Source organism: Micromonospora sp. M61, assembly GCF_018070245.1.
GTDB classification, from domain to species: domain Bacteria; phylum Actinomycetota; class Actinomycetes; order Mycobacteriales; family Micromonosporaceae; genus Micromonospora; species Micromonospora zamorensis.
Genome location: NZ_JAGPYA010000039.1, coordinates 1 through 54,550, shown reverse-complemented (window position 1 = coordinate 54,550; position 54,550 = coordinate 1). Strand labels below are relative to the sequence as shown.

Sequence of the window (54,550 nt, the reverse complement as noted above, 5' to 3'; positions counted from 1 at the left end):
CAGCTCGGCCAACGCCTGCTGTGCGGTGATCTCACCGCGGCGCAGCCTGTCGATGATGTCGGCCCGCGACGGCGCCGGGTCGGTCTCGACGAAGTCGAGCATCTGCGTGATCCGGTTGAGTCGTGACTTGATCGTCGGGTAGCTCACCCCGAAGATGCGTTCCATCTCCTTGATCGAACCGTGGCAGCGCACGAACGCCGTGACGAAGACCTGATCCTCGATGTTGAGCTGAGCCAGTTGGGGTGGCTCGAACTCGCCCTCGATCGCGACGCCGTTGCTCGCCAGGCGCACCCGCTCGACGACGAACGGCTGCCCTCGCGTCAGGCTGGTGAGTTCCTGCCAGTCCATCGCCTGCTCTGTCATACACAATTTGTAGCGCTGAAATTCTTAACTTACAAGAGTTTGATCTTAACTTTCTTAAGGTGGCGCCGCTCGGGGCGGTGGAGATGAGTAACGGGATGCAACGGGCGGGGAGCGGGCCGTGGGTGGGACGCTGCTGGACCAGGCCGCGCTGGCCGCCGCCGGCTGCGGCGACGCCCGCCGCGCCGACGAGCTGACCGACCGGGCCGCGGGGCATCGCCACCAACCTTCGGGGGTACGACGACACGCACCGCACCAGCTTCGGGTCGATCGCCGTGGACCTGGCGCGGGTGTTGTGCGCGGCACAGCGGGGTGACGCCGACGAGGCGCTGCAACGGCACCTGACGGTGGTGCGGCGGGAGGCGTTCCGGCGGTTGCCGGCCGAGTACCGGGGCGCGTACCTGGTCGATGTCGCCCGGGCGTACCTCCAGATGGGTGACCTGCGCGGCGCCGCACGCGCCCTGGTGGACGCGGACAGCGTCGCGCCGGCTGAGGTCCGGTGCCGGCCGTTGGCGCGTACGGTGATCGCCGAGATCGCCCGCGCGAACCCGGCGCCGGCCGGCGTGGCGCGACTGGCGACGCTGGTTGGCCTCACCCGTTGACTGGCCGCGGCTTGGTGGGGGAGGGGCCGGCCAGGCCTGTGGGGGCATACTCGGTATGCTCTGCGGCCATGCGACCTGGCGATCGGGCGGTGGCACTCGCCGCCGTGGTGGGCGGATTCCTGCTCGGCTTTCTCGACTTCTGCTGGATCAAGTGGCTGCATCCCTTCGCGGAACTCGGCAACTCCACAGCGACCTGGGCGGTCGCTGCCTTCTTCTTCGGGTACTGGGCGCGGTCCGGGTGGCTGCGTTCGGCACTCGGTGCCGCCGTCCTGCTCGTCGTCGCGGTGCCCAGCTACTACCTGGCGGCGGCGCTCCTGCAGGGCGACGACCTCGCGGTGCTCTGGGCGCCGTCGTCGCTGGTCTGGATGGTTTTCGGCGTGCTCGCCGGAGTGGTCTTCGGCACCGGCGGGACGTGGGCGCGTGGTGAGGGGTGGCGGCAGGTCGTCGGGGTCGCGCTGCCGGCCGCCGTGTTCTTCGAGGAGGCGGCCCGGTTCGCCGGCAAGGCGACCGACCCCGACCACGGGGCCGCCGTGTGGTGGAACGCTGTCATCGACGTTGCGCTGGGTCTGCTGATCGTGGTGCTGACCGGCGGGTCGCATCGGCGGCGGGCCCTCGCCGTCGCGGTGGCCGTGCCACTGGCCGGCGCGATCCTGGTGAGCTTCGCGGTGGCCGGCGGGACCGTCTCGTCCGCCGGTGCCTCAGTACGGCAGGTCGATGCCCTGACTGCGGGCGAACTCGCGGTGGGCGGCGACGACCGTGTCGATGAAGTAGGCGGCCATCTCGTCGGCGCGCAGCACCCCGGTCGTCGCGACAGTGAAGTTCTCGTCGCAGTAGTGCTCGGCTGACCTGACACCCGGCTGCGCCACGAGAGCGTCCCGGAGGAAGTCCACGGGCTCGTCCCCGGGGCCGACGATGAACTTCACGCCGTCGCCAAAGCTCAACTCCCAGTGCAGCCCGTCATCGGTGCCGACCCAGAGCTGCCGGCAGAGCGCGCCGCGGCTCTGGGTGAACGCCTCCCGCATCGCGCTGTCGTCCGAGCAGATCGCCGGAAGGACGCTCGGGGTGCGGCCGATCGCCGCGGCGACCGGGGGGAAGTCGGCGAGTCGGTCGACTCGGTAGAAGAAGTAGCCCGGGGTGTTGGTGGGGTCCTCGGACTCGACGCCCGGCACCGCGTACGCGGGTGGTTCAGAGGTCATGCGTTCATGGTCCATCCTGGATCGCGGCGTCCGCCAGCAGGCGCAACCGCCGCAGGTTCGGCGCCGGCTGGCCTGGCGCGGCTGGCGACCCTCGTCGGGCGCACCCGCTCACGCTCGCCGGCCTCTAACGGGGGTGACGCAGCCACGGCCGTGCACGACTTCCGTGTTTCGCGCTGCGGTTCCTTGGTGACGACCTGGGACGGAAGTCCGACGCTGCGTGTCTGCCCGGTCACTGAGGGTCCAATCTAGAACCCGGCTCGCCGTACGGGCAGTCCGTACACAAAGGACATCGGAGGTTCGGATGCTGAACATCGCCGAGGAACGGGACACCTATCCACCGGGCGGTCAGATCCCCAACCTGGAAACCGACGAGAATGCGTGCGCCGACATCCTGACCAGGATCGCGCCGCTCCTGCCCCTTGAGCTGCGACAGGAGGTGGTCAGCGCGATGGTGAACTGGTCGGCGAGCGCGCTGCGGCCCTCCCAGAACTTCGGAACGTGGGCCGAAGCCATCACCGCCGCGACGAGCTACGCCCGGCGCGAGATCGCGCGTGCCACCGACACCAGTCAACGGCATCGTGACCAGGCCGTCGGCAACGACGATCTGGCGAAGCTCGGCGCAGCGGTGGCGAGCACGGGACGGACCGACGACCGGCAGATCAAGTTGCGCGACGAGAGCCGCAGGTGGGCCAACTGCGGCATGGCCGCGTTCCAAATTCGGGAGCAGTTGCACAGCAAGGGCGGCGATCCCCAGCGCGTGTCGAACCGGACCTACGGGGCGGGGGAGGGCGACGCGCTCAGGCAGGCGCTGCTCGTCCGGCCGGCCAGCGCGGCAACCGTCCTGCTGCTCGACTGCCAGTTCCCGCAGGTGCACAACTTCGTCATCGAGGTGCACCACGGCGGGGCGCGCTACCTCGCCCAGGGCTACCAGGGCACCTACTTCGCCCACTGGTGGCTCGCGGTGAACGACAGCTACTCCGGAGAGCCCACCGGCCAAATTCTCGCCCTGCGCGAGCGGTACGGGATGGGCCGCGCGATCAGTGCGCAAGACTACGAGCGCATGCTCGACGGTCTGGTCGCGGCCATCTCGTCGGGCTGGCAGGAGACCGCGAACCAGTGGAAGACGTTGCCGTTCAACCCGGACCGGCAGGAGATCGACGGGATCCGCCACCGGTCCGGATCGCCGACGATCCTCGTGGAGGGGTTCGAGCTGCGCAGACCGGCGGTGGCTCGTGCGGCGCTCGGCGGTAACGGCGCAGCGTCGCTCAGCGAGCTGGCGACCCGAGGACTGACGGCCGGCTGACGGGACGTTCCGGTCGGCGCAACGCCGGCCTGGTCGGGGTGCCGCCTCCCGCCGGGCACGATCCACTCGCCTTATGGAAGTCGCGGTGTTCCGGGTCCTCGGACACCCCGACTTCATGGAACCCGAGTTGATGTCGCCACCGACCCGAGCCGTCCGTTGGCCTCCAGGCGGGGCCACATGCTTCCGAAAGGCTTCTTGCGAAAGCATGTCGATGGAGCGTATAAACGAAAGGAGTCTTTCGTTTAGGAGTGCTCATGGAGCTGAACGAGCCGGAACGCCGGCTGCGCGTCCGGGACGCGACCAAGCTGCGTGCACTTGCGCACCCGTTGCGCCTGCGGCTGCTGCGCTATCTGCTGGCCGCCGGCCCGAGGACCGCTGCGCAGTGCGCCGAGGCCCTGAACGACACCGGATCGAACTGCAGCTACCACCTGCATCAACTGGCCCGCCACGGCCTCATCGAGCGGGACCACTCCGACGGGACCAACCGCCGTGACCGGCCGTGGCGTGCCGCCGCCACCGGGCTCGAATTCCTCCCGGATCCCGATGATGCCGAGGGGCGGCAGCTCAACGAGGCGCTGACCGCCCTGGAATTCGACGAGGTGTTCCGATCGCTGCAGCGCTACCAGCATCAGCAGCACAAGCTGACCGACGAGTGGCAGGAGAGCGCCACCTTCCACAGCTACACGCTCTCGCTCAACCCGGAGGAACTACGGCACCTCGCGCTGACCCTGGACGCCGTCATCCGGCCGTACCTGCGTCCGTTGCGCAACGCGCCTCCGAGCGACGCCCGGGCCGTCACCCTCAACCTCCAGGCATACCCAACGCCTGAGTTCATCTAGATGGTGGCGCTGCTGCGACACCGCGGATTCGTCCTGATCTGGGCTGCCGGGCTCTTCTCCAGTGTGGCGAGCTGGCTTCTGCTCACCGGCCTGCCGATCTACGTGTTCGGGGTGACCGGCTCGGCGTTCACCACCTCCGCGGTCTTCTTCGTCGAGCTGCTGTGCGGCGTCACCCTGGGATCGTTCGCCGGTGCTCTCGCCGACCGATTCGATCGCTTCCGGCTCATGAGCTGTGTCGCCGTGCTGCAGACGGCGGTGGTGATTCCCCTGCTCGGTCAACCTGACCACCACCTGTGGGTCATCTCCCTGGTCGCCGGCGCCCAGGCGGTGCTCACCCAGACGTTCGACTCCGCCCGCAACGCCGCGTTGCCACGACTCGTCGAACCCGCGCACCTGGTGCGCGCCAACAGCGTGGTGGCGCTCAACGTCAGTGTGGGACGGCTCATCGGAGGTTCGCTGGGCGGCTTCGCGATCACCCGCGACGGCACCCGCTACCTGGCTGTCGGCAGCGCCGTGGCCTTCGTGATCACGGCAGCTCTGATCGCCGCCGGCCGTCGGGCCGCGCACCACCACGCCGCAGGACAGGCGATTCCGGACCGTACGTCGTCGTTCCTCACCGAGTGGCGATCCGGCCTCAAGGCGATGCGACGCAACCCCGTCGTGCGGGTGACGCTTCTGAGCGTGGCAATCGGCGGCATCGCGCAGGGCCTGTTCGTGGTGCTCTTCGTCGTCTTCGTCAGTCGTGCGCTGGATGCCGACGGCACCCTCACCGGTGTGCTGCGCGGCGTCCAGGCGATCGGTGGGGTGGCGGGCGGGCTCATCGTCGGCATGCTGGGCGCGCGGCTCAGTCCCCGGCTGCTGATGAGCCTCGGCGCGACCACGTTCGCCCTGATCAGCCTGGTCATCTGGAACGGGCCGGCGGTCACCCGTCAACCCGAGTGGTACATCCTGCTGTTCATCCTGGTCGGCGCGCCTGGGATCGCGTACGCCAGCGGAGCCTTCGCGCAGATCCAACAGAGCGTGCCCGACACCGAGCTGGGCCGGGCCTTCGGCGCCTACTTCGCGATCTACAACGCGTCGCAGGGGCTGGGCATGGCCGCCGCCGGCCTGCTCGGAGACGCGCTCAGCGTCGTGCTCGTGCTCAACGTGCAGGCCGTGCTGTATCTGGCGTCCGGTGCCGTCGCCTACGTGGGCCTGCGCTCCGTTCGGCGGCAGCGCCCCGCCGAACGGCAACGCGCCACTGTCGACGTCGGGTAGACCCCGGTCACCGGCCGCAAGCGGGCTTACCCGCAGCATCCACAGTGGGACTCCGGCTGCGGTCTGGTGTCGGCCGCTGGCGCGCCCGGATCACTCGAAGAACTTGATGCTGAACCCGGTGTCGGCCGTCGGGCCGGGCACGTTGGCGCGGCGGTAGGTGGTGTTGCCCCACCAGCAGAAGGTGCCCGTGTACCAGTGCCGGTTCGCCCAGGAGTACGCGGTGCCCTTGGGCACGCCGTGGTACATCAGCGGGAACCTCGGCCCGGCCGGCGGGCTCGTGGCGATGTCGCCGTTGAGCAGGACGAAGCTGTGGTGGCCGGGCCCGTTGACGTACAGGGTGGGATCCCAGCCGGCCATCATGGTGGCCCGGTTCGAGCCGAACAGGCAGCCGTTCGACTTGTACCAGTCCCACACGTACGTGGGGTCGCCTCCGGCGCGCAGTCGCAGGTCGGCGAGGCAGTACTGGTCACTCCAGCTGCCGTTGGCGGAGTAGACGATGTGCAGCTGCCCGTTGGGGTCCCTGATCGCCTCGGGGGACTCGTTGATGAACGGGTTACCGACGACGCGCTCCCAGCTCTCGCGTGGCTGGGAGATGACGTACCGGCTGCCGGTCGGGGTGAGCGGGTCACTCATCCGGCTGAGGTAGATGTTCTGCTCGATGTTGGTGTCGCCGGCCCAACCCGACCAGACGAACCACCGCTGACCGTTGAAGGTGAACAGACTGCCGTCGATGGCCCACTTGCCGCCGGGCAGCGCGAGCTGCCGCTCGGCCGTGTAGCCGCTGGCCGGCGATGCCGAGTGGATCGCGTACATGCGGTGGGCGGTGCCGCGCCCGGCCGAGAAATAGATGTAGTAGCGGCCACCATCAGTGACGATCTCCGGGGCCCAGACCTCACCGAGGTTGCGGCTGTCCGTCCACACCTGCCGCGCGGGCGCGGCGGCCAGCGCGTCGGGGGAGGCCGCCTGCCGGACGGCGATCCCGCCGTTGAGCGACTGGACGGAGATGTAGGTGGCACCGACGCGGATCACGCTCGGGTCGGCGGCCCGCAGACTGGTCTGCCCGGCCGCCGCCGGCCCGGCACCGACCAGGGACAGGCCGGTGGCGAGCACGACAGTCAGCAGGATGGAGAGGAGTCGCGGAAGGGTTCGGTTACCGACGTTCACGATCGGGATTCCTCTCCTCGAACCGACGTAATCGATTGTCATAGATTAGTTCACGACTTGACGGGCCACAGCGTTGGTTGCCAGAACCTGAACCGACCGCGGGCACATCGAGGCTGCGGGCCTTCTGATCGGCTCAGCGGCTCGATGCCGTGGTCGGGTGCGGCCGCACCGCCGATTCGAGCAGCGACAACGTCCGCTGCTGCGCATCGAGGGCGACGCGGATGCCGACCGGCATCGGCAGATTCGGGCCGGCGTGTCCGAACTCGACGTTGCCCAGGACCGGGATGTCACGGTTGCCGAGGACGTCGTGGACTATCTCCGGCAGGGTTGGGGACTGGTCGGGCGCCCCGAGTCCGTCGATTGCATGCGGGACTCCCACGACCATGCCGGCGATCCGATCGAGGATGCCGCAGTGCCGCAACACCTGCAGATCGCTCCACACCCACGACGCGTAGCCGCCCATCTCCTCCCAGAAGAGCACCGCGCCGTCGAACCAATCGAGAGGCAGCGCGTACCGCGTCGCCTGCGCCCGCATGATGCGATTGAGCACCCCACCGATCAGCGGGCCCTCGGCGCGACCGGCACGCCAGCACTCCCACGACGGCGTGACCGGCAGCGCGCCGATCGCCTCCGTTCCGCTCAGCAGCGTCACGTAGAGCTTTTCCAGCTCGGCTTGGCGCGCTGCGGGCGCACGCTGCCATGCCCCGCCGAGCCCGGGTGTGGCCATGTCGGCGTGGAACCCGACCAGACCCGTGCGTGCGTAGAGCACCAGATGCAGCAGTGAGATGTCGCTGTAGCCGAGGATCGGCTTGGGATCGGCAACGATCGCGTCAACGTCGATCAGGTCGAGGTAGCCGAGCGCCGTCTGACCGCCGTCATGCGCCACGATGGCGCGCACCTCAGGGTCACGCAGCAAAGCGTTGAACTCTGCGGCGATCTCCGTCGGCGTGCCCGCGCTCCACCAATGGTGACGCCCCGCTTCGAGCAGCGGTGCTCGGCGTACGCGGAATCCCATCCGTTCGAGCACGGCCACCGCCTGATCGAGATCGGGCTCGTAGACGGCTTGCAGCGGCCCAGACAGCGATGCGATGACGATGAGATCTCCGGGCCTCAGAGCACGAGGCCGAAGGAGTTGCGGGAGCGCAGGACCAGGCACCGCCGCAGTGTTCCAACACGGTACGAACCATGCAACGTTGTTCGATCCTTGGCCGCGGGCGCAGGTGCGCTAGCGTGTGGCCCCATGGGATCCGTGGACGTGGCCTTGGCCGTCGTATGCGCCGCCGCCAACCTGGCCATGGCCGCCGTTCTGCTCGTCAAGAGCCGTGGCGGCACGACTGTGCCCCGGATCTTCGGCCGCCCGCAGCACCTTCCACGCCTGCGGGCCGCGATGTACGCCTGCATCGGGCTGGGGTTGGCCGTGGGCTGGCTCGTCAAGGACGTCTTCCCGCCGCACTCCACGGGCGACACGGTGGTGTACAACGTGGTGAGGGTCCTGCTGGTCGCTGGTGTCATCACCGCACTGCTGGGTGCCTTCCGGTACCCGCGGTCCCTCAGTGACAAGGCGGCTCGCTAGGCGTTGGCTCGCTGTGGGCGTCAGCCACTCATCGCTGCGACGAATCGCGTAGAGCGTCGCTCGTCCATTCGGCGAAAGTCGTGAGGGAATACCGAGGGCTCGCGGCGCTGGTGCGGCCGCCCGCCGGTAGCGCTGCCACAGCCCCGCGTACTCCGGGCGGGCCGGCTGCCCGACCACGTTCATCTGTTCGTGGGAGAGGCCGGCCCACGCCGGCATCCCTGCGGCGACCGCCTCCTCCTCGGTCATGTCCGGGTCGATCATGGAGTTGTGGTGCCCGTTTGCAGACGGGTCGCGGCTCTTGTCACCCACCACAAGTCCATGATCGACGGGCGCGGGCGGCTCAGCTGGTGCGGTCGGGTACGGCACAGCCGTCCGGGGTGCACACGTCACCGGTGCCGGCAAGGGTCGGCAGTGGTTGTGGCGTGGGATGGCTCTCGGCCCACGCCTTGGCGATGACCGCGAGCAGGTCGTCGATGCCGATCGCTCCGGGAACGGCGAAGCGGCCGTCGAACACGAGGAAGGGCGCGCCTCGCGCCCCGAGGCGTTCTGCCTCGCGCTGGTCGGTCGCCACCCGGGCCTGGTAGCGGCGGCTGCGCAGGGCCTCAGCGGCGTCGGCGCGGTCCAGGCCCACCTCGGCGGCGAAGTCGAGGACCTCCTCGGCGGTCCACAGCTTGCGGGCCTGCCCGAAGTGCGCGCGGAACATCGCCGTCCAGATCTCGGTGCCGCGGCCCTGGTTGGTCGCGTACGCGAGCAGCTCGTGGGCCAGGTCAGTCGGCCCGAGCGTGCGGTCCACCGCGTGGTAGGGAGTCAGGCCCTCCGCCTCGGCGGCCCGTTCGATGGGCCGCAGGACCCGGTCGACGGTCGTCGCGGGGGCCCCGGTCATCGTGATCAACTCTCGTTGACTGACGCCCTCGCGGGGCAGGTCGGGGTGAAGCTGGAAGGACCGGTGGACCACCTGCACCTGATCGCCGTACGGGAACCGGTCCAGGGCCTGGTGGAGCCGGTGGTCCATCAGCCCGCAGTACGGGCAGACGATGTCCGACCAGAACTCGATCTTCATGGCACTCCTCCTCTATTCTCACTTCTTGTTCGTAACGCCATCATGCATGAGAATTGGAAGGCCACAAAAGGTACATTCATGTTCGTGGCAAGGGGCTGACGGAGAGGTGGCAGGGGATGAGCGCAGGGGATCTTCGGCGCAGGCGCACCAACGTCCGGGCTAACGTCCGGGCGGCTCCGGGGCCCTGTGCGCACTGGAACGACGAGGATGCCGACTTCATTCGCGAGGTCCTGGACCTCGTCGGCGACAAATGGAGTGTGCTGATCATCGGCACGCTCGCCGACGGGCCGGTCCGCTACTCGGATCTGGGTGACGCGATCCCCGGCATCTCGCAGCGCATGCTGACGCTGACCTTGAAGCACCTCCAGCGCACCGGCCTCGTCACCCGGACCTCGTACCCCGAGGTTCCGCCCCGCGTCGAGTACGCCCTCACCGAGCTGGGCAGGTCACTGCTCTCCACCGTCCTGGCCCTGGCCGCCTGGTCGGCCGACCATCATGCCGAGATCCGCCGCCACCAGACGACGTACGACAACGGCAACACGGACTGACGCTGGTCGATCATGGAGTTGTGGCGCCCGTCCGGGGATGAATTGTGGCTTTTGCGGACCACCACAACTCCATGATCGACCGGGCTCGGGGCCTCATTGAGCCGCCCGACGCCGGGTGAGCGCGTCGCGTACGGCGAAGACGACCAGTGCGAGCGGCACGAAGACCCACAGTTGAAGAACGGTGTAGCGGCGAAGGTCCCGGTCGATGTCGACGCCGGTCAGTTCGGCGTCGAGGGCGCCGGGCCTCGTCAGTGCGATCGCGTGGATGGACAGCGGTGCGTAGTTGAGCCCCGCGCCGGTCAACCACAGGCCGATCGCTCGACTGCCGAGGCCGCTCGATGACGCCAGCAGCCAGGTGCCCAACGTCACCATGGCAACGACGCCGACCAGGAACTCGGTCAGGATGATGCGTTGTCGGCGGGCGGTGCCTCGGGTGCCGTGCATGTCGACGGCCGCCAGGCGACGAACGTTCATCGAACGATGATGCCACCGGCGGGCAGATCACCGGGCCTCGCTCGCGCGCCCGCCTGTACGTCAGGGCACGGGTTGGTGGCAGGACGCGGTTCGGCCGGTCTTGAGTTCGCGGTAGCCGAAAGCTCGTCCTAGGCGCAGAGCTGCGCGTGGAGCGTGTCGTAGACCCACTGTTCCCAGCGATCTTGGGTCCAGGCTCGTTCGCGGACGAACAGCAGGTACAACTGCGGGCTCAGTAGGCCGAAGAGCAGGTCGGCAGCGTGCTCGACGGACAGGTCGGCCTTGGCGCCGGGCTTGGCCACGAGGCTGCGCGCCGCGACGGTCTGGACTTCGAGTCGCGGATCGGCGTCCTGCGGCCACATGCTGGCCAGACTCGGATCCTGCGCGCCGGCGGCGCTTAGTACGTCCATGATCGGCGCGACCCGCTGGAGCACCTCGCAGGTGCCTCGCACGTGTGCCCGCAAATGCGCCTCGGCAGTGTCGGTCGCGAGGGCGTCGAGGAACCAGGTCCGCTGCATCGTGGAGATCGGCTCGTCGTCGCCGGCGATGGTGACGTCAACCAGCTCCTTGAGCAGCGAGGGCTTGTTGCCGAAGGCGAAGTAGATGGTCTGTACGGCGACGTCGCCGCGCTCGGCGATGCCTTGCAGCGTCGTGGCTCCGTAGCCCTGAGCGACGAACAGTTCGTAGGCGGCCTGGAGGATCCGTCGCCGGGTCTGCCGGGACTTCTCGCCTTTCTTGCCGGTGCTCTTGACCCGTTGCATACCTGTACCTTAACACTAAAGTTAAGCTCTAGAGAACGACTCTAAAGAAGAGGTGCGGAGATGGCTCTCATCCGGACGACACGATTCACGGCCGACCCCGCTGACGCCGACGCGGTGCTGGAGCGGCGCACGAAGCTCATCGAAGCGATCCGGGCGGCATTCGCCGGTCCGACCGAGACCCGACTGATCCGCGTCGACGAGCGGACCTGGGTGGACATGTGGCGGTGGGACTCGCCCGAGGCCCTGCAAGCGGCCCTCACCGGAGCGCCGAGCCTGCCCGAGGCCGCCGCGGCGTTCGCCGTCGCCCGTGATGTCAGCGCGGAGCAGGGCGAGCTGGTCGACGAGGACGGCTGGACCCGATGACGAACTCCAGCGACCTGGCCGTCGAAGCTACGGGCCTGGTAAAGACGTTCGGCGCGACCCGAGCCGTGGACGGTATCGACCTGAGCATCCCCGCGGGCTCGGTGTACGGGTTTCTCGGTCCCAACGGCGCCGGCAAGACGACCACGATCCGCATGCTGGCCACGCTGTTGCGCCCCGACGCGGGTAGCGCGCGGGTGTTCGGCCACGACGTGGTCAGCCACGCCGCTGCGGTACGTGACCGGATCAGCCTGACCGGCCAGTACGCCTCGCTCGACCATGGGCTCACCGCACGGGAAAACCTCGTCCTCCTCGGTCGGCTGCACGGCCACTCCCGTGCTGGTACGGCAGCCCGGGCCGAGGAGCTGCTGAACGCCTTCTCTCTGACCGAGGTGGCCGACCGTCTGGTCGAGACGTACTCCGGCGGCATTCGGCGCCGGTTGGACATCGCCGCCGGGCTCATCGTGACCCCCGACCTGCTGTTTTTGGACGAGCCCACCACCGGGCTGGACCCGCGCAGCCGCAACGACGTGTGGAACGTGGTCCGGGTCCTCGTCGCCGAGGGCGCCACGGTCCTGTTGACCACCCAGTACCTCGACGAGGCGGACCAACTCGCCGACCGCATCGCCGTCATCGACCACGGCACCCTCATCGCCCAGGGCACCAGCAGCCAACTCAAGGCATCGGTCGGAGGTGGCACCCTGCACGTCCGTCTGGCCGAACCTGACGACTGGGCCGCCGCCGAACGGTTGCTGACCCAGGCGTTGCACGGGCCTGTGGCGCTCGGCTCCGATCCAGCCGCCGTGACCGCACAGGTGCCGGAAAGCGGGCCGGCCGCCGCCGCGGCAGCGGTGCACGCGCTGGCCGAGCTGTCGCGAGCCCGGGTCGAGGTCACCGAATTCACCCTCGGACAGCCCAGTCTGGACGAGGTGTTCCTCGCCCTGACCGGCCGTCCGGTCACTGTGGACGCTGCCCGGAAGGAGAAGACCGCATGACCACGGTCGACAGTGTCACCGGCGCCCGACGGTCCGGGGCGGTGCTCGCCACCCGCCCGCGACCGTCCCGGCCCAGCACCCTGACCGCCAGCCTGGCGTTCACCCGACGCGCTCTGCTGAAGATCAGGCGCACCCCCGTCCAGATCTTCGACATCGCCGTCCACCCGGTCGTGTTCACCCTGATGTTCACGTACCTGTTCGGCGGCGCGGTCGGCGGATCGACCGGCGCGTACGTCGGCTACCTGGTCCCGGGGATCCTCGTGATGACACTGCTGGTGACCACCGGCACCACCGGCGCCGCGCTCAGTATCGACCTCGCCAGCGGCGCGTTCGACCGGTACCGCACGCTGTCGATCCGACCCGCCGCACCACTCATCGGGGCAATGCTCAGCGACACCGTACGGTACGCGCTCGCCTCGGCGGTGGTCGTTGGGCTCGGTCTCGCACTGGGGTTCCGCCCACACGGCAACGTCCTCGGTGTGGTGGCCGCGGTGCTGCTTGTCGTCACCTTCAGCGTCAGCCTGTCCTGGGTGTGGACAACGCTGGCGCTGCTCATGAAGTCACCCGGCGCCGCGCTCGGCGTGACCCAGGCGCTGCTGTACCCGCTGTCGCTGTTCAGCAACATCTTCGTCGACCCGGCCACGCTGCCTGGATGGCTGCAAGCCTTTGTCGATGTCAACCCGGTCACCCACCTGGTGACCGCCGCCCGAGAGCTGATGGCCGGCGGCACACCCGGCCCCCAGCTCGCCTGGATCCTGATCGCCTGCACGGTGCTGACGGCGGTCTTCGCGCCGCTGTCGGTGCGCCTGCTCCGCAGCAGCTGACGACACATCACGGCACCGAGGGGTGCTGGCCGCACCCCTCGGCCGCCGACTCGAAGGAGACAAGATGATCGACACGACAGCCGCTGAGCAGCGCTGGCTGAGCACCCTCTGGCCCTTCGTGCAAGCTCACCTGCCACCGGCACCATCCCATGTGGTGGAGATCGGATGCGGCCCGACCGGCGGCTTCGTCCCGGCCATGCGGGAGCACGGCTATGACGCCGTGGGCGTGGATCCAGCCGCACCGCCCGAGCCTGGCTTCCATCAGACGGAGTTCGAAAACCACGAGGGGACCCGCCCGGCCGACGCGATCGTGGCCTGTGCCTCGCTGCACCACGTCAGTGACCTCGACCGGGCACTCGACCGAGCCGCGGCGGCCCTCGCGCCGGGCGGCGTGCTCATCATCATCGAGTGGTCGTACGAGAAGTTCGACGAGGCAACCGCACGATGGAGCTTCGACCGGTTGCCCGACAACGGCGAGCACGGCTGGCTGCACCACCACCGGGAGCTGTGGCTCGCGTCTGGGCAACCCTGGCATACCTACCTCGATGACTGGGCCGAACGCGAGGGCCTGCACAACGGCCACGCCATCGTCCAAGCGCTCCAGGCCCGGTTTCACACCCGGCTGCTCACCGAGGCCCCCTATCTCTTCCCCGACTTGTACCCCAGTTCGGTAACCCACGAGCGGGCAGCCGCACACCGCGGCGAGATCCAAGCCACCGGCATCCGTTACATCGGAGTCAAGCCGTGACGGTCGTCGCGCCGCCCGCATTCGGCGCGGTGAACTGGGTGACGAGGAAGTCGAGCCGCACGTCCTGGCCCTCTGGGGGGATGCGGCCGGTCTCCGACAGGACGGCCATGCCGTGCAACGCGCTCCAGGTGACCTCGGCGATCAGTTCGCGGCGCTCGTCGTCCGGGTCGAAGCACCTGACGAACTCGTCGAAGCCCGCCCGCAGGGGAGCCGGTGTCTCGGGGCTGGCGAACCTCAGGTCGGTGGGCAGGACGAACATGGCCTGGTAGAGGGCGGGTCGTTCGGTGGCGAAATCCAGGTAGGCGCGGCAGACGGCACGCAGGGCCTGCCCCGGCTCAGGGGTGGCCAGTCTCGCGCGGCGCAGGTGGGCGGCGAGTTCGCCGAAGCCGTCGATGGCGACGGCGCTCACGATCGCTTCCTTGCCGTTGAAGTGGCTGTAGAGCACCGGCTGGCTGTATTCGACGCGTTCGGCCAGGCGTCGCGTCGTCACCGCTTCCCAGCCCTCGGTCTCCGCGAGTTCGCGCGCGGCCGTGACGATCAGTTGGTGACGGTGGGCGCGTTCGCGTTCGCGGCGCTCGTTGATGCCGGACATGACTGCATCCTAGCAACGCTTGACTTCCTGTCGAAGCTAGATCTAGCGTTGCTAGCACAAATAGCGCCGGCAACCTTCGCTGCGGGCGCTGCCGTCAACAGGGGAGACAACCCATGCTCACCACCGTCGCCACCGTGCTCGCCGCACTGATCGGCGCAGGGATCATCGTCATCGGCGCGCGCGTCTTCTGGGCGCCGCAGGCCGCAACCGGCTTCGGCATCCCCGGCACGCCGACCGATGACAGGGCCTTTCAGGCCTGGTTGACCGTCAAGGGCGTGCGCGACATCGCGTCGGGGCTCTTCATCTTCGTCCTGATCATCGGAGCGACGTCAGACCTGTTGGGTTGGTTCATGCTGGCCGCCACCCTCATACCCACCGGCGACGCGCTGATCGTGCTGCGCAGCAAGGGCCCAAAGGCGATCGCGTACGGCGTCCACGCGAGCACCGCCCTGGTGATGCTGGCGATCAGCGTGCTCCTGCTCGTCGGCTGAGCGCGTGCCGGCCGAGCGCTCACAGCTGGGCGATGACCACAGTGGTGGCCTGGGCGATGAGCGCGTCGTCGGGGCTGGCGTCCAACTTGTCGCGGCTGGACAGCACGGCGACGACGGTCGGGGCACGATCGGGCGGCCAGATCACCGCGATGTCGTTGCGGGTGCCGTACCCTCCGGTCCCGGTCTTGTCCCCGACCACCCAGCCGGCGGGCACCCCGGCGCGGACCAGCGCCGCGCCGGTGGTGTTGCCCTTCAGCCAACCGAGCAGCACGTCGCGGTCCGCGGGCGTCAGGGCATCCCCCACTGTGTACGCCCGGAGGTCGCCCGCCAGAGCCCGGGCCGTGCTGGTGTCCCGTCGGTCGCCCGGCGTCGCCTCGTTGAGGGCGGTCTCGTAGCGGGCCGGGTCGGTGACCGTGTCGCCGATCCCGCGCAGCTTCTTCTCGAACCCCTGCGGGCCCCCGAGGTGACGCAGCAGCAGATTCCCGGCCGTGTTGTCGCTGTAGCGCACGGCGGCGTCGGCGAGAGCACGCAGGCTCATGCCCTCGGCGACGTGCTTCTCGGTGATCGGTGCGTGCGACACCAGGTCCTGCGCCGAATAGCGCACCACCCGGTCCAGCTCGGCGTCGGTGGTGCCGTCCAGCACCTCGGCGGCGGCCAACGCCTTCCAGGTCGAGGCGTACGCGAACCGCTCGTCGGGTCGGTGTTCCACAGTGCGGCCGGTGCCCGTGTCGACGGCGTAGACGCCCAGTCGCGCCTGGAACGTCTTCTCCAGCCGCTGGAACTCCTGCTCGGCGGCCGGCGACGGGGAGGCCGTCACCTCGGGGCTGGCCGTCACCTCGGGGCTTGGCGTCGTGCGCGCCTCGGGTGCGTCGCCGGTGCCGCACCCCGCCAGCGACACCACTGTCGACGCCGTCACCACGGCGGCCGTCAGACGTCGAACAGAGATCGTCATCGTCGTTCCTCCTCCTGCGCCGACGGCCCGGGCAGAATCTCGACGTACCCGTCGCTGCCGTGCACCCGGATCCGCTGCCCGTCGCGGATCAGCCGGGTGGCGTCGAGCACGCTCACGACAGCCGGCAGACCATACTCCCGTGCGATCACCGCGCCGTGCGTCATCAACCCGCCGACCTCCGTCACCAGGCCGGCGATGCCGACGAACAGCGGCGTCCAGCTGGGGTCCGTGTGGGTCGTGACGAGGATGTCACCCGCTTCGAGATCAGCCTGAGCCATGTCGAGGATGACGCGGGCACGTCCTTCGACCGTCCCGGCGGACACCGGCACACCGATCAGGGCGCCGGCCGGCACGTCGTCGCGTCGATAGGCACCGGTGATGACCTCGCCGTCCGAGGTCAGCACCCGGGGAGGCGTGAGCGCCTGGTACGACCGGAACGCGTCCCTGCGCTGCCGGATCAGCTCGTCGTCCACCTGGTGCGAGCGCACGACCTCGTGGAACTCCTGGAACGTGAGGTGGAAGACGTCTTCGGTCTCGGTGAGCACGCCGGCCCGCACGAGGCGCTCGGCCTCGCCCAGCAGGGCCTGCTTGTAGACGAAGTAGCGGCTGACGATGCCGTACTTCGGATACTCCCGATAACCGATGAAGGTCCGTACCCGGTCGATCATCCGCTCGGTCTCGTCGGCCTTCTGCTGCCCGTCCGGCAGCGCCCGCAGGCGCGTCAACACCTCCTGCGCCTTCTTCCGCGCCTGCTGCTGCCCCTGCTCGAAGCGCCGCCTGGCGGCGCCCGGCTCGAAGAGCCGAACGTTGTCGAGGATCACGGGCACAAGCGTGCTGGGGCGTTCGCTCCACCGTGGCCTGGTGATGTCGATCTCGCCGACGCAGCGCATGCCGTACCGGTCGAGGTACGCCTCGATGGCGTCGCGCGCCTCGGTCCCGCCCGCGAGTTTCGGCAGCTCGTCGAGGAAGCCGTCGTCCTCGACGCCCCGCAGGAACGCCACCACCTCCGGATGCGGACGGATGACGTCGGCGACGTCGAGCAGCGCCAGGCCCATCTCCGACGTGATGTTGCCGGGAGCCGACAGGGTGAGGGTGTCCGCGGCGTTCTTCTCGCCCAGCCACTCGTACAGCCGGTCGTTGAGCCACCAGGTGGCCTCCATGCCGGCCATGATCGCCTGCATGTTCAGCGGCTCACCCAGGATCCGCTTGTGCTCCTGGAAGGCCTCCAGCAGGAAGTCGAACAGCGCCGTACCGGTCACCGTCGCGATGTCGCGGCGCAGCGCGGCAATGGACGCCTCGCTGCGCTCGATCAGCTCGGTCACGATGGCCGGGTCGGTCTCGATCGGGGCGGACGCGCCGCCGGTCGTCGGCCTGCCGGGACCACCATCGTCCGGGACCGTCGGAATGAAGTCCGGGCGATCGAGCAGCGTCTCCAACGCGTCGCGCATCAGCGGATCGGACTTCCCCGCCATCTCCAGGAAGCCGGCGCGGCTCGCGGGTGAGGCAAGCACCCGGGTGGCGTCGACGAACAACCTCCCGCCGGCCTCCAGCATCGGGGCCATGGCCGTCAACTGCCACATCGAGAGCCCCAGCGGCCTCATCGCGTCGGTCATCATCTGCTGGTGACCGACCGACAGGTAGACGTGGTTCTCCTGGTCAGCGGCCGAGGGAATGGGGAACAACGTGGTGATCGGCCGGCTCTGCACGATCTGGAAGTCGTCGTCGACCAGGCACCATTCGATGTCCTGTGGACGGCCGAAATGCGCCTCGATCCGGCGCCCGAGACGCACCAGCCGCACGACCTGCTCCTCGGTCAGTGCCGGCTGCTCCTGCCGCTGCCTGTCGATCGCCACTTCCCGCGTACCGCCGCCCGCCAGGGCAGCGACGGCACGGTGTTTGGCGGCGACCGCCCCGGTGACGACCTCCCCGTCGCGCACCGTGAAGACGTCCGGGTTCACCAGGCCGGACACCAGGGCCTCGCCGAGCCCGAAGCTGGCGTCCACTGTCGCGACCTTCCGGTTGCCCGAGACCGGATCGGCCGTGAACAGGATTCCGGCCGCATCCGGAAAAACCATCTGCTGTACGACGACAGCCATGTGTACCGCGCGGTGGCCGATGCCGTTCCGCAGGCGGTAGATGACAGCCCGCTCGGTGAACAGCGACGCCCAGCATCGGCTGACGTGCCGCAGGACCGCCTCCGGCCCCACCACGTTCAGGTAGGTGTCCTGCTGGCCCGCGAAGGAAGCCGTGGGAGTGTCCTCTGCCGTCGCGCTGGACCGCACGGCGTAGGCGGCCTCGTCGCCGAACCGGGCGAGCGCGCGGGTGATCGTGGCCGCCAGGTCGGCCGGAATCGCGGTCTCCTCGACGCTCCGGCGGATCTCCGCGCTGAGCGTGCCGATCGCCTCCCGGTCGTCCGGGCCCAGGCGCGACAGCTGGTCGAGCCGGTCGTCGATCGACGGCGCCTCCGCCATGACCCGCCGGAAGGCGGCCGTCGTCACGCAGAACCCGGCCGGCACGCGGACGCCGTCGATCCGCGACAGCCCGCCCAGGTGCGCGGCCTTGCCACCGACGACCCCGACCTGCGTCTCGTCAACCTCCCGAAGATCCAACACCGGTGCGAGGTCACTGCGGTCCCCGTCCATCGACAACACACCCACGTCATGCCCCCCGTCACGTCCTGATGCTGGTCCGGCCGCAGATTCTGCGCCAGGACCGGGGTCTTGCCGCAAGCCCCCAGGTGCGATATACGTTAGAAGTGGCAGGGAGAGCTATCTCCCGGCCTTTGCTTTTTGTCGCCCAGGGCGGTGCGGTGACCCGCCTGGCCGCCGCACACCCCCGTCCGGCCTAGAGTCGCCAGCATGCGGATCCGGATCGACGGCAGCGACCTCCCGGGGCGGCGCGCCGGTGCGGAGGCCGACGCACTGCGGCTGGGCAACGTGCACGTCGGGGTCCAGCGCAAGGCCGAGGTGGTCGAGCTGGTGCCGGCCGACACGCCGACGGCAACCTGGTGTTTCGAGGTGTCCAGCCGCGACATCGACGGGATGCTCGACGTCGGCGGCCCCTGGGTGCACGGGCGGCCCGGGGCGCGGTTCCTGTATCTGAGCTGGGGAGCGGTGACCGAGGACGGCTTCGCGATGTTCCGACGAGCGAAGCTGATGTTCACCGACATCCCGACCGAGCTGCTGCGCGCCGCACACGAGGGCAGCGGGACACTCGTCGGCCAGGTCGGGTTGACCGATGCCGCGGGCGGACCACTGTCCGCGCGCGTCCGACCTCCCGGTGTCGCCTGGATGGTGGAGTGACCCTGTCCTACTGCCGCCGTACCCGTCTGCCGTGGCGCGACCGACGGCGCGGGTCGGTGTCGTCCGCCGACCAGCCAGCGCCGCACTTCGGGTGACCCGCAGGGTGCCCGTCGGCCGCCTTGACCTTGACACAGTGGCAAGGTCTTCAGTGGGGTCCAGGAGGTGGTCCCGATGACCAGGCCGGAAAAGGACACGAACACCACGCGGGCGCTCCAGGCGCTGGAGAACGCCGACCCGTCGGTGCGGCTGCGCGCGGCGCTGGCAGTCGGCACGGCCCCGGACCCACTGTTCGTCGACACCCTCGTCGAGCGGTGCGCGATCGAGCCCGAGTTCTCCGTACGCGAGATGCTCACCTGGGCACTGATTCGTCACCCAACCGCGCTGACCGTACCGAAGCTCACCGACCAACTCCGCTCGGAGCGTGCGCAGGCCCGGAGCCAGGCGTTGCACACGTTGTCCAAGATCGGCGATCGGCGGGCCTGGCCGGCGCTGACACGGGCGCTGCTGACCGACCCGGACGACGAGGTGGCGCGAAGCGCCTGGCGAGCGGCGGTCGTCCTCGTGCCGCAGGGTCACGAGCCCGAGTTGGCCGACGTGTTGGCGACGCAGCTCGGGCGCGGCACGCGGGACACGCGGTTGAGTCTCAGCCGGGCGCTGGTCGCGCTCGGTGGGGTGACCATGCCGATCCTGCGCGCCGCGATGACGGATCTCGACCCGCACGTACGCGAGCACGCGATCGCGACGGAACGGCTGACCCGGGACCCGGATGCCGGTGTCGAGTTCGCGATCGAGGAGGCGAAGCGCGTGGTGGCCCTCGGAGCGATGGGTGAGAAGGGATGATGCGCAGGTGTTGATCGGTGACGTGGCGCGCCGGTCCGGGGTCAGCGCCCGCATGCTCCGGCACTACGACTCGCTCGGCCTGGTCCGGCCGACCGGTCGGAGTGGCGCAGGCTATCGGGAGTACTCCGACGAGGACATCCGGCTGATCTTTCAGGTCGAGAGCCTGCGGTCCCTGGGTCTGTCGTTGCGTGACGTCCGGCGGGCACTCGACGATCCCGGCTTCGCACCCTCCGACCTCGTCGACGACCTGATCCAGCGGACGCGACAGCGCATCGCGGATGAGCTGGACCTGCTCACCCGACTGCGTCGGATCGGTGCCGCCGAACCCGCCGACTGGGAAGACGTCCTCCAGGTCGTCGCGCTCCTACAGGCGCTGGGCTCGCCGAGCGCGGGCAGGCGTCAGCGCGCGGCCCTGTCCTCGGTCGACGGGGCTCCGGTGCCCGTGGAGGCACTCGTCGAGGCGGCGCTCAGCGAGTCCGACCCGAACGTCGCCGGTGCCCTGCGGTGGGCGCTGGCGCAGTCGGGGGACGAGGGCCTGGCGCTGCTCGCGGACGGCCTCCGCTCACCGCAGGCCGACGTACGCGAGCGTGCCGTCCAGACCATCGCCGAGATCCCGCACGACGCGGCGACCGACGTGCTGCGGGACGCCCTTGCGAGCCCCGACGTCGTGGTCCGCAGGTACGCGGCGCTGGCGCTCGGTGCACGGGGGGCGGCGGACGCGGTCCCGACGCTGATCGACATGGTCGTCGAGGAGTCGAAGGACGCCGAAGCGGCCGACGTGTTGGGCGTGCTGGCGACCGATCCCGCGGAGGCGGACCGGATCGCGACCAGCCTCGTCGACCGCCTCGCCCGGGGCACCCTGACCCCGTCCGCGCGTCGGCGGCTGACCGAGGCGCTGGCGGACATCCCGGGTAGCACCGCCGCACGCGCACTGATGGGCCTGTCGCAGGATGACGACCGTGCCGTCGCGCTGACGGCGACATCCATCCTGACGCTCCGCGAGGGGGCCGGGAAGCTCCGCGACGGGACCGGAAGGCGTCGCCACGGGGCTGGGCCGGGCACGATGCCGGACGGCCCCCTCGCCTGAGCGAGAGGGCCGTCCGTCGACAACGGGTGGACGCGCTGGTCAGCCGCCCGCGAACGTCGTGTCGATGCCGCACTTGGCGTTCTGGTTGAGGCAGGACTTCACCAGGTCGGCGAGGCGCTCCGGCTCCCAGGCGTTCATGAAGTCGCCGTGCATGGAGGACGGCTTGCCGGAGGAGAGGCTGAGACCGTCACCGCCCAGCGACTCGTAGTTGACCATGAAGGACAGGTCCGGCACCGCCACCGGGTACTTGCCGGTGCAGACCCCGTTCACCGGGTCGCCCATGTGCGACTTGTGGTCGGGCGAGTCGATGTTCCTGCCGTCCCAGCAGTCCTTGAACACGAGCTGGAAGATCAGGTTGCCGCCCGGGGCGCACCTCGGCCAGTTGCCGTCGGCGCTGCGACCGATCTCGGCGCTGCCCGCGCACCAGAACTGGTTGCTGCCGGCGTTCTTGGGGGTGTCCACCTGCCGCTTGGCGTCACCCTCGACCACCACCAGGCCCGGCGGGAAGGGCTTGACCGTCGAGGGGTCCTTGACCCGCGAGCCGTAGTAGACGCGCATGCTCTTGATCGGGACCGGCTTGCCGTCCTTGCGCAGCTCCGGGGTCCAGTAGGCGCTCTTGTCTCCCGGGGCGTTGCAGGTGTTCGCCGCCGCGAACAGCTTGTCCGTCGTGGTGAAGGCGTCGACCTTCGGGCCGAAGAAGGTGTGCATGTGCGAGGCGCCCGACAGGCCGGGCAGGACGATCGGGTCGTCCGCGGCGGAGTTCGCGACACCGCAGTCGGTGTGGAACTCCGGCACCCGGGTGGTGCCCGGCGGCACCGCCTTGGGCTTGAGCGCATTGAACGCGGTCAGCTCCTTGTTCCACTTGGCCTGGTCGACCGGCACCCAACCGCCGGCCGGTGCGGTCGGCGGCACCGACGAGGAGGGTGACGCCGACGGGGTGGCACTCGGCGCGGACGAGGCGGTGGGCGTCGGCGAGGCGCTGGCCGACGCGCTCGGCGACGTGCCCGCCGGGGGACCGAACGTCAACCAGTTCAGGTTCACGAAGTCCGACGGCGAGGTGCTCTTCATGACGGCGAAGACGGTCTGCGCGCCGGTCGGCACACCGGACGCCTTCGCCGTGACGGTCTTCCACTGCTGCCACCCGCCGGTCTGCGCGATCGGGAAGCTGGCCAGCAGCTGGCCGTCCTGCGCGCCGAGGTGCAGCTCGACGGTGCCGCCGGTGGCGTTGTGCGAGGAAACCCGGGCCGCCAGGTCGACGCCGGTGATCGACACATTGTCGTACCGCAGCCAGTCGCCGTTGGCCAACCAGCCGACGTTCCGGCCGCCGCCGGTGTCGCCGGTGCCCTCGGTCTGCGCGCCGGAGTGCGCCGCGAAGGCCTCCGCCTGGACCCGGCCGGGCACGTCGACCTCTTCGGCCTGGGCGCCGGCGATGTAGATGCCACTCGCGCCGAGCGCGGCGACGACCGCGGAGGCGAGCGTGATGCGAGTGAGGCGACGACGCTTCAGCGCCCGGTCCTGCGGTGCGACGTGCGCGGGGGGAGTCCGCATTACCAGTGTTGTCCTTTGAGTCGGTGATAACGCTCTTTACGAAAGGAAGTATGGGCGTGCCGGGAGCTGGCAACAACTTGCGGATGAAGAATTAAGAAGGGTGGTTGGTAAGTTTCCTGGTCGCCGCCGTCTCCGCGCTGGATAACAGTTTTTAAGCCGTACAGTCTTAAGTCTTCTTTAAGTGCTCGAAGTGGTGCGCTGGCCGCCGTCCGTGCAGGTCAGCGGTGTGTGGTCGGATCTCCGGTGGCATCATCGGGCACGTCTCCCCGGGGATTCGGCGATTACATCTTTTGGAGACAAATCTTGGTCCAATTTTTGGATCAGCCGCCGGTGCGGCTGGTGGGGAGCCTCGGTGTTCCACGAGTCGATCGGTCCACTGGCTGATGATGTCGCAGACGATTCAGCTCCGAAGGCACCGCCTGACACGCCGCCAACCGGTCCGTCGCGCATCGGCGGTCAGCCGTCGTCGCCCTGACCGGTGCGTCGGTCGCTTCACGCGTGACAGCCGTGGCGTCACCTGCCGCGGGTGTTCGGATGACAAGTGGCTCACCGCACGCTAATATCGATCAGCCCGAATGGGACGGACTTGTCCGTATGCGGCGGAACTGAGGTGCGATGATCGCGGCCGGCGCTTACGAACCCCGTTTCCCTGAGCGGTACCGCCCCGCGGTGGGCATCATCGGCGCCGGCGGGATCGTCCGCGAGGCGCACCTTCCCACCTACTTGAAGTACGACGTACCCATCGCGGGAATCTTCGATCCATCGGGCGATGCGGTCCGGCGAACGCTCGAGCGGTTTGGTCCGCTGCGCGTCTACTCCTCGACGGAGGAACTCATCTCGGATCCGGCTGTGGAGTTCGTGGATGTCGCCACGCAGCCGGAGGACCGTCCGCAGGCGGTGATCTCGGCCTTGCGGTCGGGCAAGCACGTGCTCGCGCAGAAGCCTTTTTCCCGCACGGTCGCGGAGTTGCAGGCTGTACTGGACGTCGCTACCAGCGGTCCAGCCGTCGTCGCCGTCAATCAGAACGCTCGGTGGGCACCTCCGTGGCGGGCCACGACGTTGCTGATCGAACGAGGTGTCATTGGTGACGTGCGCTCGATTACTCACCTGCAGAACACCAACTTCCATCGGATCGTCGGCACCGTGTTCGACCGCGATCCACACTTCACGATCTTCGACTTCTCGATGCACTGGTTCGACATCACGCGGTGCTGGATGGAAAACACGCCCATCCAGCACGTGCGAGCGTCGACGTTTCGGACACCTGGCCAACCTGACGGCGGTACGGCATGGGGGATGTGGGCGGAGATCGCCTACCAGAACGGCGTCTGCGCCATGATCCGAGGCGTCGGCGGTGCGGAGCCCCCGAATACCACCCACCCGTTCTGGGTTCACGGCTCCCTCGGGACGATCCGCGGTTCGGTCCGGGGACAGGAGCATCTCGTCCTGGAACTGGGCGACGAGTCGCACCGGGTGCCGCTCGTGGGCGGGTGGTATTACGACGGTTTCGCAGGCGCCCTGGGTGAACTGCTCAGCGCGATAGTGGAGCGCCGCGAGCCACACCACTCCCTGCGACACAACCTGCTCAGTCTGCAGATGACCCTGGCGGCGTGTCAGTCCGCCGACCGGGATGGCGCGCCAGTACCCGTCCCGCCCGACTTCGGGCTGTAGCACAGCGGAGGAGTCGTATGAGGATTGGTCTCTTCGCCAACGACGATGTCGGCGTCAAAGCCCTGGAGCTGACGCTCGCCTGTGAAGAGGTCGACGTGCTGCTGATCGCGGTGCCAGAGTTGGGGCGCGACGAGACCAACGCGCAGCTCCAGGCCATGGCCGGCGACCGACCTTTCGCCACGATCGGCAGAAGGCTGGAGCCCGACTTCGTCCGTCAACTGCAGACGCTCGGCCTCGACCACATTGTCCTGGCGTGGTGGCCCTACGTCGTGGATCCCGAGGTTTTCTCCCTGCCCGCCCAGGGCTGTCTCAACTTTCACCCGGGCTACCTCCCTTATGGAAAGGGCATGAATTCCAACTTCTGGGCTGTGCGTGACGACGAGCCGTTCGGGGTGACGATCCACTTTGTCGACGAGAGGCTCGACGGCGGCGACATCATCTGCCAGAGGCGGATCGCCGTCGGCTGGGAGGACACCGGCCAGACTCTGCTGGCCAAGGCGAAGCGTGAACTGGCAGACCTCTACCTGAGCCTCCTACCCGACATCGCGCGAGGGCAGCTTTCGCGCAGCCCGCAGGCCAGCACCGGCAGTTCCCATCGGCGCCTGGAACTGGAGGCCGCCTCGGAACTCGACCTCGACGCGCCGACAACCGCCCGCAGCCTGCTGAACCTGCTGCGGGCCCGCATGTTCACTCCGTCACGGCTGGCGACCACGCCGCCGGGCGCGTCGACTTTTCGCGACAACGGCGAGACGTACGAGGTGAGTGTGAGCATCCGTCGCGTGGAGCGCGACGACTAGACGATCCCAGACCCGGAAGGCGTAGGACCATGGGCGACGTATCAGGGCTGTTCGCGCTCAGCAACCAGTTCAACACCGCCGCCGACGCAGGGATCGGCCCCGTCAGGGAGGTGCAGATCCGGGAACGTCTCTTCCTTGACCTACTGTTCACCGAGGAGATCTACGTTCCGGCGACCTCGCTGTTGTGTAATCCCGCGACCAAAGGTCTCCTTCTGTCGCCCGGCGCCGCGCGCATCGCGTCCCGCCGCATCGTTCCCGTCCTCACCAGCGACACGTCGACGTTCGCTGAGCTGGCCGACAAGTTGCAGGGGATTCAGTCCGCCGCGATCTCGACCGGCGGGCAGTCGGTCCTGGAGATCCGACGAGCAGCAGCGGAACTGGACCTGCTCTACGACCGGCACGCGACAGTCGGCGTCGACGCCGGCCTCGTCGACGCTGCGAAAAACGAGATCAGTGAGCACCTGATCGAAGATCTGCAGAGCATCGTCAAACTGCCCGCACATTTTCACGGCGCGATAATCGATTCCGCTGCCCGGCAGCTGGACAGCACCGGGACCATACCGGGGACGTGGTGGAACGGCATACCGCGGCAGATGCCGCAGCTCAAGCTGTTTGGCACCCGAATAGCCGAACTCGGCACTATCGTCTTCGACTTCGCCTATGCGCGTACCTTGGCGTCGCCCTTGTTGGGTCATGCGTACGGTCACGATCTGACCCAGATCGGTAGGACCATCACGCCTATCGGAGCCACCTGCCGGCTCGAAACGACGCTGGCGCCGTTGGAGTCGCGGGAGATCCAGGCGAATGCGCTTTCCCTGGACACCCGTCAGTCGATCACGGCGGCGAACTTTGAGCGCCTGCTGGTCGCGGCAGAGCAGGAGCGCTTGAGATATTTCGACGCCATGCGCCGCTTCCGCGCGAATTCAACCAGCAGCACCCTGGGCGAAGCGAAGGAGCGTCTCGAGGAATACATTGTCAGCCTTTCGCGACACGTCGACTCAGGAGAGTTCGGCCGGTTCGCCTCCCGACACCGTTCGTTGCGCCACCGGAGGTCACAGGTCGTGGTCCTGCGGCGGGCGAACACGGTGCTCTACGCGCTCGCCGTCGCCGGCGCCTGGAACGACGTTGTCCGGGACCTCCTCACCGAGACACCCTTCGGCCTGGTGATTGTCGCCGGCATCGCGACCACGGGCGCTGCCATCGGACACAAGGGCAACGAGTTGGCCGATCGACTGGAGGGCCGGAACCTGACCGAGTCGGCCGAATTGGCGAAAGCGCGTCCCGCGACGCTCCACGTCATTCCACCCGAGGCATAGTGCCCACAGTTGGGAGAGCGATGAGCAAGCTCGCAATACATGGCGGCCACCCCGTCCGGGCCCGCCCCTACCCCAGGTGGCCGGTGTACGGGGCGGACGACGTCAGCGCGCTGGAACAGGTCCTGGCCGGCGACGCATGGGGCGGACACCCAGTTCCGCGCCCTGCGGCGACGAGATTCACCACCGACTTCGCGCGATACCAGGGCGCACGGCACGGTGTCCTCACTAGCAGTGGGACAGCCGGCCTGGAGATCGCGCTGCGTGCCCTCGGAATCGGCGAAGGCGACGAGGTGATCGTCCCATGTCTCAGCTTCATGGCCACGGCCGCGGCAGTGATCAGTGCCGGTGCGAAACCCGTCTTCGTCGACGTCGAGGCGGCAACGTCCGCCATGGACCCCGATCACGTCGCAGCCGCTGTCACCTCCCGGACCCGAGCGATCATGCCGGTCCATCTCGCGCAACACATGGCGGACATGGACCGGCTCACGGCGATCGCTCGCAAGGCGGGAGTGGCAATCGTGGAGGACGCCGCCCAAGCCCACGGTCAGAGGTGGCGCGAGGTGGGCGCGGGCTGTTTCGGGGAGTTCGGGGTCTTCAGTCACCAGGACTCGAAGGGTATGGCGGCCGGCGAGGGTGGCAGCATCCTGACCTCGGACGAGAACCTGGCACGAGCGGTCGAATCCATAGTGGACTGTGGCCGCGCCAAGGGTGGTGGCCCGCCGCTGCGTGGGGGAAACCACCGGATGACCGAACTGCAGGCCGCACTTCTGAACGTTGCGCTCACTCGCTTTCCGGCGCAACGGGAGATGCGAGCGGCGGCCGCCGCACAACTGTATTCCGCCTGCCAGGTCCAAGGTGTCACCATCCACCCGGCGGATCCGCGCCTGACGCGCCTGAGCTTCTCGCGTTTCTCCCTCACCATCGAGCCGCAGGAGTTCGCGGGCGCCGACGGTCTGACCGTCCGCCGGGCGCTGGAAGCGGAGGGAATCCCCTGCTGGGCGCCGTACCCGTCGCTCCGACACTACGACCTCTTCGAGCCCTGGCTGGATCTTCTTCGACAGAGATGCGGTGCGGACGCCGTGCCGTTCGGGTTCGACACAGGCGACGCACTGTGGGCTCGCCAGATCTATCTGCGGGAGAACGTCTTCCGTGACGGCACGGATGGCATAGCCGACCTCGTCGAGGCGTTGGCGAAGGTTCACGACGCCGCCAGCGCGTTGGGCGACCAGCCCTAGACGGCGCAGGTGGGTCACGCTGGTGGGTCGGTGATCAGCTCGACCGAGATGACCGGCGACAGCGTGCGGAGGAAGTCGGGCGCGTCGAAGATCTCGCCGGCGGAGGCGACACCGCTCGTCCTCGTCTGACCGGCGAGGATGCGGCGGACCGCCTCGACGGCCAGGGGTGCGCTGACCGCGTAGATGTCCCGCCCGGTGGCGACGACACGTCGTCGCGTGTCGCCGCGCCGCACCACGACGTCGACGGTGAACGTCTGCGCGGAGCGGCCCGACTCGTCGGTCGCGACCGGTGCCTGCGCGGCGGCCAGGTCGGTGGCGGCGTCGGCGGCCATGTAGGTGCGGACCTCGGGGATGGCCAGGTGGCTCGGGACGGTGACGACGTCGGCCATGGTGAATTCACCGAGCACCCGCCGCCGGCCCAGCGGCGGGGGAAAGTCCCACGCCAGGCTCGGCAGGTCGTGCTCGTCGACGTGGTACTCCAACCGGCCGCCGGTGTAGCGGACCCGGCGACCGTCACGGCGCTCGCGGGAGACGGCGCCGGCGGCGACCGTACCGGCCGTCGGGTGCCAGCTGCTCAGTCCGTACGCGACGTGCGCCTCGTCGGCCGACGTCCAGTCGCCCATCGCCGTGGTGACCAGCAGGTCGCCGAGCCCGCCGAAGAACGCCATCGCCGGGACGACCGTGACGCCAGCCGCACGGGCGGGCTCGCTGAAGTGCGCGAACGTGTCGACGTTGGCCTCGATCTCGGCCGCCACGTCCACGTACGGGATCCCGGCGCGCAGCGCGGCCTCGATCACCGGCGCGGCGGTCGAGGCGAATGGGCCGGCGCAGTTGATGACCGCGTCCGCGCCGATCAGTGCCTGGTCGAGCGAGGCCGGATCGTCGACCGACGCCACCCGGTAGGCGAGCCCCGACGCCGCCAGTCTGCTCTCGTCGCGGCCGAGCAGCAGCGGCACGAACCCGCGTTCGCGCAACTCCGTCACCACGAACCGTCCGGTGTGCCCGTACGCCCCGAACACCGCCACACGCTGACCCATTGCTGCCCCCTGAGAAGATCGACTGGGTACAGCCTCCAGCAGCGGCCGATGACCGACCAGTGTCGGGAACGCCATTACCCGTACAGTTTCGGACATGACCTCTGTCGCGATCGCCGCCACCGACGGGATGCTGCACTTCGAGGTGGGCATGGCCTGCGAGGTCTTCGCCCGCGACCCCACCGGCCAGGCGGACCCGTGGTACGAGGTGGTGGTCTGCGGCCCCGGCCCGGTCCGGGTCGGACGGTTCCAGATGGAGCCCGACGACGGGCTGGACCGACTCGCCCGCGCCGACACCGTGATCATCCCTGCGGTGGAGGACGTCGACGTGGACGTGCCGCCCGACCTGCTCGACGCGGTGCGCGCCGCCCACGCGGCGGGCGCCCGAATGGTCTCGCTGTGCACCGGCGCGTTCGTGCTGGCCGCCGCCGGGGTGCTCGACGGGCTGCGCGCCACCACGCACTGGGCCCACACCGAGGCGCTGGCCGCCCGCTACCCCCGGGTGCGGGTCGACCCGGACGTGCTCTACGTCGACAACGGCACCGTGCTCGCCTCCGCCGGCAAGGCCGCCGCGATCGACCTGTGCCTGCACCTGATCCGCCGCGATCACGGCTCGACGGTCGCCAACGCCGTCGCCCGCCGCCTGGTCGTTCCTCCGCACCGCGCCGGCGGCCAGGCCCAGTACGTCACCACCCCGGTGCCCGCCCGCGACGACCACCCGCTCGCCGCCCTGTTCCCCTGGGTGCTGCAACGGCTGGACCGACCGCTGACCGTCGAGGACCTGGCCCGGCAGGCGAACATGAGCTCGCGCAACCTGGCTCGGCACTTCCGGGCGGTCACCGGCACCACCCCGCTGCTGTGGCTGTCGACGCAGCGGATCCGCCGCGCCCAGGAGCTGCTGGAGAACACCGACGACAGCATCGACGTCATCGCCGAGGCGGCCGGCCTGGGCACCGCCACGACACTGCGGCGGCACTTCCACCGCACCGTCGGCGTGCCGCCGGACGCGTACCGGCGCACCTTCCGGGCCACCGGGCCCGCCGGGGGATGAGCCCTGACCGGGGTACGCGCGGAGGGGCGTCGCTCGTCGGCGTCGGGCAGAATGCCAAGTTCCTGCTCTGCCGGCGGTCGGGGGTCCGATGGGCTACAGCTTCGAACACGTTGATCTGCCCGAACCCGCCGCTACCGCGCGCGCCCACGCCGAAGCGTGCATAGACCTGAACGGGTCGTGCGGCAACTGGCCGCAGTGCTACGACGAGTACTCGTCGCTCGCGGACGCCTACCAGTTCGCCCTGAACATCGCCGGCATGGGGTTCTGCCGGGAACGCATGCGATGGGCCGGCATGACCTACCAGGCAACGCCGCAGCCCTTTCCGGACTGGCCGTTCGACAGCGTCGCCGACTGGCGCGACGACCAGCGTCGACACGACGCCTACAAGGAGGCCGAACGGGCGGCGTCCGCGCAGACCAGCCCCGGCAAGGTGGGGATCCCCGAGTTCAAGTTGACGAGCAACGGCCCCTGGGTGGTGGGCGAGACCGAGATCGAGCAGGCGTTGATCCTCTACGACGCGTCGCCGACGAGCCTGCGCGCCGAGTGGGAGACCGACGAGCTGTGGGTGGCCTGGCTCGACTGGCTGCGGGAGACACGTACCCACGGCGGCTTCACCGTCAGTTGAGCGTCTCGCTAGCGCTGGTTGGGGCGCTGGCGGGCGAAGGCGTCGGCCTTGCCCCAGCGGCCGGGGACGTCCAGGAGCGCGATCCGCCCGAAGGCGGCCGGTAGCGCGGGGGCCACGGCCAGGTGGTCCTCGTGCGGATCGAGGCCGAGCATGGTGCGGATGAGCAGCATGCACGCTCCGCTGGACCACGCCTGCGGGCTGCCGGCGGTCGGGTACCGGACCGGGTACCGGGTGGTGTCACGGTCGAACCCGCCGAACGCCTCGGGCAGCCGACCCTCGAAGTAGGTGGCGGCGGAGAGGATGCTCTCGGCGATGCGGCCCGCCTCGGTGGTGAACCCGTACCGGCGCAGACCCCAGGCGATGAACGAGTTGTCGAACGGCCAGACCGTGCCGTTGTGATAGCCGAGTGGGTTGTAACGGCCCTGCCCCTCGGCGAAGGTGCGCACACCCCAACCGGAGAAGAGTCTCGGACCCATCAGGTGTTCGACGACCTGCGGGGCCCGCTCCGGCGGCACGATCCCGCTCCACAACAGGTGCCCGATGTTGGACGACAGGCTGTCGACCGGAGTGCCGTCGTGGTCGAGCGCGAGGGCGTAGTAGCCGCGGTCCTCCAACCAGAAGTCCCGGTTGAAGCGGTCGTACAGCGCCGCCGCCTCGCGCTCCAACTGGTCAGCGAAGTCCGGGTCATTCCAGACGGTACGGGCCAGCCGCGCTCCCCGGATCTTGGCGTCGTAGGCGTACCCCTGGGTTTCGCAGGTGGCCCTCGGGAAGCCCGGCAGCCGCCCGTCGGCGTAGGAGATGCTGTCCCAGGAGTCCTTCCAGCACTGGTTGTCCAGGCCGGTGGCGCGGTTGCGTCGCTGGTACCAGATGTAGCCGGTGGAGGTCAGGTCCGCGTACTGGTCGATCCACGCCAGGGCCGCTCGCGCCTCCTGCTCCAACTCGGTCACCAGCGCCGTGTCGCCGCTCCACCGCTCGTACTCGTCGAGCAGCACGACGAACAGCGGCGAGGCGTCCACCGTGCCGTAGTACGGGGAGTGCGGCTGTTCCTCGAACGCGGCCGACTCCCCATAGCGCAGCTCGTGCAGGATCCGGCCGGGGTCCTCCTCCAACACGTCGTCGGTGCGGACGCCCTGCAGCGACCCGAGGATCCGCAGCGTCGGTGGGGTCAACGACGGGGTGACGGCCAGGGTCTGCAGGCAGGTCAGCAGGCTGTCGCGGCCGAACAGGGTCATGAACCAGGGCAACCCGGCTGCGGGTACGGCGGCGCCGCTGAGCGAGAGCGGCGCGAAGCGCAGCGCCGCCAGGTCCACCAGGCTGCGGTGGTACACCTGCTGGAGGGCGACGCTGTCGGTGTCCAGCGTCGGGGCCGCCTCGACCCAGGCCCGCAGGCTGGTGGGCAGTGTGGAGGCGTCCGGCCGCTGAGCCCGCAGAGCCGAGCGCAGGTCGACGCCGTCCGGACGCAGCGCCCTCATGTCAGCCTGCAACTGCGTCGACCATTGCTCGCCAGGGCGCAGCCTGACCCGGAAGCGGATGCCGTCCGGGTCGAACTCGGCCGGCTCACTCGCCGACACGACCACCTCACGTTGGTAGGTGCCGCGCCGGTAGCCCAGGCGCAACTCGTTCGGGCCCACGTGGGTGTAGTGCGTGCCGACCTTCTCACCGACGTCAAACTTGATCTCGAAGATGTCGGCGAAGTCGGCTGCCACCTCCAGCCGCACGTCGAGGTCGGTGTCCTGGTCGCCGTAGTTGAAGATCGTCAGCGATTCGGTCAGGTCCGGGCCGATGCGCCGGCGCCGGATGGCCGACAGGTCGGCCTGCACGTAGTCGACCGCCGCGCCCGGCACCACGAAGAACGTGACCTCGTAGTACTGGCTGTCATCCACCGACAGCGCGGTCATGCACTCGCCGTTGACGAAGAGCATCCAGCGGGACAGGAAGCGGGTGTCGGCGGCGAACAACCCGACCGGCGTGGCCGGGGACGACTCCACATCGCCACTGGAGTCGGACACCATGAAGGTGTTCCCGTCGATGCACGCCACAGTGCCCGCGATGTCCCTCATCGGTCACCTGCCGCTGTCGCGGTCGTCGCGCTGAAGCGGCCCTGCCTCGCGCGGGAAGAGCCGCCCGAGTCGCAGTGCCAGGCCGAGGTCACCGTCGACCAGGATGTCGCCGCGGGTGATCGCCGCCAGGCCGTTCACCTCACCGCGTGCCATCGCCTCCGCGACCTGCGCGGACACCTGGATCACTGTGGTGGCGGGACCACCGCTCCTCGTCACCCTCATCCGGCCATGATCGATGTCAAGGAGCCACTGCTCCAGGTGGCCCCCGTCCCGGATGTCGAACCGCACGCTCCCGCAGACCTTGCTGAACCGTGGGTCCCGGCCCGCAACGGTCAACCGTTCGAAGAAGGCGCTGGTCGCCGTCATCCCACCTCCCCGACCGCCGGTAGCAGCGGATGCCGGCTACCCGGTACGGGTCACTGTTAACTCCGGGCGGCGCGCGGTTTTCAGGGTTTCAGCGTGAAGCGGGTCCAGGTGGTCGCGTCCGTGGTGACGATCAGATGGTCCGGCTCGCCCGTCGACCCGTCGTCGCGCCCGAAGAGCCAGGCGTAGCCGGGCACCACACTGACCGACCCGACAACCGTGCCGTAATCACGCGCGACCGTGAAGCGCCGCCCGTCGTCCCGGCTGACCAGGAGCCGCGCGAGCTCGTTCGGCTCGGTGCCCCCGTTGGTGGTGATCGCGAGCAGGGAGCCGTCCGACCCCACCGTGAGGTCCCACGTCCGCTGCGGCAGGTCGGCGCCGGTGTCCGTCCAGGTCTTCGCGCCGTCCGTGGTGTGCAGCAGCCGCATCCCGCCGCTCGTCGTCCGTGGCTCCGCCAGCGCGTACCCCTCCCGGTCGTCGAGCCCGACCACCGCTAGCACGTTCGCGTCGTCGCCCGCGTCCCAGGTGGTCCAGGTCGCGCCTCTGTCGGCGCTGCGGGCGACGGTCGACCCCGAGACGCCCCCCATCCGGTACACCGCCCAGATGGCGCCTCCGGCAGCGGGGTAGAGGCTGAACAGTGGACGCCACGAGGGTGCCGTGGTGAGGCGGTACACGGTCCCGTTCGCCGGATCCACAGCGAGTGGTTCGGACAGTGGCTCACAACCGAACCCGCAGAAGACCGGCCGGGCCGTCGCCGGGAATCGGGGTACGGGAACGATCGCGGAGTTCCCGTCCCGCCAGGTGCGACCGTAGTCGGTGGAGAGACGGGGCAGCCCGACGTCGCTCACCAGGTAGGACCGGTCACTGAGCACGAAGACCTCGACGGGACCGGACGGTGTCGCGGTGCGGGAACTGGCCACACACCTGGAACCCTGGAACCGGGCCGCGTCCCAGTCCGACCAGGTCCGGCCGCGGTCGCCGGTGTACGCGAAGCGCACGACGCAGCCGTCCTCCGACACGTCGACGTCGACCCCCGACTCGGGCCCGGTCAGCGTGAAGTCGTCCCCGTGCACGGGCGACGGTTGCGCGGGGACCACCGGGTCGGCCCCGTCCGCCCCCGCCACCAGCGGCACGACCGCCAGCCCGGCCAGTGCGACCAGTGCGACCGCCACCATCGCAACCGACCGGTGTCGGCGGGACCGGGCGGTGGACCGCAGCGCGTCGAAGGGCTGTGGCGACACGGCCTCGGTCAGGGTGTTCATGTCGAACCCGGAGAACTCACGACCGGACATCGATCCTCCCGGTTTCCGTAGCGTCGGAGGCGCACTTGGTGCCAGTGCTGGTGGCGTCGGAGGTGTCGGCGAGCAGCGCCGCCAGGGCGACCCGGCCCCGCGACAGCCGGGACTTCACCGTGCCGGACGAGACGCCCAGCGTGGCCGCGACCTCGTCCACCGGCAGGTCGACGAGGTAGTGCAGAGCCAGGGCGTGCCGCTGCCCCTCCGGCAGCACCCGCAGGGCGGCGAGCAGGGCAAGGTGCTCCGGGGAGTGGTCGGCGACAGCCGGCGGCGGGCCGATGCGGCGCAGCAGCCCGTCGAGCACCCGGCGGCGGCGGTACCGGCTGCGGGCCCAGTTCACCGCGACCCGGCGCAACCACGCCTCCGGGTTCTCCAGCGCGGCGAAGCGCCGTGGTGACACCAGCGCCCGGGTGAACGCCTCCTGGACCGCTTCCTGCGCCTCGGTCAGGTCGCCGGTCACCGCGTACAGCTGGACCACCAGGCGTCGGAAACAGCCGGCGTACAGCTCGGAGATCAGATCACCGTCGGACACCGTCACCCCCCTTCTCCACCACTCCCACCAACGGGCCGGGAAGAAGGTTCCGGTGGCCGGCCAGAATATGTGGCCCGGTGATATTCGGCTGTCGGTGCGGCACGCGTACCGCTCAGAATGTCGGCCATGGCGAGAGAGCACGTTCTGGCGAAGGTCGAGGCCGATCTGCGGCGGGGGCACGTCCACCCCGCGATGCAGCGCCTGGCGAGCCTGAACGCCGCGTACCCCGACGACCTGGACCTGCGCGCCCGGCGTGCCGATCTCTACCGGCAGGTGGGCAACGTGGCCGAGGCTGGGCGGTGGGGGTTCCTCACCGAGGACGCCAGCGCGCAGGAGATCGCCGCGTTCGAGCGGTCCTACCCGGGTGCCTGGCAACGTGTGCGCCTGCTGACGGTGACCGCCGACCCCACCGATCGGCTCGGGCCGGTGGCGGGTGCGCGGCTCGGCCGGCTGGTCGAGCAGGCCGAGCGGGAAGGCCCCGCCCCGGTCACCTGGACCGAGGTCGGCCCCCGGCCGGAGGAGCACAGCTCGTGGCGGGACGCGCTGGGCTGCCTGGTGGCAGGGGTGATCGGTCTGGTCCTGGTGGCGCTCACCGTCGTCGGCCTGATCACCGTGCTCCGCTGGGCGTGGTAGGCCAGGGGGCTACCGGAGGTCGAAGTCGACCACGACCGGCGTGCGACGGACCCGTACGGGGATCGCGGCGTCGAAACCGGCCGCGTTCCGGTGCCACGCCGACGGGGCGTACGCGCAGTCGCAACGCAGCTTCACCCGCTGCCCGGGGAACAGGCGCAGGGTGTAACCGGTGCCCACGTCCGCGACGCCGGCCAGGTCCCCGGTCAGCGCGTCGAACGCGATCACCTGGGCGTAGGTGAGCAGCTCGTCGACTCGTACGCTCCCGCTCAGCGGCGTCCCGGTGGGCAGCGCCTGGTCGAGGGTCACCGTCTGGTTGGCGCGGACCGCAACCGGCCGCGCCGACAACCGGCTGCCCGCACCGCCGGACCACACGGTCGCCAGCCCGGCGGCGGCGAACTGCACCGGCCAGTCGTACGGGCCGAGACCGGTGATCGTGTAGCGGCCGTACTCGTCGGTGGTCGGGCCGTGGTCGTCGTACTTCGGATGCGGCACGTAGGGCACCACCATCACCCGCGCGCGGGGGACCGGGGCGCCCGTCGCGTCGGTCACCACGCCCACGACGGTGCCGGGAGGGTCGAGCCGGACGTCCGACAGAGTGGTCACCGCGCCGGCCCGCACGCGGACCTCCCGGGCCCGCTCGCGGTCACCGGTGCCGCCGTGCCGGCCGACCCACTGCCATCCGTGCGCCGTCGTGTCGTACGGGCGAACCAGCAGCCGGTACGTCCCGGGGGCGACGTCGGCGGCCACCAGGACCCCCTGCTCGTCGGCGCAGCCCCCGTACCGACCGAGCTGGTCCTCGCCGAGCGTCACCGCCGCCAGGGCCGCGGCGTCCACTGGGACGAGCGCGGCGCAGGCCCGGGACACCGGCGCGCCGGTCGCCGCGTCGCGCACCACGGTGCGGACGCCGCCGGGCGTGGGCGACACCGACCCGGGGGTACGCGCGGCAGCCGGCTCGGCGGCCTGCGCGACGAGCAGTGCGACGAGCAGTGCGACGGTGACGGTGGCGGTCAGCTGGCGGAGAAGGGCACGGCGCATGAGGTCGTCCTTCCGGCGGCGCGGCGGGTGGGGCCGACGGTACGGCCCGCAAGCGATCCAGATCGGTCACTGTCACGATGTCGACCGTCGACGGAGCGTTTGCGCCCACGCTGCCCACATCGGGCGTTCTACCCCGAACCGGGCGCGCACGTCACGCCTACGGCATAGCGTCACGGGGGCGGGACCACCGCCGCTCCGCCGGCGGACCGGCGGTCACGTCCACCGGAAGGGACCAGGCATGACCCGGATCGACAGTGTGCTCCTGCCCGAGCTGGACGGGCCGGTGCCGGCGACGCTGCCGAGCGCCCTGGGCCTGCTGAGCCTGGCGCTGGGCGTGGGCGCCCTGGTCGCGCCCGGACCCGTCGCGCGACTGACCGGGGTGGACGACTCCCCGTCCGCGCGGGCCGTGCTCCCGGCCGTGGGCCTCCGGGAGTTGGGCAGCGCCGCCGGTCTGCTCAGCGGCCGTCGCCCCGCCGGCTGGGCCTGGAGCCGGGTGGCCGGCGACGCCATGGACCTGACCCTGCTCGGAAGGGCACTCGCGGACCGCAGCGGTGAACGACGCCGCCGGGTCGCGCTGAGCACCCTCGCGATCGCCGGCATCACCGCCGTCGACGTGCTCTCCGCCGTGCGGATCGGGCGGGCCCAACGGGCCCGGGCCCGGGTGATCCGGATGGAGATCGCCGTGACCGTCAACCGTTCACCCGCCGAGGCGTACCGGTTCTGGCGGGACATGGAGAACCTTCCCCGGTTCATGGCGCACCTGGAGTCCGTACGCGCCGACGACCTGCGCCGCTCGCACTGGATCGCCCGTGGCCCGGCGGGTCACCGCGTCGAGTGGGACGCCGAGATCATCGACGACCAGCCGAACAAGTCGATCACCTGGCGTTCGCTGCCGGGCACCCGGGTGCCGAACGCCGGGCGGGTCCGGTTCGTGCCCGCACCCGGTGACCGGGGCACCGAGGTCCGGGTCGAGCTGCGGTACGCGCCTCCGGCCGGCGCGCTCGGGCGGGTGGTGGCGAAGCTCTTCGGCGAGGAGCCCGAGCAGCAGGTCCGCGACGACCTGCGCCGGTTCAAGCAGGTGCTGGAGACCGGCGAGGTGGTCCGCTCCGAGGGCAGCCCCAACGGCATCTCCGTACGCCAGCAGGCCATGCAGCGTCCCGCCCAGCCGCTGCCGTCGTCGCGCCGCTGACCGCCCACGCATCCGAAAGGGACCGACCATGAAGGCCACCGCCTGGATGGGCACCGACAGCGTCAAGGTGATCGACGTGCCCGACCCGAAGATCATGAACGCCCGGGACGCGATCGTCCGGATCACCACCACCGCGATCTGCGGCTCCGACCTGCACCTCTACCACGGCTACATTCCAGCGATGCGCAAGGGCGACATCCTCGGCCACGAGTTCATGGGCGAGGTGGTCGAGGTGGGCCCGGAGGTCCGCAACCTCAAACCGGGCGACCGCGTGGTGGTGCCGTTCCCGATCGCCTGCGGGCACTGCTCGTCCTGCCAGCGCGGCCTCTATTCGGTCTGCGAGAACTCCAACCCCAACGCCGGCATCGCCGAGAAGATCATGGGGCACTCGCCGGCCGGCATCTTCGGCTACTCCCACCTGCTCGGCGGCTACGCCGGCGGCCAGGCCGAGTACGCCCGGGTGCCGTTCGCCGACATCGGCCCGCTCAAGGTGCCCGACGAGGTCAGCGACGACCAGGCGGTCATGCTCGCCGACGTGTTCCCGACCGGCTACATGGGCGCCGAGATGTGCGACATCAAACCCGGCCAGGTGATCGCGGTGTGGGGCAGCGGGCCCGTCGGGCTGCTCGCCGCGGCCAGCGCCCGGCTCCTGGGCGCGGAGCGGGTGATCGTCATCGACCGGTTCCCGTACCGGTTGCGGCTGGCCGAGGAGCACACCGGCGCCGAGACGATCAACTACGAGCAGGCCGACGTGCTGGACACCCTCAACGAGATGACCGCCGGCCGGGGGCCCGACGCGTGCATCGACGCGGTCGGCCTGGAAGGCCACCACGGCAACGCCGCCATGTACGCGTACGACCGGGCGAAGCAGGTCGCCCGGGTCGAGACGGAACGGCCGTTCGCCCTGCGCCAGGCGATCCTCGCCTGCCGCTCGGGTGGGGTGGTCTCGGTCGTCGGCGCGTACGGCGGCTTCGTCGACAAGTTCCCGATGGGCGCGTTCATGAACCGCTCACTGGTCATGCGGACCGGTCAGTGCCACGTCCAGCGCTACACGCGGCCGCTGCTGGAGCGCATCCAGCGCGGCGAGATCGACCCGAGCTTCATCGTCAGCCACCGCATGCCGCTGCGCGACGCCCCGAAGGGCTACAAGATCTTCCAGAAGAAGCAGGACGACTGTACGAAGGTGCTGCTCAAGGTCTGACCGGCGGTCAGGTCTGCCGGCGGGGGAGTGCTGCGCGCGTGACGCAAGCTCCGTCTCCCGCTGGCCGGGCAGCTAGCGTGTCGCCATGGAAAGTGGAGGCACGCCGGTGCCTGTCTCGACCGACCTCACTGTCCGGCTGCGCCCGGTTGGCGAGGCCGACCTGGGGATGCTCCGACGGTTCTGCACCGAGCCGGGCCTGATCGGGTTGGACTGGGCTGGCTTCAAGGACGCTGGGGCGCCGGCGCGGCGGTTCGCCGTCGACGGCTATCTCGGCGAGGACGACGGGCGGCTCGTCGTGGAGGTCGAGCAGGAGCAGGCCGCCGCCGGAATCGTCAGCTACACCGCTGGGCGTTACGCCGGACGGGCGTCGTACTGGGAGATCGGCATCGCCCTGCTGCCGCAGTGGCGGGGGAGAGGCATCGGCTGGCGCGCACAGGCGTTGCTCTGCGACTACCTCTTCCAGCACAGCCCGGCGCAGCGCATCCAGGCCGGTACGCACCCGGAGAACGTCGCCGAGCAACGGGCGCTGGAGAAGGCCGGTTTCCAGCTTGAGGGCGTCATCCGGGCCAGCGAGTTTCGGGCTGGTCAGTGGCGCGACGGCTATCTCTACAGCCGGTTGCGCGACGATCCGTCCCCCTGGGACGCGCCGACCGGTGCGCGTGGGTCTACCGGCTCGGTCGGGAAGGCCCGGGCCGTGGCCAGAGGTGGGTAGCCTCGCGGCATGCCGAACGACACTCGCCAAGGTCAAATTCGGGCAGACGTACGCGCGGGGACGCAAGCCGACGCCGTGGCGTTGGCGGGCCTTCGATGGCGGCGGCTGATCGAAGAAGACGGCTACACGGGCAATGACCACGACGACTTCGTGGAGCTGTTCGCCACGTGGGTCGCCGAGCACCTGTCGACCCACCGGCCGTTCGTTGCGGAGGTCGACGGCGACTTGGTGGGGATGGCCTGGTTGATGGTCGCCGAGCGGGTGCCTGCCCCCACGCGCCGGCACCGTCGGACCGGGGATGTCCAAGCGGTCTACGTGGTGCCGGAGCTTCGCCACTCCGGCATCGGCGCGGCCCTCCTGACGGTGATGCTGGCCGAGGCGCGCGAGTTCGGCCTGGAACACGTAACCGTCCACTCCAGCGAACGCGCGGTGCCCCTGTATGAGCGGGCGGGCTTTCAGCACGGCCCGACCTGGCTCAGCTGGCAACCCGAGTGACGCGCCTGGTTCGCGCCGCTTGTGAGGCCTCGCCCGCCAGCGGCGGGAAAGTCCGGGTCACGCGTGACCCGTTTGTGGCCAGGGAGCCGGGGAACTCGCCCCGTTCGTCCGCAGGCAGGCCTGACGGCATGCCGACGAGACCGAAGGAGCGGGTCATGGAGTACGAGCAGATGATCGCCACGGTACGCCGGCGCGCGGGCCTCGGGGAGAACGAGGCCGTGCGGTCCGTACAGGCCGTTCTGTCGGTGCTCGGCGAACGGCTCGCCGGAAAGGAGGCCGACAACCTGGCGGCACAGCTACCGGATCGGCTGGACGCGTCGGTCACCCGTAATCCGCAGGGCCGCCGGTGGGACATCGGTGATTTCCTGAAGCACGTCGGCGACCGGGAGCAGGTCGCCGACGTGGACCAGGTGCGTCTACACGCTCAGGCGGTGTTGCGGACCGTCGCCGAGGCGCTCAATGACGACGAGCGTCACGACCTGCTCGCCCAGCTTCCCGCCGGCATCATCGATCTCTTCGGTGTTCCCACTCCGCGCGGCTGAGCACCGCCCCCGCCGCAACCGGCGCGGAGCAGGTCAGCGTGGGTCAGGTCTTGCGGACCGCGCTGGTGAAGCCGGCGATGAAGAGGGTGGCGAAGCTCCAGGCGAGCAGTTGCAGGATCCAGCCGGCGATGGTGAGGATCTGACCGGCAGCGGTGTCGGTCGGTTGGCAGCGATCCCGGGCACCGGTCTTGAGCAGCGGGGCGCCGAGGTCGAGGCCGACACCGATCTGGTCGATGCTCGTGCAGGCGGCGACAGCGCCGCTGGCCACCGCCTTCTGCGCGAGGCCGCCGTGGTGGCCGCCGACGACGCTGAGCGCCACGGCGACCGCCAGTGTGGCGAGGAGTAGGAGCAGTGCGCGCCAGGGCTGGTAGCCGTAGCCGAGGGTGATCCCGATGAGGCGACCCCAGGCGTGTTCGGCGGCGCTGAGCCCGGCGCGCTGGAGTTGGTCACGGCGTTGGGCGATGAGAATCGTGCGGGCGTCGCGGTCGTGGCCGGCGGACCGGTAGGCGGCGGCGAGCTGCTGGTAGGGCTGGGCGCTGTAACGGGGTGTTTCCTCGCGCAGCAGGGTCAGCCAGCGCCGCAGTGATGCCGGCCGCGGCTGCCCGCTGTAGGTGAGCCCCTCCACCTCGACAAGCGGTCCCAGGCCCGGTGCCGTATGGGCCAACCCATCGGTCTCGAGGCGGAGAGCCCCACCGACCCTGGTCCCGGCCAGCACCAGCACCACCACCTCCTCACCGCCGCTGGTGGCACTGAACCCGTCATCCAGGAGCACGTCCTGGTCGACCCGAAGGCCATTCAGGTCGAGGGCGGGGCCGACCGTGTTCTCCAGTTGCGCCCCACCGCAGGCCAGAAGCCCACCGATGCGGGCGCCGGCCAGGCCGACACCGCCCCACGCACTGGCGCTGCGGGCGGTGAAGCCACGATCCAGGGCCAGGTCCCGGTCGACGGTCAGGCCGTCGGCGTCGAGGACCGGTCCGGCGATGTTCGTGAGCCGCGCACCGCGCGCGCTCAGCGACCCGATGTGCGCGCCGATGAGCCGGATCGTGCCCTGCTCGCTGGCGCTGCTGGCGCTGAAGCCGTTCTCGAGCAGCACGTCCTGGTCGGCTCGAAGGTTGTCGGCGTTGAGCGCCGGGCCGACGGTGTTTTCCAGCCGTGCCCCACCGCAGTTGAGCTGGCCGCCGATGTGGGCGCCGAGCAGCCGGATCGTGCCGCGCGCGCTGGGGCTGCTGGCGGTGAAGCCGTCATTCAGGAACACGCTCTGTTCGACGGTGAGGCCGTCGGCATCCAGGGCCGGTCCAATGCTGTTCTCCCACCGCGCTCCGCGGCAGTCCAGTGTGCCGACACGGGCGGCAGCGAGACGAATGGTGGCGGCGACGGTGTCAGCTCTCACGGTGCTCCAGTCGAGCGAGAGCGCCCAGGCCGAACAGCGCGTCGCCTCCAGTGCCGCGTCCGCTGAGCCGGGCGCCTGCTCGATGCGGCACCCGCTCAGGGCGACCGCCGACAGTCGGGCGTTGCGAAGGTTCACGCCGTCGGGCAACAGGCAGTCGCGCAACTCCAGCGCCAGGTCACTGGTGACGTTCTCCAGGTCGATCTGGCCGAGGATCCGGGCCCCGCGCAGCCGCAGGCCGTGCGGGTCGGGCTCGCTGACCAGCCGGCCGCGCACCAGCTCACGGATGACCGAGGCCGAAATCGCGTGGTCGTCGCCCCAGGAGCGCATCGCTTCCTCGTCGACCGGCCCGTCGCCGGCTAGGTCGAGCATCTCGCCGCGGGCGACGGACTCGATCAGTCGCTGCTCCACAGCAGTGTGCGTCGCGTCGTTCGCATCTCGCACCCGCTGGGCGCCCACTGACGTCATGGCACCCATCATCAACGACAGGCGCTCCGAGCGGCTGGTCGAGCCTCCCGGCTAGCGGGGACGGACCCCGGGCTCCACGGTGAGGGTCCCCGCCACGGCGTCGATCGTGGCTCGCGAACCGAGCGGAACGGTGAGCTGGCCATTGCCGTGGCCCAGTCGGAGTCCACCGAGGACCGGCACCCCGAGGTCGTACAGGCGGTCCTTCAGCACGGCTGCCGCGTCCCACTCACCCGGCTCAGCGACGCTGTTGGTGATCTGGCCGATGACCACCCCGGCGACCCTTTTCAGCACGCCTACCCGGCGCAGCTCGGTCAGCATGCTGTCGATGCTGTACGGAGCCTCGTCCACGTCCTCGAAGAACAGGATCGCGCCGTCGAACCTCGGGGAGTCCTCCGCGCCGAGCGACGTGGAGATCAGCGTCAGGCAGCCGCCGAGCAGCGGCCCCGATGCCCGCCCCGGCACCAGCACGGAGGCCGCTGTCTCGGCCGGGTCCCGGGAGATCGTCACGGGCGCGGTGGTCATCACCGCCCTGCGGAGCGCCTCAGCCGACTCAGGGCCGGTGCGGGCGTCACTCCAGTTGACCATGGGGCCGTAGAAGGTGACCAGGCCGGTGTCGCGCCAGAGCTTGCCCTGGATGCTGGTGATGTCGCTGAAGCCGACGACCACCCGGGGGTCGCGCCGGAGAGCGGACACGTCGATCCGATCGACGATCCGCTGGGTGCCGTAACCGCCGCGGGCGGCGAAGACGGCACGGACTCCGGGGTCGGTGAGCGCCGCGTTCAGGTCGGCCAGCCGCTGCGCGTCGGTGCCGGCCAGGTAGCCGAACCTGGTGAAGACGTGCCTGCCCAGCTCGACCTCCAGGCCCCAGCTGCGCAGGATCTCGATGCCTCGGGCCATGTTCGTGGGGTCGGGGGTGCTGCCGGGCGACACGACTCGAACCCGGTCACCGGGTGCCAGCGCCGGTGCCCGCAGCACGCGTTTCGCACCACCGGGGGGAGCGGCCTGTGCCAACGTCGGCTCTGTCGCACCGACGAGCGCCGCCCCACCGGCAGCCGCCGCTCCGATCCGCAGCATGTGCCGACGGGACAGTGCCATCTGCGCGGGCCGTTGGGTCGGGACGCGGTCATTTCCAGAAGTGGTCACCGGCAACCCTCCATCGTCATCGATGTCCGAGTCACCGCAGCCTATGACAGTCCTCGATGAGCGTGGGGGTCCACAAGCGACATGCGAGGACCTACGGGATCGGCCACTCGTGCACCGGTCGGTTGCTGTGCATCAGGTCCACGTAGTGGCGGACCACCTCGCGCAGCGCCTCCGGCCGGTCCAGGTGGTCGGCGGACTCCAGTCGGTGCAGCGTCTCCACCTGCCAGGTCGCGCCGTTGCGGCTGGTCAGGCAGCGCTGCTCGATGACGCCGAGCAGCCGGTCGCGCTCGGCCGGGTCGAGCCCCCACCGGTCCAGACCGTGATGCGCCATCGGCAACAACCGGCGCAGCACCAGCTCGGTCACCGGCAGGTAGCCGAGGCCGGGCCAGAACACCTGCGCGTCGATGCCGTGCCGGGCGCAACTGGTGAAGTTTTCCTCGGCGGCGCTGAACGACATCTGTGACCACAGTGGTCGGTCCGATTCGGCGAGGGCGCGGACCAGTCCGAAGTAGAAGGCGCCGTTGGCGATGGTGTCCAGCACGGTCGGGCCGGCGGGCAGCACCCGGTTTTCCACCCGCAGGTGCGGTCGGCCGCGCGACACGTCGTACACCGGGCGGTTCCACCGGTAGACGGTGCCGTTGTGCAGGCGCAGCTCGGCGAGACTGGGCACCTCACCGGCCGCGAGGGCCTGCGTCGGGTCCTCCGGGTCGCAGACCGGCAGCAGCGCCGGGAAGTAGCGCACGTTCTCCTCGAACAGGTCGAACACGTTGGTGATCCAACGTTCGCCGAACCAGACCCTGGGGCGTACCCCCTGGGCTTTGATCTCTTCCGACCGGGTGTCGGTGGCCTGCTGAAACAGTGGGATGCGGGTCTCGCGCCACAGCTCCCGGCCGAAGAACAGCGGCGAGTTCGCGCCGACCGCGACCTGGATGCCGGCGATCGCCTGGGCGGCGTTCCAGTAGTCGGCGAACTGGGCCGGGCTGACCTGCAGATGGAACTGGGTGCTGGTGCAGGCCGCCTCCGGGGTGATCGTGTCGGCGGTGACGGCCAGCCGCTCCACGCCGCTGATGGCGATCGGCAGATCCTCACCGCGGGCCGCGAAGATCTGCTCGTTGAGCAGCTTGTAGCGGGGGTTCGCCGAGAGCGTCTCGGCGGTCAGATGCTCCGGGCGCAGTGTCGGCAGAATGCCGATCATGACCATGTGGGCGCCGATCGCCCGGGCCTTCACCTCGGCGGCGTTGAGGCTGGCCCGCACGTACTCCTCGAAGTCGGCGGTGCCGGTGCCGGCCAGCCGGCGCGGCGGCACGTTGATCTCGACGTTGAACTGGCCCAACTCGGTCTGGAAGCTCGGATCGGCGATGGCTGCCAGCACGTCGGCGTTGCGCATCGCCGGATTCGACGCCTCGTCGACGAGGTTCAGCTCGATCTCCACGCCGGTCAGCGGCCGGTCCACGTCGAAACGGGACTCGCGCAGCATCTCGGCGAAGACGTCCAGGCAGCGGCGGACCTTGTCGCGATAACGGGCCCGGTCTTCTCGACTGAAGGTTCGTACGCCGACGTCCTCGCCCATGGTCACCACCTTGTCACCGCTGGTCCCCCCTAACCTCGCACGTCCGGGGCGGGCGGGGAAAGACCCGATGGTCCCTTCCTACCCACCTGCCCGCCCTGATAGCCCAGTCAGGCCGCCCCGATAGCATTGCGGCCCTGAGAGGTGGTGGCGTGCGGATGCGCGAGAAGGTGACCCGGTTGTTCGTCGCGGCGGCGATCGCCGAGGCCTGCTCCTGGCTGGCCCTGCTGGTCGGCATGCTGGTCAAGTACGGCCCGCCGGACAACGAGCTGGGTGTCAAGATCTTCGGGCCGATCCACGGCGGCCTCTTCGTCGCGTACGCCCTGCTGGTGCTGGCCGTGGCCCGGCTGCGCAGGTGGAGCCTGCTGGCCACGGCGGTGGCTCTGGCCAGCGCGGTGCCGCCGTTCGCCACCCTGGCCTTCGAGCGTTGGGCCCGCCGCCGGGGGATGCTCGGCGTCGACCGCCAACCGGCCCGCGAGCCCGCCCCGGTCGGCTGAGCCGCCAACCCGCCCCGGTCGGCTGACCCGCTGGCCGCCTGCCTGAGCGGTCAGGTCAGCGCGGAGCAGGCCACGACGCCGGCCAGCAGCAGCGCGCCCAGGAACGCCTGCAACAGCAGCGGCGGCCCGAGGTGCGACCAGAGCGTCGCGGTACGCGGGGTCAGCAGCTGCCCGGTGGTGAGGTTGACGATCCGCTCGATCCGGGGCGGCAGCTCCGGGTCCCGCTGCGGGCGCAGGGTGAGCTGCACCTGGTCCGCCGGGTGCAGGGCACTCTGCGGCAGGTGACCGTGCAGCTCCACCTCGCAGAGCTGCCCTGCGGTGTTACGCAGTCGCACCGGCGTGACCAGATATTCCGGACCCTGCTTCAACTGCTTCCAGCGCCGGCGGGTGCTGCCACCGCCGAAGGAGAAGAGCGAGCGCAGCAGCAGGGCGGGCAGCCGCGCGAACGCTGCCGCCGCGAGCACCGCCACCAGCACCGGCTGCCCGATGCGCACCTCGCGCGTGTAGCCGTCGAGCAGGCGGATCAGCCGCCCGGTGACGATCCGCTCCGTCGGGTGCACGATCCGTCGGGTTTCGAGTCCGCTGTCCATTCCCACCACCGAGAGTCCGCATGTGTTCACAGATCGTATCGACGTCCTCAGTTGAACGACGTGAATGAAACCTGGTCACGGGCTCACGGCCACGAGGTGACATCCCGGGCGACCCGGGTAAGCGGGGGGCCGAGCTGGAAAGGGGTCGAGCATGCAGCTGTCCTTCCTGCGCCCGCTCTACGACCGTCCCGGGCCGTGGTGCTCGGTGTATCTGGACGCCTCCGCGGACACGGAGGACGCCCATCCCGCCCTGGACCTGCGCTGGCGCGCCCTGGAGCGCCGGCTCATGGAACAGGGAGCCGACGAGGCGAGCATCGCCGCTTTGGACCGGGTGATCCGTGGCCACGACCCGATGGTCGGGGACTACGGTCTGGCGGTCTTCGCCAGTCACGGCCGGGTGGTGCTCTCCGAGTACCTGTCCGCGCCACCACTGCGCGATCTGGCCAGTTTCGCGCCGCTTCCGCACGTGATGCCGTTGCTCGCCCAGCGGGGCGAACAGGTGGCCTGGGTGCGGGTGGTGGCCGACCGGCTGGGCGCCGACGCGATGGCGGTCAGCGCCGGCGGGGTGCCCCGGCGGGCGCACGTCGCCGGCCGGGACGAGTTCCCGCTGCGACGGGCGAAGCCCGGCGGGTGGTCCCAGTCGCGTTATCAGCGGGCGGCCATGGAGGCGTGGCACCAGAACGCCGGCGATGTGACAGCGGCGACCGTGGACCTGGCCGACCGTGTCGGCGCGGACGTGGTGGTCGTCGCCGGCGACGTCCGGGCGACCGGAATGATCGCCGCCCAGATGCCGGAGCGGTGGCAGGACCTCGTGGTCCGCACGGACGCCGGGTCCCGGGCCGGTGGCGCCGACCAGACGATGCTGGACGACCTCACCGTGCAGACCATCGCGGAGGTCGCCGATCAACGGATCAGCGCCGCGCTGGACAGGTTCGGTGTGCAGGAGGACGTGGGCGGCGGGCTCGACGCGGTCGTCTCGGCCCTGCAACGCAACCAGGTGGACACGATGATCATCGTGGACGACCCGTCGGCCAACGGCGAGCTGTGGATCGGCGCGGAGCCGACCGAGATCGCCGTCGACCCGGGGCAGCTGGCCGCGATGTCGGTGACCGACCCGCAGCGGGTACGCGCCGACGCGGCACTCGTCCGGGCACTCGTCGGCACCGACGCGGCGCTGACCGTGCTGGGCCCCGAGGAGGCGCCCGAGCTCACCGACGGCGTCGGCGCGGTGCTGCGCTACGTCGACCCCAGCACACCGGGGCGCGAGAATGGCTGAGCGGCGGGTCGCGGATCTGGTGGTGGAGCGGCTCCTGGCCTGGCGGGTGCCCCGTGCCTTCGGGTATCCGGGCGAGGCGATCGCCCCGCTGATCGAGGCGTTGGACCGCACTGGCGGTGAGCCGGCGTTCATCCCGGCGCGGCACGAGGAAACCGCCTCGTTCATGGCCACCGGGCACGCCAAGTTCACCGGCGGTATCGGGGTCTGCCTCGCCACCCAGGGGCCCAGCGCCGTCCAACTGCTCAACGGCCTCTACGACGCCAAGCTGGACAGCAAGCCGGTGGTGGCGATCGTCGGGGAGGACATCTCCGGGCCGCTCGGCGGCGCCCACCAGGAGATCGGGCTGAGTCGCCTCTTCGGCGACGTGTGCAACCAGTTCGTCCGCTACGGCCGCAGCCCGGAGGACGTGGGTGCGCTGCTGGACCAGGCGTTCCGTACGGCGGCAGCGACGCGCAGCCCGACCTGCGTCGTGCTGCCCCGGCAGTTGCAGGAAGCCGTGGTGCCCGACCTGCAGACGTACGCCGCCGGGGTGATCACGGCGACCCCGGGTGAGCCGCTGGCCCGGGTGCTGCCCCACGAGGTGGACCTCGACGCCGCCGCGCAGCTGCTCGGCGGCGGCCAGCGCGTCGCGATCCTGGTGGGGCAGGGCGGTCGGGACGCGGCCCCCGAGATCATCGAGATCGCCGACCGGCTCGGCGCGGGGGTGGCCACCTCACTGCTGGGCAAGCCGGTCCTCGACGAGCGGCTGCCGTTTCACACCGGGGTGCTCGGCGAGGTCGGCACCCCGGCGGCGGCCGAGCTGATGGGTGGCTGCGACACGCTGTTGATGGTCGGCACCAACGACCCGTGGACCGACTACTTCCCGATGCCCGAGCAGGCCCGCACGGTGCAGATCGACATCGACGGTCGCCGGATCGGCACCCGCTACCCGGCCGACGTGCCGCTGGTCGGTGACGCCGCCGAAACGCTGCGGGCGCTGCTGACCCGCCTGCGCGGCCGGCCCGAGCAGCAGTGGCGCGCCACCGTGGAGAGCTCGGTGGACCGGTGGCGGGAGGTCGCCGCCGAGCGGGTCGCCGCGCCCGCCGATCCGGTCAACCCGCAGCTCGTCCTCCAGGAGCTGTCCGCCCGGATGCCGGGCAGCGGCGCGGTCGCGGTCGACGTCGGCTCGGTCCTCTACTGGTACGCCCGGCACCTCACCCTGCCACCGGGGGTGAAGGCTCAACTGTGCGGCACACTCGGCTCGATGGGCTGTGCCCTGCCGTACGCGGTGGCCGCCAAGCTCGCCGCCCCCGACCAACCGGTGATCGCGCTGGTCGGCGACGGGGCGATGCAGCTCAACGGGCTCGCCGAGCTGATCACCGTGTCGCACCACTGGCAGCAGTGGCGCGATCCTCGGCTGGTGGTCCTGGTGCTCAACAACCGCGACCAGAACGGCATGGGTGGCGGGCGTGAGCCGTCTACCGACCCGACCCGCCGTCGACCCGACGTGCCGTACGCCGGTTGGGCCCGGCTGCTCGGGCTGCACGGGGTGCGGGTGGACCGCCCGGAGCTGGTCGGCGCGGCCTGGGACGAGGCCCTCGCGGCGGACCGCCCCTGCGTACTCGAGGCGGTTGTCGACCCGGCGGTGTCGTTGGCGCCGCCGGAACCGGCGTTCGCCGACCTGCGCGGCCTGTACGCCAAAGGCGCTCCCGCCCGGAAGGTCCGGGAGCAGGTGACGCTCACCGCGAACGCCGACGACCTCGTTTAGTCGCCCTGGGCCAGGGCATCAGAAGCGGCCCGACGATGCTGGAGGTCCCATGTCCGAGACCGCTGACCGCCGCTACGGCCCGGCGATCCTGCCGCGGCCGCGTGGCCCGCTCTCCGCGGCGGTGGTCGAGGCTCTGCGGCGGCCGCCGCACGACCTGCCGACCGGTCTCGGCGTCGACCTCGACCCGGCGGACCCGATCACCGACGAGGACCTGCAACTGACCCTGTTCCTCTGCTACGAGCTGCACTACCGGGGCTGGCTCGGGGTGGACGACTCGTGGGAGTGGCAGCCGACGTTGCTCGCGTTGCGCGCCCGCTGCGAACGGGTCTTCGAGGCGGCACTGCGCCGGCTGGTCGGGACGCCGACGGTGCCCGCCGCCGGGGTGGCTGCCGGCCTGACCGAGCTGGTCGCGGCCGACGACGGGCCGCCGCTGGCCGCGACGCTGCAACGACGTGCCGACCTCACCCAGTTCCGCGAGTTCGTCGTCCACCGTTCCGTCTACCACCTGCGTGAGGCGGACCCGCACAGCTGGGCGCTGCCCCGCCTGGGCGGCCCGGCCAAGGCCGCGCTCGTGGAGATCCAGACCGACGAGTACGGCAACGGCCGGCTGGACCGGATGCACGCCGAGCTGTTCCGCCGCACCCTTGACCGGCTGGGGCTGGACACCGCGTACGCAGCTCACCTGGACGCCGTGCCGGCGGTGACCCTGGCGACCAACAACCTGATGTCGCTCTTCGGCCTGCACCGGCGGTTGCGCGGAGCGCTGCTCGGGCACCTGGCCGCGTTCGAGATGACGTCTTCGCTGCCGAACCGCCGCTACGGCAAGGGGCTACGCCGCCTCGGTTTCGACGAGGTCGCCACCCGCTTCTACGACGAGCACGTCGAGGCCGACGCGGTGCACGAGCAGATCGCCGCGCACGACATGTGCGGTGGCCTGGTCCGTGTCGAGCCGGACCTCGCCCCCGACGTGCTCTTCGGCGCGGCGGCCGGGCTCGCGGTGGACCGGTTGTTCGCCGGGCACCTGCTGGACAGTTGGGCCGCCGGTCGCAGCTCACTGCGGCCACCCGCCCCGCCGACCGTGCCGCCGACCGTCTCGATCGCCAGGGCCGCGCCCGCCGCTGTGACCCCGCCGGCCCCGCCCGCGCTCGTCTGATCCGAAGGGCTCGTCACACCCGGAAGCCGACGGATCAGATCCAATCGTGTGGGGTCTGCGTAGAGCGCCGGCCGTTGGGTGAGGGCTGGCCATGTGGGTGGCTCCCTTTGCTCTGCACCCGCCGACGCGCCACACACGCTCCGTAGCCGGTGCGTGGATGGGTGCAGAGCAAAGGCGGCGTGGTGCCTATGGTCTGGGCCGTCCGCGCGCGCTCTCGCTACGTGACGAGGCGACGTGGGGTCACCCCTCGCGGGTGGTGCCCGCGCGGAAGTTGATCGCCTTGTGGGTGCCGTCGCAGAACGGCTTGAGCCCCGACTTGCCGCACCGGCACAACGCCACAGTGCCCCGGCGCGCGTCGATGCGCTCGCCGTCCGGCGTGACCAGCTCGAAGTCGCCGCGGACCAGGAGCGGGCCGTCCTCGTACGGGGTGATCGTGGCGGCGGCTGGCTCGCTGGTGTCCTCGGTGCGCATGGCCCCGGAAGTGCCCGCCCTGGCCCGGGCGAAACACGTCCCGCCGCCGTGTTCCGGCACATGGCAGAAGGCCGTTGCCGGCCCGCTCCCGCCGATCGTCGCCGAACGCCGAGGATGACCGGCGCACCCCGCCGACCGGCGGAATGTGCCGCCGGGTGGGTGATGCCCCGTTTGAACCCCATCGGGACGGGAAGCCGGGCCGCGTGGTGAGCGAACGAGGCAAGGTGGGCCCGGTGCACAAGGTGCACAAGGGGCTGACGGCCGATGGCGCCGGTATGGCCGGCGACCGGGTCGTGGCCGCGGGCAGCGCCGCCCGGGTTCTGGTCGCCGCCACTGCCCGGGCGCTGCGCGGGGTGGACTGCGCCGACCTGGGCCAGACCGGCCCGACGTCGCGGTTCCCCGGTGCGCCCGAGCCGGTACGCCGTGCCGCGGTCACCCGCGCCGCCGGTCGGGTCGCGCTGACCGTGGCCCAGGCCGACGAGGTGGACGCCGCCCGGGTGGCCCGCTGGTTCGTCGACCAGTACCCCCGCCGGCGCTACCCGGGAGTGCTGATCGGCTCTCCGCACGGCGGTGCGGCACACCTCGCGGTGGCCCTCGGCGTGCCGCTGCTGCCGGCCGGCTTCGACATGATCGTGCACTGGTCCGACGGAGCGGTGGACCGCCCGGCGGCCGCCCTGGAGCACGGCGCGACACTCGCCACCCGGCTGCTTGCCGGCAACGCCGACCTGCATCTGCGGCAGGTGCACTGCCCGGCCAGCCGTGGCGCTCTGGCCGGCGCGACAGTGGCGCTGACCGCCGCGTGGAGGGCCCTGCCGGCCGCGTACGCGCAGTTCCTGGCCGACCGCCTGCTCCCCGGCGCGCCGGTGCTGCTGGTCCACGACGCGCGCACCTGGCCGGTCCTCGAGCGCAACGCTGGGCACAGCTTCCAGGTCGGCTGCCCCGCCAGCGGGCTGGACCCGGTGGACTTCCATCCGGACAGCCACGCGCTGCGGCAGGTCCTGCGCTCCGTCGGCGGCAGCGTGGCCCGGTGGGAGCCGCCGGAGGTGTCCGTGCCGTCGGGTCACGCCGAGCACGGCGTCGACCCGGGCTTCGAGACGGCCGCGCGGGACTGGTCGGCACGACACGAGCACCCGCTGCACCGGGTGCTGGTGCCCCGACCGGCGGCGTTGAGCGCGGGCGTCGCCGACCTGTACCGGCGGTGGCTGCGCGGTGCCGGCAAGACCGGTGACCGGTTGGTGGTGGAATGCGGCCGGCTGCTCGATCCGTGGCAGGTGGTGCGCGCGGGGCTGGTGCCGTACTGGTGCGAGAACGCCACCCGGCGCACCGTCGACGAGGCCGAGTGGTGGCTGGCCGGCAGCGAGGCGTTCAGCTCGGTGGACGTGTTGCCCGAGCCGCCCGGGATGCGCTCGCCCGCGCTGGCGGGGCTGCCCCAGTGGCTGGCCGTGGCCGGCTTCGGGCGACGGCGTCGGGCGTTGGACCGGACCAGCGCCCGCGGCTACCCGGTGACCTCCGTTCCCACCCGCCGGGCCACCGAGGTCATGCGTGCCCAGCCGTACGACCTGCCCGTGCCGCCCCCGCTGGGGGCCGCCGAGGCGTTGGCAGTGCTCCGCGACAGCGGCGGCCACCAGGGGTTGCTGGTCTCCTGAGGCGGAGCACGCCGAAACATCCTCGCGAACCCGGGGTCCCGTGATTGAGTACCTACGGAGCGGGAACATCGCTGGCTGCGACGGCCTGATTGCGCTGCGTAGAGGCGGTGTCGCCCGCTGGCATCCCAGTCACTGACCCACTTTTCCGGCCCGGTGCGTGGCTCGACCACGCGCACGACCGGTTTCCCGATCCGGGCGGGGGACCTTCCTGAGGGAGGCGCGGATGTTCGGACAGACGAGTACGACCACGACCACACCACCACCCACCGAGCGAGGTCTGGAGGATCTCGACGCGGCGGCACTGGCGTACGCGGCCCGGATCGAAGGGCTGCCACCGGAGCGGCGGGGAGAAGCACGGGACGACCTGGTGCGCTTCGCATTGCCCTTCGCCGGGCGACTGGCCCGCCGGTACCGGGGTCGTGGAGAGCCGCTGGAGGACCTGGAGCAGGTGGCCCGGCTGGGGCTGGTCAACGCCGTCGACCGGTATGACCCGGAACGGGGCTCGTTCACCGCGTACGCCGCGATCACCATCGTGGGCGAGATCAAACGACACTTCCGGGACCGGACCTGGGGCGTGCACGTGCCCCGCCGGCTGCGCGACCTCATCCTCGAGGTGGGGCAGGCCACCGCCGCGTTGACCAGCGAGCTGTCCCGAGCCCCGTCGGTGGCCGAGCTGTCGGCCCGACTGGAGACCCCGCAGGCGGAGATCCTCGCCGCGCTGGAATCGGCGGCCGGCTACAGCCCCGCCTCACTCAACGCCCCGGTGGGCGGGGAGAGCTCTGCGGAGTTCGGGGACCTCGTCGGCGAGTCGGACAACGCGCTCGAATCCGTCGATGACCGGGTAACGGTGAGCGGCCTGCTGCACCGGCTTCCCTGGCGTGAGCGGCGCATCCTGGCGATGCGGTTCTACGGCAACCAGACCCAGGCGGAGATCGCCGCACGGTTCGGCATCTCGCAGATGCACGTGTCCCGGCTGCTCTCGCGGGCGCTCACCTGGCTGCGCCAGGCAATGCTCGCCGACGCGCCGCCCCCGTGGCAGAACGGCGCCGCCGAGCCCGACCCGGGCAAGACCCGGATCTCGGTCAAGCAGAACGGCGACCGGGTGGTCGTCGAGGTCGGCGGCGAGATCGACCGCGACGGCGCGGACCAGCTGCGCCGGGCCATGCTGGAGGCGGTCACCGGCCAGCCCAGCGAGGTGGTCGTCGACCTGGTCGGCGCGGGTGGTTTCGACGCCGGCGGGATCGCCGCGCTGATGGCCGGACGGGACGCGGCGGAGCGGACCGGGGTGCCGCTGCGGCTGACCCGGGTGCAGCCCGCCGTGCGCCGCTCGCTCACCGCCGCCGGCCTGGCGCCGGCCCGGGACTGACCGCACACGTACGGGCGAAGGGCCGACACCCACCGGGTGTCGGCCCTTCTGTGCGCGTACCCCTGGTCAGCGCTCCTCGGGGTTGCCGTCGCTGTGCGGGTGGCGCCAGCGTTCGTGCGGCTTCGGCGCGTCGTCGGCGTCCTCGGGCGGGTCGCTCTCCTCGAAGCTGGGCCGGCGGACGCCGTCCGGGTCCGGCACGTCCACCGGCCGTGCCCCGGACCGCGGCGCCGGCTGGTACTCGGCCGCCTCGGTGGCGCCGTGCGCGCCCTCGGCCGACGGCGACTCCGGGGCGTGGTGTTCCATCCGCAGTTCGTCGCTGAACTGCTGCGGCGGCTTGGTGGTGCGTTGCGGCAGATCCCGGCCCAGGTCGGCGACGAGCGGGCCGTACTTCAGGTCGAATGCCGGACGTTCCGACCGGATCCGCGGCATCCGGTCGAAGTTGCGCAGCGGCGGCGGGCAACTGGTGGCCCACTCCAGAGAGTTGCCGAAGCCCCACGGGTCGTCCACGGTCACCATCGCCCCGTACCGCCAGGACTTCCACGCGTTGTAGATGAAGAACAGGGTGGACGCGCCGAGGATG

At 70.4% G+C, this 54,550-nt stretch carries 54 protein-coding genes and 1 pseudogene (1 of these 55 cut by a window edge); 33 read left to right on the top strand and 22 right to left on the bottom strand.

Going from position 1 to position 54,550, the window contains the following annotated elements:
• Window positions 1–363, bottom strand: the 5' portion of a protein-coding gene (locus tag KBX34_RS21850) for a DUF2089 domain-containing protein (RefSeq protein ID WP_197699635.1). 15 nt of this gene lie to the left of the window's left edge; the window shows 363 of its 378 coding nt (coding positions 1–363); its start codon is at window positions 361–363; its stop codon lies off the left edge, out of view.
• Window positions 364–635: 272 nt separating this feature from the next.
• Here KBX34_RS21850 and KBX34_RS21845 point away from each other — a divergent pair, with 272 nt between their 5' ends.
• The 5 genes from KBX34_RS21845 to KBX34_RS21820 all read left to right on the top strand — a co-directional run bounded on the left by KBX34_RS21845 (window position 636) and on the right by KBX34_RS21820 (window position 5,557).
• Window positions 636–962: a hypothetical protein gene (locus KBX34_RS21845; RefSeq protein WP_247672077.1), complete on the top strand. Its 327-nt coding sequence runs from the start codon at window positions 636–638 to the stop codon at window positions 960–962.
• A gap of 68 nt (window positions 963–1,030) precedes the next feature.
• Window positions 1,031–1,807 carry a DUF6518 family protein gene (locus tag KBX34_RS21840; protein WP_247672076.1) on the top strand — a complete coding sequence of 259 codons (777 nt, stop codon included), beginning with the start codon at window positions 1,031–1,033 and terminating at the stop codon, window positions 1,805–1,807.
• Between the two features lie 652 nt (window positions 1,808–2,459).
• The gene (locus tag KBX34_RS21830) at window positions 2,460–3,461 is read left to right on the top strand and encodes a hypothetical protein (protein WP_141909241.1); all 1,002 of its coding nucleotides are present in this window, start codon (window positions 2,460–2,462) and stop codon (window positions 3,459–3,461) included.
• A 254-nt stretch (window positions 3,462–3,715) separates the two neighbouring features.
• Complete coding sequence (locus KBX34_RS21825; RefSeq protein ID WP_141909242.1) at window positions 3,716–4,300, top strand: winged helix-turn-helix domain-containing protein; 585 nt, start codon at window positions 3,716–3,718, stop codon at window positions 4,298–4,300.
• Window positions 4,301–5,557, top strand: coding sequence for an MFS transporter (locus tag KBX34_RS21820; protein WP_210926618.1), 1,257 nt, complete (start codon window positions 4,301–4,303; stop codon window positions 5,555–5,557).
• Between the two features lie 90 nt (window positions 5,558–5,647).
• On the opposite strand, the gene KBX34_RS21815 is transcribed toward KBX34_RS21820, so the two are convergent.
• Window positions 5,648–6,721, bottom strand: a complete 1,074-nt coding sequence (locus tag KBX34_RS21815) for a glycoside hydrolase family 43 protein (RefSeq protein ID WP_307871464.1) — start codon at window positions 6,719–6,721, stop codon at window positions 5,648–5,650.
• A gap of 133 nt (window positions 6,722–6,854) precedes the next feature.
• Complete coding sequence (locus KBX34_RS21810; RefSeq protein ID WP_210926614.1) at window positions 6,855–7,877, bottom strand: LD-carboxypeptidase; 1,023 nt, start codon at window positions 7,875–7,877, stop codon at window positions 6,855–6,857.
• Window positions 7,878–7,961: 84 nt separating this feature from the next.
• Between KBX34_RS21810 and KBX34_RS21805 the strand changes: the two genes are divergently transcribed.
• Window positions 7,962–8,294: a hypothetical protein gene (locus tag KBX34_RS21805; RefSeq protein WP_210926612.1), complete on the top strand. Its 333-nt coding sequence runs from the start codon at window positions 7,962–7,964 to the stop codon at window positions 8,292–8,294.
• 340 nt (window positions 8,295–8,634) lie between these two features.
• Here the strand turns inward: KBX34_RS21805 and KBX34_RS21800 are convergent, their stop codons facing one another.
• Window positions 8,635–9,354: a DsbA family protein gene (locus KBX34_RS21800; RefSeq protein WP_210926611.1), complete on the bottom strand. Its 720-nt coding sequence runs from the start codon at window positions 9,352–9,354 to the stop codon at window positions 8,635–8,637.
• A 116-nt stretch (window positions 9,355–9,470) separates the two neighbouring features.
• On the opposite strand from KBX34_RS21800, the gene KBX34_RS21795 reads away from it, so the two are divergent.
• A complete protein-coding gene (locus KBX34_RS21795) occupies window positions 9,471–9,902 on the top strand; it encodes a helix-turn-helix domain-containing protein (RefSeq protein ID WP_141909248.1) in 432 nt (143 codons plus the stop codon).
• Window positions 9,903–9,995: 93 nt separating this feature from the next.
• Here the strand turns inward: KBX34_RS21795 and KBX34_RS21790 are convergent, their stop codons facing one another.
• A complete protein-coding gene (locus KBX34_RS21790; protein WP_210926609.1) occupies window positions 9,996–10,376 on the bottom strand; it encodes a hypothetical protein in 381 nt (126 codons plus the stop codon).
• 128 nt (window positions 10,377–10,504) lie between these two features.
• Window positions 10,505–11,134, bottom strand: coding sequence for a TetR/AcrR family transcriptional regulator (locus KBX34_RS21785; protein WP_141909250.1), 630 nt, complete (start codon window positions 11,132–11,134; stop codon window positions 10,505–10,507).
• 60 nt (window positions 11,135–11,194) lie between these two features.
• Here KBX34_RS21785 and KBX34_RS21780 point away from each other — a divergent pair, with 60 nt between their 5' ends.
• The 4 genes from KBX34_RS21780 (at window position 11,195) to KBX34_RS21765 (ending at window position 14,061) form a co-directional block, all read left to right on the top strand.
• Window positions 11,195–11,497: an antibiotic biosynthesis monooxygenase gene (locus KBX34_RS21780; protein ID WP_141909251.1), complete on the top strand. Its 303-nt coding sequence runs from the start codon at window positions 11,195–11,197 to the stop codon at window positions 11,495–11,497.
• Window positions 11,494–12,489, top strand: a complete 996-nt coding sequence (locus KBX34_RS21775; RefSeq protein ID WP_210926607.1) for an ATP-binding cassette domain-containing protein — start codon at window positions 11,494–11,496, stop codon at window positions 12,487–12,489. The genes KBX34_RS21780 and KBX34_RS21775 overlap by 4 nt, the downstream gene beginning before the upstream one ends.
• Window positions 12,486–13,313, top strand: a complete 828-nt coding sequence (locus KBX34_RS21770; protein ID WP_141909253.1) for an ABC transporter permease — start codon at window positions 12,486–12,488, stop codon at window positions 13,311–13,313. Before KBX34_RS21775 ends, KBX34_RS21770 begins: the two co-directional genes overlap by 4 nt.
• A 64-nt stretch (window positions 13,314–13,377) precedes the next feature.
• The gene (locus KBX34_RS21765; protein ID WP_141909254.1) at window positions 13,378–14,061 is read left to right on the top strand and encodes a bifunctional 2-polyprenyl-6-hydroxyphenol methylase/3-demethylubiquinol 3-O-methyltransferase UbiG; all 684 of its coding nucleotides are present in this window, start codon (window positions 13,378–13,380) and stop codon (window positions 14,059–14,061) included.
• On the opposite strand, the gene KBX34_RS21760 is transcribed toward KBX34_RS21765, so the two are convergent.
• Entirely contained in the window at window positions 14,051–14,653 is a 603-nt protein-coding gene (locus tag KBX34_RS21760; RefSeq protein WP_210926605.1) for a TetR/AcrR family transcriptional regulator, read from the bottom strand. The genes KBX34_RS21765 and KBX34_RS21760 overlap by 11 nt on opposite strands.
• A 113-nt stretch (window positions 14,654–14,766) precedes the next feature.
• Between KBX34_RS21760 and KBX34_RS21755 the strand changes: the two genes are divergently transcribed.
• The gene (locus KBX34_RS21755) at window positions 14,767–15,144 is read left to right on the top strand and encodes a DUF4267 domain-containing protein (protein ID WP_210926603.1); all 378 of its coding nucleotides are present in this window, start codon (window positions 14,767–14,769) and stop codon (window positions 15,142–15,144) included.
• Window positions 15,145–15,163: 19 nt separating this feature from the next.
• Here the strand turns inward: KBX34_RS21755 and bla are convergent, their stop codons facing one another.
• Together bla and rph are read right to left on the bottom strand one after the other, a co-directional pair.
• On the bottom strand, window positions 15,164–16,096 hold the full coding sequence (gene bla, locus KBX34_RS21750; protein ID WP_210926601.1) for a class A beta-lactamase: 933 nt from the start codon (window positions 16,094–16,096) through the stop codon (window positions 15,164–15,166).
• Complete coding sequence (rph, locus tag KBX34_RS21745; protein WP_210926600.1) at window positions 16,093–18,738, bottom strand: rifamycin-inactivating phosphotransferase; 2,646 nt, start codon at window positions 18,736–18,738, stop codon at window positions 16,093–16,095. The genes bla and rph overlap by 4 nt, the downstream gene beginning before the upstream one ends.
• Window positions 18,739–18,954: 216 nt before the next feature.
• On the opposite strand from rph, the gene KBX34_RS21740 reads away from it, so the two are divergent.
• The 3 genes from KBX34_RS21740 (at window position 18,955) to KBX34_RS21730 (ending at window position 21,325) form a co-directional block, all read left to right on the top strand.
• Window positions 18,955–19,398 (top strand): DUF5990 family protein, encoded by a 444-nt coding sequence (locus KBX34_RS21740; RefSeq protein WP_210926599.1) that lies wholly within the window; start codon window positions 18,955–18,957, stop codon window positions 19,396–19,398.
• 171 nt (window positions 19,399–19,569) lie between these two features.
• Window positions 19,570–20,238, top strand: coding sequence for a HEAT repeat domain-containing protein (locus tag KBX34_RS21735; RefSeq protein WP_210926598.1), 669 nt, complete (start codon window positions 19,570–19,572; stop codon window positions 20,236–20,238).
• A gap of 7 nt (window positions 20,239–20,245) precedes the next feature.
• A complete protein-coding gene (locus KBX34_RS21730; RefSeq protein ID WP_210926638.1) occupies window positions 20,246–21,325 on the top strand; it encodes a HEAT repeat domain-containing protein in 1,080 nt (359 codons plus the stop codon).
• 39 nt (window positions 21,326–21,364) lie between these two features.
• Here KBX34_RS21730 and KBX34_RS21725 read toward each other — a convergent pair whose 3' ends face one another.
• Window positions 21,365–22,873 carry a DUF1996 domain-containing protein gene (locus tag KBX34_RS21725; protein ID WP_210926597.1) on the bottom strand — a complete coding sequence of 503 codons (1,509 nt, stop codon included), beginning with the start codon at window positions 22,871–22,873 and terminating at the stop codon, window positions 21,365–21,367.
• A 669-nt stretch (window positions 22,874–23,542) separates the two neighbouring features.
• On the opposite strand from KBX34_RS21725, the gene KBX34_RS21720 reads away from it, so the two are divergent.
• The 4 genes from KBX34_RS21720 (at window position 23,543) to KBX34_RS21705 (ending at window position 27,892) form a co-directional block, all read left to right on the top strand.
• A complete protein-coding gene (locus tag KBX34_RS21720; RefSeq protein ID WP_210926596.1) occupies window positions 23,543–24,544 on the top strand; it encodes a Gfo/Idh/MocA family protein in 1,002 nt (333 codons plus the stop codon).
• Window positions 24,545–24,561: 17 nt separating this feature from the next.
• Entirely contained in the window at window positions 24,562–25,341 is a 780-nt protein-coding gene (locus KBX34_RS21715; protein WP_210926595.1) for a formyltransferase family protein, read from the top strand.
• 29 nt (window positions 25,342–25,370) lie between these two features.
• Window positions 25,371–26,657: a hypothetical protein gene (locus KBX34_RS21710; protein ID WP_210926593.1), complete on the top strand. Its 1,287-nt coding sequence runs from the start codon at window positions 25,371–25,373 to the stop codon at window positions 26,655–26,657.
• 83 nt (window positions 26,658–26,740) lie between these two features.
• A complete protein-coding gene (locus KBX34_RS21705; RefSeq protein ID WP_210926591.1) occupies window positions 26,741–27,892 on the top strand; it encodes a DegT/DnrJ/EryC1/StrS aminotransferase family protein in 1,152 nt (383 codons plus the stop codon).
• A gap of 14 nt (window positions 27,893–27,906) precedes the next feature.
• On the opposite strand, the gene KBX34_RS21700 is transcribed toward KBX34_RS21705, so the two are convergent.
• Complete coding sequence (locus KBX34_RS21700; RefSeq protein WP_210926589.1) at window positions 27,907–28,929, bottom strand: trans-acting enoyl reductase family protein; 1,023 nt, start codon at window positions 28,927–28,929, stop codon at window positions 27,907–27,909.
• A gap of 94 nt (window positions 28,930–29,023) precedes the next feature.
• Here KBX34_RS21700 and KBX34_RS21695 point away from each other — a divergent pair, with 94 nt between their 5' ends.
• Complete coding sequence (locus KBX34_RS21695; protein WP_210926588.1) at window positions 29,024–29,977, top strand: helix-turn-helix domain-containing protein; 954 nt, start codon at window positions 29,024–29,026, stop codon at window positions 29,975–29,977.
• An 88-nt stretch (window positions 29,978–30,065) separates the two neighbouring features.
• Window positions 30,066–30,602, top strand: a complete 537-nt coding sequence (locus tag KBX34_RS33730; RefSeq protein ID WP_247672073.1) for a hypothetical protein — start codon at window positions 30,066–30,068, stop codon at window positions 30,600–30,602.
• An 8-nt stretch (window positions 30,603–30,610) separates the two neighbouring features.
• Here the strand turns inward: KBX34_RS33730 and KBX34_RS21685 are convergent, their stop codons facing one another.
• The 4 genes from KBX34_RS21685 to KBX34_RS21670 form a co-directional block, all read right to left on the bottom strand.
• Complete coding sequence (locus tag KBX34_RS21685) at window positions 30,611–32,662, bottom strand: glycogen debranching N-terminal domain-containing protein (protein ID WP_247672072.1); 2,052 nt, start codon at window positions 32,660–32,662, stop codon at window positions 30,611–30,613.
• 3 nt (window positions 32,663–32,665) lie between these two features.
• Window positions 32,666–33,028 (bottom strand): SCP2 sterol-binding domain-containing protein, encoded by a 363-nt coding sequence (locus tag KBX34_RS21680; protein ID WP_141909266.1) that lies wholly within the window; start codon window positions 33,026–33,028, stop codon window positions 32,666–32,668.
• Between the two features lie 80 nt (window positions 33,029–33,108).
• Entirely contained in the window at window positions 33,109–34,317 is a 1,209-nt protein-coding gene (locus tag KBX34_RS21675) for a sialidase family protein (protein WP_210926586.1), read from the bottom strand.
• The gene (locus KBX34_RS21670; protein ID WP_210794180.1) at window positions 34,304–34,852 is read right to left on the bottom strand and encodes a sigma-70 family RNA polymerase sigma factor; all 549 of its coding nucleotides are present in this window, start codon (window positions 34,850–34,852) and stop codon (window positions 34,304–34,306) included. The genes KBX34_RS21675 and KBX34_RS21670 overlap by 14 nt, the downstream gene beginning before the upstream one ends.
• Before the next feature lie 126 nt (window positions 34,853–34,978).
• Here KBX34_RS21670 and KBX34_RS21665 point away from each other — a divergent pair, with 126 nt between their 5' ends.
• Window positions 34,979–35,485, top strand: a complete 507-nt coding sequence (locus KBX34_RS21665) for a DUF6584 family protein (protein WP_210926584.1) — start codon at window positions 34,979–34,981, stop codon at window positions 35,483–35,485.
• Between the two features lie 9 nt (window positions 35,486–35,494).
• Here KBX34_RS21665 and KBX34_RS21660 read toward each other — a convergent pair whose 3' ends face one another.
• A complete protein-coding gene (locus KBX34_RS21660; protein ID WP_210926582.1) occupies window positions 35,495–36,520 on the bottom strand; it encodes a carboxypeptidase-like regulatory domain-containing protein in 1,026 nt (341 codons plus the stop codon).
• A gap of 238 nt (window positions 36,521–36,758) precedes the next feature.
• Between KBX34_RS21660 and KBX34_RS21655 the strand changes: the two genes are divergently transcribed.
• From KBX34_RS21655 to KBX34_RS21635, 5 genes are all read left to right on the top strand, one after another.
• Window positions 36,759–37,709: an SRPBCC family protein gene (locus KBX34_RS21655; RefSeq protein WP_141909270.1), complete on the top strand. Its 951-nt coding sequence runs from the start codon at window positions 36,759–36,761 to the stop codon at window positions 37,707–37,709.
• Between the two features lie 28 nt (window positions 37,710–37,737).
• Complete coding sequence (locus KBX34_RS21650; RefSeq protein WP_210794177.1) at window positions 37,738–38,910, top strand: zinc-dependent alcohol dehydrogenase; 1,173 nt, start codon at window positions 37,738–37,740, stop codon at window positions 38,908–38,910.
• A gap of 85 nt (window positions 38,911–38,995) precedes the next feature.
• Window positions 38,996–39,622 carry a GNAT family N-acetyltransferase gene (locus tag KBX34_RS21645; RefSeq protein ID WP_210926581.1) on the top strand — a complete coding sequence of 209 codons (627 nt, stop codon included), beginning with the start codon at window positions 38,996–38,998 and terminating at the stop codon, window positions 39,620–39,622.
• A 9-nt stretch (window positions 39,623–39,631) separates the two neighbouring features.
• The gene (locus KBX34_RS21640) at window positions 39,632–40,117 is read left to right on the top strand and encodes a GNAT family N-acetyltransferase (RefSeq protein WP_210926579.1); all 486 of its coding nucleotides are present in this window, start codon (window positions 39,632–39,634) and stop codon (window positions 40,115–40,117) included.
• A gap of 155 nt (window positions 40,118–40,272) precedes the next feature.
• On the top strand, window positions 40,273–40,659 hold the full coding sequence (locus KBX34_RS21635) for a DUF2267 domain-containing protein (RefSeq protein WP_210926573.1): 387 nt from the start codon (window positions 40,273–40,275) through the stop codon (window positions 40,657–40,659).
• Between the two features lie 43 nt (window positions 40,660–40,702).
• On the opposite strand, the gene KBX34_RS21630 is transcribed toward KBX34_RS21635, so the two are convergent.
• From KBX34_RS21630 to KBX34_RS21620, 3 genes are all read right to left on the bottom strand, one after another.
• The gene (locus KBX34_RS21630; RefSeq protein WP_210926572.1) at window positions 40,703–42,514 is read right to left on the bottom strand and encodes a hypothetical protein; all 1,812 of its coding nucleotides are present in this window, start codon (window positions 42,512–42,514) and stop codon (window positions 40,703–40,705) included.
• A gap of 51 nt (window positions 42,515–42,565) precedes the next feature.
• A complete protein-coding gene (locus tag KBX34_RS21625) occupies window positions 42,566–43,657 on the bottom strand; it encodes an LD-carboxypeptidase (protein ID WP_307871463.1) in 1,092 nt (363 codons plus the stop codon).
• Between the two features lie 91 nt (window positions 43,658–43,748).
• A complete protein-coding gene (locus KBX34_RS21620) occupies window positions 43,749–45,227 on the bottom strand; it encodes a glutamate--cysteine ligase (RefSeq protein WP_210794174.1) in 1,479 nt (492 codons plus the stop codon).
• A 155-nt stretch (window positions 45,228–45,382) separates the two neighbouring features.
• On the opposite strand from KBX34_RS21620, the gene KBX34_RS21615 reads away from it, so the two are divergent.
• Entirely contained in the window at window positions 45,383–45,721 is a 339-nt protein-coding gene (locus KBX34_RS21615) for a DUF3817 domain-containing protein (protein ID WP_088948007.1), read from the top strand.
• Window positions 45,722–45,771: 50 nt separating this feature from the next.
• On the opposite strand, the gene KBX34_RS21610 is transcribed toward KBX34_RS21615, so the two are convergent.
• Window positions 45,772–46,320 (bottom strand): hypothetical protein, encoded by a 549-nt coding sequence (locus tag KBX34_RS21610; RefSeq protein WP_210926570.1) that lies wholly within the window; start codon window positions 46,318–46,320, stop codon window positions 45,772–45,774.
• Window positions 46,321–46,462: 142 nt separating this feature from the next.
• Between KBX34_RS21610 and KBX34_RS21605 the strand changes: the two genes are divergently transcribed.
• From KBX34_RS21605 to KBX34_RS21595, 3 genes are read left to right on the top strand one after another with little or no spacing between them, the layout of a single operon-like run.
• Window positions 46,463–47,587 carry a Vms1/Ankzf1 family peptidyl-tRNA hydrolase gene (locus tag KBX34_RS21605; protein WP_210926569.1) on the top strand — a complete coding sequence of 375 codons (1,125 nt, stop codon included), beginning with the start codon at window positions 46,463–46,465 and terminating at the stop codon, window positions 47,585–47,587.
• Window positions 47,580–49,334, top strand: a complete 1,755-nt coding sequence (locus KBX34_RS21600; protein WP_210926567.1) for a thiamine pyrophosphate-binding protein — start codon at window positions 47,580–47,582, stop codon at window positions 49,332–49,334. Before KBX34_RS21605 ends, KBX34_RS21600 begins: the two co-directional genes overlap by 8 nt.
• Before the next feature lie 49 nt (window positions 49,335–49,383).
• On the top strand, window positions 49,384–50,487 hold the full coding sequence (locus tag KBX34_RS21595; protein WP_210926565.1) for an iron-containing redox enzyme family protein: 1,104 nt from the start codon (window positions 49,384–49,386) through the stop codon (window positions 50,485–50,487).
• Window positions 50,488–50,727: 240 nt separating this feature from the next.
• Here KBX34_RS21595 and KBX34_RS21590 read toward each other — a convergent pair whose 3' ends face one another.
• Window positions 50,728–50,958, bottom strand: a complete 231-nt coding sequence (locus tag KBX34_RS21590; protein WP_099853162.1) for a CDGSH iron-sulfur domain-containing protein — start codon at window positions 50,956–50,958, stop codon at window positions 50,728–50,730.
• 275 nt (window positions 50,959–51,233) lie between these two features.
• On the opposite strand from KBX34_RS21590, the gene KBX34_RS21585 reads away from it, so the two are divergent.
• Both KBX34_RS21585 and KBX34_RS21580 read left to right on the top strand, forming a co-directional pair.
• Window positions 51,234–52,604: a hypothetical protein gene (locus KBX34_RS21585; protein ID WP_210926629.1), complete on the top strand. Its 1,371-nt coding sequence runs from the start codon at window positions 51,234–51,236 to the stop codon at window positions 52,602–52,604.
• A gap of 223 nt (window positions 52,605–52,827) precedes the next feature.
• Complete coding sequence (locus tag KBX34_RS21580; protein WP_088948013.1) at window positions 52,828–53,970, top strand: SigB/SigF/SigG family RNA polymerase sigma factor; 1,143 nt, start codon at window positions 52,828–52,830, stop codon at window positions 53,968–53,970.
• A gap of 66 nt (window positions 53,971–54,036) precedes the next feature.
• Here the strand turns inward: KBX34_RS21580 and KBX34_RS21575 are convergent.
• Window positions 54,037–54,550 (bottom strand): annotated as a pseudogene (locus KBX34_RS21575) (cytochrome ubiquinol oxidase subunit I); the annotation flags it as partial.

Bases quoted from the DNA above. Each gene is read 5' to 3' on its own strand.
- KBX34_RS21840 (WP_247672076.1), top strand. From the start codon at position 1,031: ATGCGACCTGGCGATCGGGCGGTGGCACTCGCCGCCGTGGTGGGCGGA.
- KBX34_RS21825 (WP_141909242.1), top strand. From the start codon at position 3,716: ATGGAGCTGAACGAGCCGGAACGCCGGCTGCGCGTCCGGGACGCGACC.
- KBX34_RS21830 (WP_141909241.1), top strand. From the start codon at position 2,460: ATGCTGAACATCGCCGAGGAACGGGACACCTATCCACCGGGCGGTCAG.
- KBX34_RS21765 (WP_141909254.1), top strand. From the start codon at position 13,378: ATGATCGACACGACAGCCGCTGAGCAGCGCTGGCTGAGCACCCTCTGG.
- KBX34_RS21585 (WP_210926629.1), top strand. From the start codon at position 51,234: ATGGCCGGCGACCGGGTCGTGGCCGCGGGCAGCGCCGCCCGGGTTCTG.
- KBX34_RS21645 (WP_210926581.1), top strand. From the start codon at position 38,996: ATGGAAAGTGGAGGCACGCCGGTGCCTGTCTCGACCGACCTCACTGTC.
- KBX34_RS21640 (WP_210926579.1), top strand. From the start codon at position 39,632: ATGCCGAACGACACTCGCCAAGGTCAAATTCGGGCAGACGTACGCGCG.
- KBX34_RS21715 (WP_210926595.1), top strand. From the start codon at position 24,562: ATGAGGATTGGTCTCTTCGCCAACGACGATGTCGGCGTCAAAGCCCTG.
- KBX34_RS21735 (WP_210926598.1), top strand. From the start codon at position 19,570: ATGACCAGGCCGGAAAAGGACACGAACACCACGCGGGCGCTCCAGGCG.
- KBX34_RS21665 (WP_210926584.1), top strand. From the start codon at position 34,979: ATGGCGAGAGAGCACGTTCTGGCGAAGGTCGAGGCCGATCTGCGGCGG.
- KBX34_RS21650 (WP_210794177.1), top strand. From the start codon at position 37,738: ATGAAGGCCACCGCCTGGATGGGCACCGACAGCGTCAAGGTGATCGAC.
- KBX34_RS21600 (WP_210926567.1), top strand. From the start codon at position 47,580: ATGGCTGAGCGGCGGGTCGCGGATCTGGTGGTGGAGCGGCTCCTGGCC.
- KBX34_RS21710 (WP_210926593.1), top strand. From the start codon at position 25,371: ATGGGCGACGTATCAGGGCTGTTCGCGCTCAGCAACCAGTTCAACACC.
- KBX34_RS21790 (WP_210926609.1), bottom strand. From the start codon at position 10,376: ATGAACGTTCGTCGCCTGGCGGCCGTCGACATGCACGGCACCCGAGGC.
- KBX34_RS21800 (WP_210926611.1), bottom strand. From the start codon at position 9,354: ATGAAGATCGAGTTCTGGTCGGACATCGTCTGCCCGTACTGCGGGCTG.
- KBX34_RS21685 (WP_247672072.1), bottom strand. From the start codon at position 32,662: ATGAGGGACATCGCGGGCACTGTGGCGTGCATCGACGGGAACACCTTC.
- KBX34_RS21725 (WP_210926597.1), bottom strand. From the start codon at position 22,873: ATGCGGACTCCCCCCGCGCACGTCGCACCGCAGGACCGGGCGCTGAAG.
- KBX34_RS21740 (WP_210926599.1), top strand. From the start codon at position 18,955: ATGCGGATCCGGATCGACGGCAGCGACCTCCCGGGGCGGCGCGCCGGT.
- KBX34_RS33730 (WP_247672073.1), top strand. From the start codon at position 30,066: ATGGGCTACAGCTTCGAACACGTTGATCTGCCCGAACCCGCCGCTACC.
- bla (WP_210926601.1), bottom strand. From the start codon at position 16,096: ATGACGATCTCTGTTCGACGTCTGACGGCCGCCGTGGTGACGGCGTCG.
- KBX34_RS21770 (WP_141909253.1), top strand. From the start codon at position 12,486: ATGACCACGGTCGACAGTGTCACCGGCGCCCGACGGTCCGGGGCGGTG.
- KBX34_RS21775 (WP_210926607.1), top strand. From the start codon at position 11,494: ATGACGAACTCCAGCGACCTGGCCGTCGAAGCTACGGGCCTGGTAAAG.
- KBX34_RS21700 (WP_210926589.1), bottom strand. From the start codon at position 28,929: ATGGGTCAGCGTGTGGCGGTGTTCGGGGCGTACGGGCACACCGGACGG.
- KBX34_RS21680 (WP_141909266.1), bottom strand. From the start codon at position 33,028: ATGACGGCGACCAGCGCCTTCTTCGAACGGTTGACCGTTGCGGGCCGG.
- KBX34_RS21760 (WP_210926605.1), bottom strand. From the start codon at position 14,653: ATGTCCGGCATCAACGAGCGCCGCGAACGCGAACGCGCCCACCGTCAC.
- KBX34_RS21795 (WP_141909248.1), top strand. From the start codon at position 9,471: ATGAGCGCAGGGGATCTTCGGCGCAGGCGCACCAACGTCCGGGCTAAC.
- KBX34_RS21785 (WP_141909250.1), bottom strand. From the start codon at position 11,134: ATGCAACGGGTCAAGAGCACCGGCAAGAAAGGCGAGAAGTCCCGGCAG.
- KBX34_RS21755 (WP_210926603.1), top strand. From the start codon at position 14,767: ATGCTCACCACCGTCGCCACCGTGCTCGCCGCACTGATCGGCGCAGGG.
- KBX34_RS21580 (WP_088948013.1), top strand. From the start codon at position 52,828: ATGTTCGGACAGACGAGTACGACCACGACCACACCACCACCCACCGAG.
- KBX34_RS21660 (WP_210926582.1), bottom strand. From the start codon at position 36,520: ATGCGCCGTGCCCTTCTCCGCCAGCTGACCGCCACCGTCACCGTCGCA.
- KBX34_RS21780 (WP_141909251.1), top strand. From the start codon at position 11,195: ATGGCTCTCATCCGGACGACACGATTCACGGCCGACCCCGCTGACGCC.
- KBX34_RS21805 (WP_210926612.1), top strand. From the start codon at position 7,962: ATGGGATCCGTGGACGTGGCCTTGGCCGTCGTATGCGCCGCCGCCAAC.
- KBX34_RS21695 (WP_210926588.1), top strand. From the start codon at position 29,024: ATGACCTCTGTCGCGATCGCCGCCACCGACGGGATGCTGCACTTCGAG.
- KBX34_RS21675 (WP_210926586.1), bottom strand. From the start codon at position 34,317: ATGTCCGGTCGTGAGTTCTCCGGGTTCGACATGAACACCCTGACCGAG.
- KBX34_RS21595 (WP_210926565.1), top strand. From the start codon at position 49,384: ATGTCCGAGACCGCTGACCGCCGCTACGGCCCGGCGATCCTGCCGCGG.
- KBX34_RS21615 (WP_088948007.1), top strand. From the start codon at position 45,383: ATGCGCGAGAAGGTGACCCGGTTGTTCGTCGCGGCGGCGATCGCCGAG.
- KBX34_RS21635 (WP_210926573.1), top strand. From the start codon at position 40,273: ATGGAGTACGAGCAGATGATCGCCACGGTACGCCGGCGCGCGGGCCTC.
- KBX34_RS21590 (WP_099853162.1), bottom strand. From the start codon at position 50,958: ATGCGCACCGAGGACACCAGCGAGCCAGCCGCCGCCACGATCACCCCG.
- KBX34_RS21655 (WP_141909270.1), top strand. From the start codon at position 36,759: ATGACCCGGATCGACAGTGTGCTCCTGCCCGAGCTGGACGGGCCGGTG.
- KBX34_RS21605 (WP_210926569.1), top strand. From the start codon at position 46,463: ATGCAGCTGTCCTTCCTGCGCCCGCTCTACGACCGTCCCGGGCCGTGG.
- rph (WP_210926600.1), bottom strand. From the start codon at position 18,738: ATGGACGGGGACCGCAGTGACCTCGCACCGGTGTTGGATCTTCGGGAG.
- KBX34_RS21820 (WP_210926618.1), top strand. From the start codon at position 4,301: ATGGTGGCGCTGCTGCGACACCGCGGATTCGTCCTGATCTGGGCTGCC.
- KBX34_RS21620 (WP_210794174.1), bottom strand. From the start codon at position 45,227: ATGGGCGAGGACGTCGGCGTACGAACCTTCAGTCGAGAAGACCGGGCC.
- KBX34_RS21630 (WP_210926572.1), bottom strand. From the start codon at position 42,514: ATGACGTCAGTGGGCGCCCAGCGGGTGCGAGATGCGAACGACGCGACG.